Raw genomic sequence first — 57,671 nt, forward strand, 5'->3', positions numbered from 1 at the left:
ATATTAGTCGTCTCTAATATCGGTAAAAGAATGGAGCCTGATGCCGAGGCTGTTAGCCCGGTGTAATCCACCTGATGTCCCACAAGGGACAGGGGCATCGTGTGCACGCTCGGGCATAGTAGTGTCGCTATTTGGTGGTCCTTATATGCGTCATTACTGCTCGGAGGGTGGGGCGAAGCGAGGGGGGCGTGTAAAATCAGTATCTTTGCATAAGGAAATAAGAAAGATACGGATCTTTGCGCCCTACTGTGTCGGGGGCTTATCGAGACTCCACCACGGATAGGTATGAGAGTTCGCTCTCCCGATATGTATTCCCCGTCCCGACCGCCCATTGATCGGTCCTTGTCATCGGGGCAATCAGCACAGGTCCACTCAATCCCTTTTTATAAGAAGGCACTATATAATATTATGTACTATATCGCTAAGAGACTTGAGGTCGCTGGATGCCACCATCTGGAGCTTCCCTATCCCAGCAAGTGCAGCCGAGTGCATGGGCACAACTGGATCATCACGATCTATTGCCGCTCTGAGGAGCTCAATGCTGAGGGTATGGTGGTGGACTTCAATGTCATCAAGGAACGGATCCACGCCTATCTCGACCATGGGGACTTCAATGAGCTCCTGCCCTTCAACCCCACAGCGGAGAATATTGCCCGCTGGTGTGTGGAGCAGATCCCCAATTGCTACAAGGCTAAGGTGTGTGAGTCGGAGAATAATACCGCACTCTATACCATCGATGAGCATGACGCCGGCCTATGAGGGTCTGCGAGATCTTTTACTCCCTGCAAGGAGAGGGCGTGCAGGCCGGTACTCCGGCGGTCTTCCTCCGCTTCTCGGGCTGCAACTTAGCCTGTGACTTTTGTGACACAGACTTCCGGCACGGCACCGAGATGACGGAGGCTGAGATCCTCACGGAGGTCGGCTCATACCCCGCCCCGCTCGTTGTCGTCACCGGTGGAGAGCCATCTCTGCAGCTGACGGAGTCCCTTGTAGAGGGACTCCGGGCGCTCGGCAAGCGTGTCGCCGTGGAGACCAATGGCACCCATCCGCTCCCCACTGGGGTGGACTGGATCACCTGCTCGCCTAAGCTCGCCTACGTGGGGACAAAGGGTCGTGTGGTCCTCGCGCGGGTCGATGAGCTCAAGGTGATCTATGACGGGGCGCATGAGGTGAGTGACTACGGCATCCACGCCGACCACTACCTCCTCCAGCCCTGCGACGTGGGCGACCCGGTGCGCAATCGTGAGATCATCGCTGAGACCGTCGCCTATGTGCTGGCCCATCCGCAGTGGCGTCTCTCTCTCCAGCAGCATAAGCTCCTCGGTGTCCGCTGACTTTTTAAGGGGATAGTGCGTACATTTTGATTACCTTTGCGTAGATGACCTCCGGGGTCGTCCCTGTAAGCGAAATAATTGATTTTCCATACAATATGTCTGAGAATAACGAGACGCTCTTCAAGACAATCATCAGTCACTGCAAGGAGTATGGCTTTGTCTTCCCCTCCTCCGAGATCTACGATGGTCTCAGTGCCGTCTATGACTATGGTCAGAATGGCATCGAGCTGAAGAATAACATCAAGCGATACTGGTGGGAGAGCATGACGCACCTGCACGACAATATCGCAGGGCTGGACTCCTCCATCTTTATGCACCCGAGGATCTGGGAGGCGTCGGGTCACTTGGCGGCCTTCAATGACCCGATGATTGACAATAAGGACTCCAAGAAGCGGTACCGTGCCGACGTCCTTGTGGAGGACTATATCGCCAAGCTGGATGGGAAGATCGAGAAGGATATCGCCAAGGCGCGTAAGCGCTTCGGAGACAGCTTTGATGAGGCGCAGTATCGCGAGACGAGTGTCAATCTGAAGCGCATACTCGATGAGCGAAAGAAGGTCTATGACCGATACGCCGAGGTGTCGGGGAGTGGTGATCTGGAGGGACTTCATCAGCTGATCCTGGACTGCGAGATCGCTGACCCGGTGAGCGGCTCACGCAACTGGACAGACGTGCGGCAGTTCAACCTCATGTTCTCCACCCAGATGGGCTCCGCCTCGGACGATACGATGACGGTCTACCTGCGACCCGAGACGGCGCAGGGGATCTTTGTCAATTTCCTCAATGTGCAGAAGACGGGTCGCATGAAGATCCCCTTCGGTATCGCACAGATCGGTAAAGCGTTCCGCAACGAGATCGTGGCACGACAGTTTATCTTCCGTATGCGCGAGTTTGAGCAGATGGAGATGCAGTACTTCGTGAAGCCCGGGACGGAGATTGACTGGTTTGAGCAGTGGAAGGCGGCGCGGATGAAGTGGCACAAGAACCTCGGTCTCGGGGACGATAAGTACCGCTTCCATGACCACGAGAAGCTGGCGCACTACGCCAATGCTGCAACGGACATCGAGTTTGAGATGCCCTTTGGCTTCAGCGAGGTGGAGGGAGTCCACTCGCGGACCAATTTTGACCTCAGCCAGCACGAGAAGTACAGTGGCAAGAAGCTGCGGTACTACGATCCGGAGCTGGGTGATAGCTATGTCCCCTACGTGGTAGAGACCTCCATAGGTGTGGATCGCCTCTTCCTCAGCATTATGTGCGGCTCATACGTGGAGGAGGAGCTCGAGAATGGCTCCTCCAGAGTGGTGCTCAAGCTGCCACCGGCACTGGCGCCCACCAAGGTGGCTGTGCTCCCGCTGGTCGCTAAGGACGGTCTGCCTGAGATCGCTGAGTCGGTCATGAAGGAGCTGCGCTATGACTTCAATTGTGTCTACGATGAGAAGGACTCCATCGGCAAGCGCTACCGCCGTCACGACGCCATCGGCACGCCCTACTGCGTGACTATTGATAATGATACGCCTTCGGATGAGGCAGTGACCGTCCGCTTCCGCGACACGATGGAGCAGAAGCGTGTCCCGATCCGGGAGCTGCACGCACTGATCGACGAGAAGGTCAGTATGAAGTCCCTCCTGAAGAACCTCTGATCCCCTTTTTTGCATATGAAGTCCATACTAAAAGGTCTCCTCCTCTCGCTTACCCTCGGCCTCTCGCTCGGTCTCCTCACCGCCTGCGATCAGACGGCTCCCGATGAGGCGAAGTCGGAGTATAGGGTGAAGAACGAGAAGTACGTGGAGGATATCGCTGCTGATACCTCCTACAAGAAGCTTGCCTTCGAGCTGTCGCCCTATGCCATTTACTATAAGGTGATCCAGGGCTTGCCGGAGGGAGCCAAGCCTCAGAGACCGCTCCAGAATAGTCAGGTGGAGTATAAGTATACCATCAAGCTGATCAGCGGTGAGGTGCTCGAGACCGACGAGATCGTCAAGTCCTGGATATACCATCAGGAGGGTAACGGACGACCTGAGTCGATCATCCGGGGGATGCAGCTGGCACTCCAGCATATGTCTGTCGGTGAGACGTGGGAGGTGGTGATCCCCTGGCAGCTGGGCTACGGCGCCTATACCTATGGTGGCTCCTCTCGCTCGTCTATCCCTGCATACTCTACCCTGATATTTGAGGTGACCCTTCTCTCTATCCCCACGCTCTGATGGCCAAGCGTCCACTTTTCTTAGTCAGTAATGACGACGGCGTCTTCGCCAAGGGGCTGACGGAGCTCTCCCTCTCGCTCCGTGATATGGGCGATGTAATCGTCGTCGCTCCTGATGAGCCGCGGAGTGGCTCCTCGAGTGCCATCACCACTCGCAACCCAATCACCTACAGCCTCGTCCGCTCGGAGCCTGGTCTGACGGTCTATAGCTGCACCGGCACGCCTGCCGACTGCGTCAAGCTGGCACTCAATGTCATCGTGACGGAGATGCCGGATATCGTCATTGCGGGGATCAATCACGGGGACAATAAGGGCATTGCGGTGAATTACTCTGGCACCCTTGGCGCTGCGATCGAGGGCTGCATCTTTGACATTCCCTCCCTTGCCATCTCGCTTATCCATGGCAAGCAGGAGAGCGACTACCTCTCCTGCTGTCGCTATGCGCGCGCCATCTGCCGGCGGATCCTCAAGGAGGGGCTGCCTCGTGGGGTCTACCTTAATGTCAATGTGCCCAATATCCCTCGCGTCAGGGGGCTGAGGGTCTGCAGTCAGGCGGATGGGAGGTACCACAACGAATTCATCAAGCAGCGTAACCCTCAGGGGAAGGATGTCTTCTGGCTGAGTGGCGACCTGGTGCTCAATGAGCCGGCCGAGAAGGGCTGGGATGTGGCGACCTTGGATCGAGGCTACGCCACGATGGTGCCGTGCAAGATTGACGTCACTGCCTATCAGTATGTCCGCGACCTGCAGTCGTGGGAGGAGGATGACTGACGCCGGATGAAGTATTTCCTCATAGCGGGTGAGGCGAGTGGAGACCTCCACGCCGCACATCTGATGTCTGCCTTGAGAGTCGAGGACCCTCAGGCAGACTTTGCCTATATGGGCGGTGCAGCTATGAGGGAGAGGGGAGGGGCGTGTGTGCTGAGGTCGGAGGAGATGGCCTACATGGGTATCGTGGATGTCCTACGGCACTACCCCGAGATCAGGCGAGGACGCGATGTGGTGAGGCAGTCCCTGCTTGACTATCGCCCGGATGTGGTGATCTGTGTGGACTACGGCTCCTTCTGTATGCGGTATATCCTGCCCTTTGTCCGGAAGCAACTGCCCACGACGCGGATCGTCTACTTTATCCCGCCCAAGGTGTGGGCATGGAAGGAGTTTCGCGTCCGTCAGCTGAAGCGTGACTGCGACTTGATCCAGTGTATCTTCCCCTTCGAGGTACCCTACTTCCGCTCCAAGGGTGTGGAGCGTGTCTCCTACGTCGGCAATCCTACCTATGAGGAGGTGATGCACTTCAGGTCACACCGCAGTGCTGGCGTGATGATAGAGGGGCGACCTTACATTGCGCTCCTCTGTGGTAGTCGTCTCTCGGAGGTGAGGCGCAATCTCCCCCTGATGCTGGAGAGTGTGGCGTCTCTCGGTGACCGGTACCGGCTGGTGATCGCCGGCGTCTCCGCCATTGACCGGTCGCTCTACAGCGAGATCATAGAGCGCCACAGTCAGCAGAGGGTGGAGGTGCGGTATGGGGAGACTTACGAGGTCCTCTCGGGGGCGGATGCAGCATTAGTGACCTCCGGCACAGCGACCCTCGAGACGGCTCTTCTCGGTGCGCCTCAGGTGGTCTGCTATGCGACGCGTGCCGGGCGATTGGTGAATTTCGCCTTTGACCACTTCTTCAAGGTCCCATATATCTCACTCGTCAATTTGATTGCTCGCCGTGAGGTGGTGGCGGAGCTCTTCGGGGGAAGGTGTTCGGTCAAGGCGATACGGAGCCACCTCATGCCCCTGCTCACTGATACAGCTGAGCGAAGAGCGATGCTGGAGGCTTACGATGCCGTCTCGGAGGCTCTCCGGACGGAGCTCCCTGCCTCGACGCTGGCGGCTCGAGAGATCGTCGCTCTACTCTGAGCCTTCCCTCCTCCCTATCTTTGCCTCAATAAAGCCAATCCCGTAGCCAAAGAGCTGGACAAAGGCTGCTATCACGCAATTGACCGCCAGCTCGAGCGAGTCGCCCCGACCATATACATCAAAGATGATCAGGAGGGCGTACAGGAGCGGGAACATCAGCCCGCCATATAGGCTGGTGACGAGAGCGATGAAGCACAAGACCACGAAGAGTGAGGGGAGGTAGTGCACCGGCTTCATGCTGCCGGGATGGAGACGCTCCAGCATCACGCGAGCCCGTCCGCTGTGGCGTACCTGGGCGAAGAATTTCTTGTACGTGTCCCGCCGCTTGTGGTAGACAAAGAGGTCGTCGTACAGCGCAGAGTGGTAGCCCGCCTCTATCACCCGCAGGCTGAAGTCAATGTCCTCCCCATAGCGGAGATCCTGACGGAAGCCACCGACTGCCTCATACGCTGTGCGCGTCACGCCCATATTGTAAGTGCGGGGGTAAAACTTGTCCAGCGGCTGGTCCTTTCGCCCCCCTCGGATGCCTCCTGTGGTGAAGAATGAGGTCATCGCATAGCTGATCGCACGCTGTGTCACGGTGTAGTCCTCCTTCGCCGCATCCGGCCCGCCAAAGAGGTCTACCGGTCTCCGCTCTATGTCGAGGGCCAGTGTGCTCAGGTAGCTTGGCGGGAGCTCTACGTCGGAGTCGAGGAAGAGGAAGATGTCTCCCTGTGCCACTTTGGCTCCATAGTTGCGCGCCCCGGAGGGCCCGGTATTTGGAGACTGATAGAGGTATCGGACCGGTAGCTTGTCGGCATAGCTCTCGCACACCTCACGGCAGGGGAGGTCGGAGCCGTCCTCCACGACCACCACTTCGTAGTCGAGGGGCGTGCTCTCCTGACTGAGGAAGCTCTCGAGTAGCTCTTTGACCTCATCGGGTCGATTGTAGACAGGGATGATGAAGGATATCATAGGATGCGTGTCGTCAGAATAAGGGGGGGAGGAATGCGTATAGCGTAAAGCCGGCTATAGATCCGAGCGCAGATGTGAGAAATACAAGGCGTTGGGTATTTGTGCAGAGAAATGCGGTCACACATGACGTGCAGAAGAAGATAGACAAGACGGGCGAGGGCATCTCTGCCGAGTAGTAGATACAGTATAGGACGAAGAGGAACCAGCCCAGCCTGAGGTGGAGATGGGTGACCCATCGGTATCTGGTAATGGCGTGCCTGCGGACGATCATAGTCTCGATAGTGGCGGCTGAGAGAAGCATCATGAGGGATGTGACTCGCAACCAGTCATCGGTACTGCTCGGGAGACTCGGGTGAAGAAGAGATCCATAGGTGCGGTCAACAAACCCCAGCACACCCTCGGGAGTGGGGGGCGCAAGGAGGAGGATCCCCACCCAGAGCACCATAAGTACCCCAAGAACCATAGCGGAGTAGTGACGCCAGGTCCCAAGACCGATCTGCCTGAGCATAAAGCAAAAGATGAGGAGTGTCGGCAACCATATCGGATCGATCAGAGACAGAAGTCCGATGCCAAGTCCGATATTAAATCCGATGAATGGGGACTTGTGCTGGGCGAGCGAGGTTATGATGTACTCACTGAGGAAGACCAGGATGATCGTTGCGACCATCATCAGGGAGAGTGAGCGTGTAGCTATGCCTACCTGACTCGTCATCAGGAGTGCCATCATTATCCACGAGGTCGTCTCATGGATATGTGATCCGTAGCTGAGAATATTGTGCCTGTGGAGCAGGAATAGTAGGGCTGCGGAGAGTACGAGCACAGCTATAGGCTCAGAGAGCACTTGCTCTCCGAGTGACGATAGCTTAGGCAGATATTGCTCCATAGGGCTCAGTCTCCGATACCTCCTTACTCGTACTCCACGAGATCCTTGCCGATGTCGTGCCGGTAGTACATATCGTCAAAGCAGGTCATCATCATCCGGTCGTAGGCTCTCTTCCTCGCCCGCATGATCCCTCGATCGAGTGCGGTGACGGCAAAGACTCGCCCGCCACACGAGCGGATGTCTCGTCCGCTGCCTGTGGTACCGGAGTGGAAGATGATCGAGCTGTCGCTGTCGTCACCGTAGATGATGACCTGGGCGCCCTTGGGGTAGCTCTCGGGATAGCCCTTCATGGCGGCCACGACCGTGAGCGCGGTCTCCTCGATCTCGCCGGGGTCCTCCGTGTCGGCTAAGCTCTGATCCCGTAGGGCAAGCAGCGAGGGAACCAGGTCACCCGCAATCCTCGGCATCACCGCCTGTGTCTCGGGGTCGCCCATACGGCAATTGTACTCGATGACGTAGGGGTCGCCATTCTGATTCATCAGGCCGAAGTAGAGGAATCCTCGGTAGTCTATCTCGTCCTCCTGAAGGCCGCAGATGGTGGGCTCGATGATCCTCTCCTTCACCTTGGTCATAAATTCGTCATCGATAAAGGGGACAGGTGATACCGCACCCATACCTCCTGTATTGAGTCCCGTATCTCCCTCTCCGATGCGCTTGTAGTCCTTTGCCGTCGGCAGGATGCGGTAGCTCTTACCATCGGTGAGGACGAAGACGGAGCACTCGATGCCGGTGAGGCAGGTCTCTATGAGGATCGTGTCGGCTGAGTGCCCAAACTTTCCGCTGAGCATGCGGTCCAGTCCCTCCTCTGCCTCCTCAAGGGTCTGGCAGATCAGCACGCCCTTCCCGGCTGCGAGGCCGTCCGCCTTAAGGACATAGGGAGCCTTCTCTTCGTTGCGGAGGTAGTCCAGCGCCTGCTCCCGCTCTCCGGCGGTGAAGGAGCGGTACTTGGCTGTCGGGATGCCGTGCCTCTGCATAAATGCCTTGGCGAAGTCCTTGCTTCCCTCCATCTGCGCCGCCTCCTGAGTGGGGCCGACGATGTGTAGAGAGTTTAGCTCGGGGCGTGCTAATAGCCGGTCTACCAGCCCGCCTACTAAGGGCTGCTCCGGACCGACCACAAGCAGTTCGACAGACTCTTTGGTCAGAAAGTCTGCAACGGCATCGGCATCATTGATGTCCAGGTCGGCATTCCTTGTCTTGGGGAAAGCCCCCGCATTACCCGGTGCGATGATCACCTCGCTGACCAGTGGACTCTTGGCTATTTTCCATGCGATGGCTTGCTCACGTCCTCCGGAGCCGAGTACTAATGCTTTCATATCACTTACAGAAATTGAGATTACTTGAGGAAGTCGTCGAAGTAGCGACTGATGACGGTATTGAGATGGACCCGATCCGGACCTAGGACATTGTGCTCGTGATCGGGATAGATCATATAGTCCGGGTAGGTGCGGGCAGCGATGCAGGCGTTGAGGAAGGTCTGAGAGTTTTGCCACACTACTACCGGATCGACACCGCCGTGGATGAGGAGCAGTCTCCCTCGCAGGTCCTTGGCTCGGTCAGAGAGGCGCGCGGCAGCGTAGCCCTCCGGATTCTCCTGCGGTGTGTCCATATACCGCTCACCGTACATGATTTCGTAGAAGGCCCAGTCGATCACCGGACCGCCGGCGACGCCGACCTTGAAGGTATCCCCGTGGGTCAGCATCAGATTGGTGGTCATGAAGCCACCGAAGCTCCAGCCGTAGACGCCAAGTCGGTCGGTGTCGACGTAAGGCAGAGAGGAGAGAAACTTTACCCCCTCCATCTGGTCCTCCATCTCCGCCTTGCCCAGCCGGCGGTGGATGATGCTCTCAAAGGCCATTCCTCGATTGTTGGATCCCCGTCCGTCCACAGTGAAGACGATATATCCCTGCTCCGCCATATAGTTGTCCCAATTGTACCGAAGGCTCCGCCAGCTATCCGTCACCAGCTGCGCATGAGGTCCTCCGTAGACATAGACGATAGTCGGGTACTTCTTCCCCTCCTCGAGAGTGGCGGGCAGGGTCATCTTGTAGTATAGATCGGTCACCCCATCAGCAGACTTGATCGTCCCGAGACGTACCTCGGGTCGCCGGGAGAGGTCGGAGGGCACCTCACACTTCTTGAGCAGATGAGAGCGGATGGCTTTTTTCCCTAAGTCGATGACCCGAGCCTCTGCCGGGCTGTCCTTGGAGCTGAAGAGGTCATACGCTGTCGTATAGTCCGCCGACAGGCTGCAGGAGTGCCATCCCCGCTCAGGGGTGATGGCGGTCATCTTGCCACTCGCAAGCGCCACCCGGTAGAGTGCCTGACCCATCGGGTAGCCCTCATTGCCGAGGAAATAGGCGTAGCGATCGTCCGGCGAGATCCCGTAGAGCGACTTGACCTCCCACTCGCCCTTGGTGAGCTGACGGATCAGCTTACTATCCCTTGTGCGATAGAGGTAAAGGTGGCGGTAGCCATCGATACGGGTGGATCGGACGAACGCCTTGCCGTCACTGGTGAAGGCAATGGGCTCCAGTGGCTCGATGTATCTCTCGTTGCGCTCTGTCAGCACGGTCCGCACGGGGTGACCGCTCTCCACGCTGTACTCCACCAGGTTGCACTCGTCCTGCGAGCGCTTCACCTCATCGATGTAGAGGCTCTTCTCATCCGGTGCCCAGGAGAGGTTGGTGAAGTACCTGTCTCTGGGCTCACCGGTGGCGAGGTAGCGGATGGAGCCATCTGCTGTGTCGTAGATGCCTACGGTCGTATGCTGAGAGTCTTGTCCTGCCATCGGGTACTTCAGCGGGTCACTCTCTGCTGTTGGACGATGGATCCGGACGATCGGGTAGTCCGTCACCTCCGACTGGTCAATGCGGTAAAAGGCGAAGTACCTGCCGCTCGGGGAGAAGAAGATACCCGACTCGGTTCCAAACTCGTTCCGCGCAGCCGGCATCCCGTAGACAATATCGTGCGAAGAGTCGCTCACCAGCTCTCGGGGCTCTGTCGCACCGCTCTTTAGTAGAGCCATCGTCTCGCCGTCTGAGAGGACGATGTAGGAGGCTCCCGGAGCCACGTGTAGATGCTGCCACCGCTTCGTGTCGTACGCATAGTGCTTGGCGATGGATCTGGACTTCAGGTCGATGAAGTCGATGCCCCTCTCCGAGGCGCGAGACAAGTACTCACCTTTTCCGTACATCGTCAGCCAGGGAAGTGCCTTGACCGGGGTGTCGTCGATCTGAGACCACTCTTGCAGCGTCAGGAGATCGGTCTCGCGGCCGGCCTTGTCCACCAGCTTGAGCCCCTTCTTGTCATAGGTGACCACGCCATCGCCGATGACCCCGCAGATCGTCGGTGTAGAGGGCTGGTGGCTCCAGTAGGTCCGCCCACCGGGAGTGACGTCATCCAGCGTCAGTGGCTCGACGGTCTGTGCCTGTAGCAGGTGGCAACCGGCGATCAGGGAGAGGAGAAAAAGGTAAGTCTTGGTACTCATTTTATCTCTATCTATACTCTTATATTAATTGTACAGGACAATTGTTAGCTCAGTGTAAATGTACTAAAAGAAGTCCGAATTATGCTCCCTCGTGTATCTGCTCCATAGGCGCATCGGAAGGCGGGTAGATCTTGGCGCGTCCCTTCAGCAGGTAATAGCCACCCGCAAGGGTCCCCTTGAGGATGCAGGTGATGCAGATCGTCCACCAAAGGCAGGAGATCCCACCGATCAGGCTGAGCAGTACGAGAGCCATAGGGATACGGAGGAAGTTGCACCCGATACTGATCGCTGATGGAGGTAGTGGGCGTCGCATACCATAGAAGAAGCCCTGGAAGCAGACCTCGACCATCATAAAGGCTTGAGCCCATGCATCGATCCGGAGGTACTCCGCCCCGGCGGCGATACCGTGGGGATCATTGGGGATGATGAGGGAGAACAGCCACGACCCGCCGAAGTAATTGATCAGCGTCCCCATGATCCCGAAGAATAGGCAGAGCCAGAGGGTAAATCGCAGTCCCTCGCGGATGCGTCCGTACTTCGCAGCGCCATAGTTTTGCGACACAAAGCTGGAGAGGGACGTGGAGAAGCCCTGACCCGCATTCCACGTGATCCCCTCCAGCTGTCCCCCGATCGTCAGGGTCATCACGCCAGTTGCGCCCCCCGCTGCGGAGGCAAAGCGGCCAAGGATAAGGTTGATCACCGCCAGGAACGCATTCATCAGCGCAGCCGGTACCCCCAGCTTAAGTATGGTCCGGGTCGTCTGGGCAGACAACGTCCGGATCATCCTGAAGCCTCCCAGCAACCGATCTCGGTACTTCATCTGGATGAGGAAGAGCGACATCAGGATAGCCTGTGAGAGCACCGTGGCGAGAGCGGCACCCCGTATGCCGAGACCGAGGACAAAGATGAATATCGGATCCAGGATCATATTGAGCCCCAGCCCGATCACATTGACTACAAAGGGGATCTTGGAGAGTCCGGAGGCATTGTATATCCCGATGAATGCATTGCTGAGGAAGATGAAGGGGAATCCCAGCGCACAGAGCCTCAAGTAGTCAGTCGCATACCTGTCCACCGGTGCCTCAAGCCCATAGAAGCCGATGAAGGTGTCTGTGAGGAGTAAAAAGGTGAGCGAGGTGACGAGACCGAAGTAGAGTGCCAGTGTGATATTGTGAGCCGCATAGTCCGCTGCTGCCCGCTCGTCCTTTCGCCCAATGCCATTAGCCACCGTCACCTCAGCACCTACCTTAGTGATGAGCGTAAAGCAATTGACCAACCAGGTAAAGATGGATGCCGCACCGGAGGCAGCGACCGTCTGGCTACTCAGCCGTCCCAGCCACGCCATATCGACGAAGCTGTAGAGCATCAGGGTAAATGAGCTCCCCAGTATCGGCAGCGCCAGCGAAACGATCTGCTTACCGATCGGTCCCCCGGTAAGGTCCCTTGCCTCTCTCATCGGTGACTACGAGAGTGGCTTGAGTGTGGAGAGCATGCCGCACGCGGCGTCGATGTCCTGACCGCGCGAGCGACGTATCGTAGCGATGACACCGTGATCATTGAGATAGTCGGCAAATTGCTCGATGACCTCCCTCCGGGACGAGTGATAGGGTAGTCCCTCGATCGGGTGGTAGGGGATAAGATTGACCCGAGACCTGAGTGGACGGATCAGCTCCACCAGTGCCTTGGCGTGGCGGAGGTCGTCATTGAGCTCACCGAAGACGATGTACTCAAAGGAGAGTCTCCGCTGACCGGAGAAGTCGTACTTACCCAAGGTCTCGATCACCTCCTCGATGGGGAAGAGTCCCTCCACCGGCATTATCTCCTCCCGCTCCTCAGGGAAGGGGCTGTGCAGACTAACGGCAAGATTGGCTCTCTGCTCCTCGAGGAAGCGCGTCAGCCCTACTCGAGGACCCACCGTGCTGACGGTGATCCTCTTAGGGCTCCAGGCAAGTCCGTACTCTGCGGTCATGATCTCCAGCACGGAGGCGACCACCTTGTAGTTGTCCAGTGGCTCACCCATACCCATGAAGACGACGTTGGTGAGGGAGTCAAAGTGGGGAGCACTGAGCACTTGATTGATCACATCAGCTGCGGTGAGATGCCCGTGAAATCCCATCTGCCCCGTGGCGCAGAAGCGACATCCCATCCGACAGCCCACCTGTGAGGAGATGCAGAGCGTCGCCCGACCGTCCTCCTCAGGGATATAGACGGTCTCGAAGGTCTGCTCCGGACGATCCTGCTTGCGGAAGAGGTACTTTTCCGTTCCATCCCGGGACACCTGCGTGAGAGCGACCGGGCTGCGACCGATGGTGCAGCAGGTCTCCAGCTTAGTCCGGAGTGCCTTGGGGAGATTGGTCATCTCATCGAGGGTGGTGACCCTCTTGACGTAGAGCCACTCGGCGAGCTGCTTTGCCCGGTACTTTGGTTCGCCGAGTTCCTGCACGAGGGAGGTCAGTTCGTCTAATGTCAGTCCCAGTAATGTTGTCGTCCTCATCAGCACACCTTGATTATTCCATTAGGACTGCGAAGGTACCACAAATATCCGGTCACCTCGTCCACGCCACTGCTGCGGAGCTGGTCGACGTATTGCCTGACCTGTCGGCGATAAGCCTCAGGTACAGGGTCCGGGTCGCCCAGCTTGTAGTCTATGACTACTCCGTGGAGCGTCCCGTCGCTTGCTCTCTTGAGTACTACCCGATCCGGTCTCTGCTCCCTGCCGTAGCCTTGGTCATAGAGGGTCGACTCCGTGCGGATGATGGCCTCTCCATAGGGTGGAAACCATCCGGCGTAGGTGGTCATCGCGGTGGTGAAGTTGTAGAGGAGCCTTTCGTGCTCCTCCTCGCTGATCCTGCCGGTGTTGAGAAGATTCTGGAGCAGGGGGGCAAAGTCATCAGCGGTATACACTGATGAGAGGAGACTGTGCATTAGTATGCCGAAGTCGGTTCGCTCATCCGCATACTTGTCCCGTACCTTGAGGTCTTTCAGGTCAACGATGCTGACGAGACTGTCGAGGGTTACCTGACCACAGCTCGTCGAGGTCAATTCCTCCTTCTGTCGCCGTGGCTTCACCTCTACGTTGCTTCGCCACACCGATATGCCCTGCTGATCCTCTTTGGTAAGATCACCCTTGAGGCCTTCTTCTAATTTTTCCATACGATCCAGGATGATATTATTTATCCTGGTTGTCGTGCCTGTTTTAGACTTTGGCTTAGTGAAGGCATAGAGTTCGCTCTTTGCCCTCGTGAAGGCGACATACAGGAGATTAAGCTCATCCATATAGTGTGCCTCTCTCTCTGCCTCATAGATAGGTGACAGGCCACTCGCCAGTCCTCGTTTGCCATCCTCCATATTGATCAGGTAGATGCCCGGCTTTACATCATCTGAGGATAGATCAGGATAGTCTTTATCAGGGATTCGGATCAGGCGGAGATCCCTCTTTCCTTTATTGGGGGAGTAGATGTCCCAGTTGGCAAATGGGAGTATGACGACGGGGAACTCAAGCCCCTTTGCTTCGTGTATCGTCAGGACATTGATGCGATCCAGCTCGCCGCTGCCCATATCAACCTTGGTCCTGTCAATGTTTTGCTCCAACCAGTCGTCAAACTGCCGGATTGACAGATCCGGACTTCGCCTGCTGTAGGTGTATGCCAGGTCGATGAAGGCATTGACATAGAGCTTTTCCTCGACAGGCAGCTCTCCGAGGAGATTAATGGCTCTGAGGAGGAACTCATACACCGACAGACCGGTGGTGGAGAGCTTCATAAGACTATCGTAGAGCCGATCTGCTCTCTCGGTATTGCCCTCAGGCTTACTACTCTGTACATAGGACTGGATCATCAGTCTCAGTAGCTTATCGCTCTGAGGAGAGGCGGTCGAGAGTGCCCTGATCAGGGTCCTGAGGAGACGGACTATGGCAGAGCTTGTCAGGCTGAGAGCGCTCTTGCTTACAAAGGCATACTTACTTGCCAGATCTTTCTCCACAGCAGCCCACTCGGTAAGCCACGAGGCGACTTCTTCGCACTGGTCGTTTTTACGTGAGAGGATCGCGATGTCCCCTGGCTTATATCCGCGGTCGAAGAGATCCACAAGGTGGTCGTGGAGGTAAGTCTTTACATCGGGTATGCTCTCATTATTCTTATTATCCGGTAGGACGGAGATCTCGATGCACCCGGAGCCGGTGCCTTTCTTCTGATCGGGGACTTCTTGCTTCACATTTTCCCTCTCGTATACCATCTTGTGGAGCCTGGTCAGTTCGGTATCGTAGTCCTCTGTGTAGTAGCCTTTATAATTATAGATGTCTGCAAAGAATTCGTTATTAAAGGTGATGATCCTCTCGTCGCTCCGCCAGTTGGTAGGCAGATTGATAACCCGATCGGTTTTGCCAGATCCTTTTTTGATCCCATCCACCAGTTTGATGAAGTTGCTACTCTCTGCCCCGCGGAAGGCATAGATGCTCTGCTTGGCATCACCGACGACGAAGTTCTCGTGTCCACTGCTTCGAGCTTCATTGATGAGTGGCTCAAAGTTGGACCACTGCAGCTTGGCCGTGTCCTGAAACTCATCGATCACGTAGTGGTGCAGTCGCACGCCCACACGGTCGTAGACAAAGGGGGTGTCGTCTCCGTCTATGATCTGATCAAGGAGCTGATTTACCCTGGGGATGAGGAGCAGGTGATTCTGATGCTCATACTCCTCGATCGACTTGGCGATCTCTACGAGTATGGGTATATAGGCCAAGTAGTCCAGTAGTAGTCGGGCGTTCACATACTCCTTGGCACCGCTCGCAGGGAGCAGATTTGCTACCTGGTCCCTCAGAGGGTAGATCTCATCCTCATGGTCCTTGTCTCTTTTCGTAAGCTTCCACTCCGAGATCCCTTCCTTAGTGAGTCCCTCCAGCAGAATGGCATCAGCAATATTGTCTATCGTTGAGATACTCTTGATCTTTTTCCCCCATAGGTAGGGATTGTACTCACTTATTTTCCTCGCTATGGTAGTTATCGGTCTCAGCTTTTTCTCATAGTCGTCGACCACCCCCTTGAGGTATTGTTGGTTTTGACTTACGAGCTGTTGTGCTTCCTTACTTAGGAGGTAGGGCTTGATCTGCTCCCACTCATTGCCATTGATGAGGTGCTTAGCGATGTCAGCGATTTCCTTGAAGGGGTCCACCTGTTCGTCCGTGCCGATAGACTCGGTCTGGAGTCTTCTGACCACGCTCGAGATTTTGCTGTAGGTATTAGCATCCATCTCGAGCTTTAGGTTATCGATGGCGAGGTTGATCGCCTCGCTGACATTCAGCTCGATCTGGTACGACCCGGAGAAACTCTGACCGGTGATCTCGCGGCGCAGACCCCGCAACACCTCTTGGAAAAATGAGTCGATGGTCCGGACGTTGAAGTGGCTGTAGTCCTCAAGGATCTGCTTTACAGCGTGCTTGCTGAGGCGAGGCAGGTCATCACTCAGCTCCTTCTCTGTCTTGCCGACCAGTCCGATCAGCTCCTTGATGACATCCTTAGAGATGCCGGTGATCGCCGTGCCCGTCTTCACCTCGCTCAGGCGGATCAGCTCGCGGAGGATCCTCTGCTTGAGCTCCAGGGTCGCTTTCTTCGTAAAGGTGACGCCCAAGATACCCTGGAAACCGAAGTACGGATCCCCCGTCGACTCGATTACTTTACGGCTCCCTGAGAGGTCTGAGTGTGGGGCGTAGTGATTAAGAAAAAGGAGCAGCAGGAATTCCTTGACCAAGCTGTACGTCTTGCCACTTCCTGCCGAGGCAGAGTAGACCGTGAGTGTCTTCCTATTCATTACTTTCCTGTCGTCTGCTTATATCCCATCTCTCTTAGGAGAGAGGCTACTCTCCCGACCACCTCTCCCTGGAGGATCACCTCTCCCTCCTTGACACTCCCACCGATTCCACACTTTGCCTTGAGCTCCTTGCTCAGCTCCTCCAGGTCGGACGATCGCCCGACAAACCCGGTGATCAGTGTCACCGTCTTCCCCTTGCGTCCCTTCCGCTCCATATGGACGTGGAGCCGCTGCTCACCGGGGGAGAGCGTCTCCTCCTCACTGTCAAGGGAGATCCCCTCGAGGAGTGAGGCCATGGTCTCCTTGCCGGTCGAGTAGACCAGACCGCCCTCGCCCTTACTCCTTGCCATCGCTCCGGTCCTTAGGGGTCAGTAGGTCTCGATAGCTCTTACGATCCCCGAGGACTCGCACTGCTTCCTTGAGTGATGGATCCGTCTCCATCATCACCGCATAGTACCCTTGGGATCCAAAGAAATGCATCGCCATCTCCCCCCTCAGTAGGTCCAGTACCAGCTGCTTGTGTGGGGCAATGTCTCTGCGGAGCGAGGGGATGAGCTTAGCTCGCAAGGCGTCAAACTCTGCCTTACTCCCCTCGGCATAGCCCTCGTAGTCGGCCAGCTCTCTCAGCTGATCAAGGGCCTTGGCACTCATCTCACCATATCGGAAGTCCCCCGCCTCGAGGGTGTCTATCAGTGCCTCATACTCAGCATCGCTGATCACGATGTCGCGGTAGCTCGAGGGCGTCGGACGGCCGGAGACTAAGTGTCCGGCGTACCTGAAGAGTGCCCCCTTACGTGACATAGAGAGGATCGGCTCAGTCAGTATCTCGTCCTCGATCTTGATATCCGGGCGGATGCCTCCCCCGTCCCGCACGATCCGACCTGCAGCGGTGCGGAAGGTCTTGGTGAGGCTATCCGGTACTGCAGCCACCGAGCCGTCGGGATTTCGGTGGCTGTAGTCCAGCTGCTGGATGCACCTCCCGCTCGGGATGTAGTATCGCGCTACCGTCACCTTGAGGATGCCATTGTAAGGGGTGGGGCGTGTCGACTGCACGAGGCCCTTCCCGAAGCTCTTACTCCCTATCAGGACAGCTCTGTCCAGGTCCTGCAATGACCCAGCGACGATCTCACTCGAGGAGGCGGAGGAACCGTTGATCAGCACCGTCAGGGGGAGGTCAAGGCTTACCGGGTCTGTGGTCGTGCGGTACTCCTGACCGGACTGCGGCAGCCTCCCCTTGGTCTCCATGACCTTAGTCCCCTTGGGGACAAACATCCCCACGATATCTATCGCTCCGTCCAGCACACCACCGGTATTTCCCCTGAGATCCAGTACCAGCCCCTTGAGCTTCCCCGAGCTGCTCAGTCGCTCGTAGGCGCGCCGCACGTCAGCCGCACTCTTGTCGGTAAAGGAGCTGAGCCGGATATATCCGATGCGATCGCCGTAGATGGCACTGTAGACCACCTGGTCCACCACCACATTGGCGCGAGAGAGAGTCTTCTCTACTGGCTTCGTCGCACCGACAGGTAGGATGCTCACCCTCACATCGGTCCCTACCGGACCCTTCAGCTTATCACTGATCATAGAGGCGGTGCCGGGCACCACGCTCTTCCCATCGATCTCGAGGAAGGCGTCTCCGCTCCGGAGACCTGCCTTGGCTGCCGGAGAGCCCGGCATAGGCTCCCGCACGTAGACCACCGAGTCCACCTGCAGGATGTAGGCACCGATACCGCCATACTCGCCGGTGGTCATAAAGGCGAAGTCCGCCCGGTCTGACTCGGGGAAAAAGTTGGTGTAGGGGTCCAGCTGCGAGAGCGTCATATTCAGTCCCTGAGCGGTCACCTTCTCCATATCGAAGGTGTCCACATAGAGTGTAGAGACATTACCGAGGACGCTCCTAAATATGTCGATCGCTCTGGAGGTGGCGAGCTGAGGATCTGTAGGGGTCTTGTCGCTCTGGGCGACAGCTGAGAGGCAAAGCCCGGAGAGCAAGCCTGCAGTAAGTAGGGATAATATTTTATTCATCTGAGGTAACACGACTTGGTGTCATAGTCATATAGGATAGATACAAAGTTCCACTTTTTCCCCCACCTTCCCAAACAAAAGCACGCCTAATACCGGTAAAAGAATCCTCTAATATCGGTATTAGAGTTCACTAATATCGGTATTAGAAGTACCACATATCCTGAGTCTGATTGTCAGCCTATTGCGAGGACGCTCCTTGGGCTCTCAAGAGGTGTGCGAAAGTGGAGGAGTTTCGTGGGATATGTAGACCTATTAGGAGGCTTTGGTGCCCTCACTGAGTGATGGCGATCATCGGGGGCGGTTTGGTCTCTCACTATGGATGGTCGCGGTGCCGAAAGGGTGTGTGTGCGCGTCTTTATCAGTCCACCTGATCCGGTGACGTGAGGGTAAAAAAAGAGATCAAGGCTCCCTCGTCCCTTCCGGACAAGAGAGCCTCGATCTCTTACGCTAATGCTTGCTTAGAGCGGTGCCACTGATCAGTCTCCGCAGGAGTCCGCTCCGAGGATGCCGGAGTCGTGGACCTGCTCGCTGCAGGAGTCCTCCTCCTCAGCCTTAGTGGAAAAGGGTGGGGGTGGGGGAGTGGATCTGCCCTCCGAGGAAGTGTCCTTAGGCTCGTCAGAGGGGTGGTCGGGTGTCTCAGTCTCGTGAGGGGTCTCCTCCTTGACCTCGCCTCCCTGCTCCTCCGCATCTCTGAGTAGCTCCTCAGCTCGGGAGTCCCATGGGCGCTTGCCGAGGATCTTCTCCACATCCTCGGTGTAGATCACCTCGCGCTGGAAGAGCAGGTCTGCCATCTCGTGATGACCCTCCTCATTCTCCCGCAGGATCTTCTTGGCTCGCTCATACTGCTCAGCGATGATGCTGCGGATCTCCTGGTCGATCAGTCTGGCGGTCTCATCGCTGTAGGGCTTGGTGAAGTTGTACTCACCCTGATTGTCCTGATAATTGACGTTCGGGATCTTGTCGCTCATGCCATAATTGACCACCATCGCCTGCGCCATGCGGGTCACCTTCTCGAGGTCATTGGAGGCCCCTGTGGAGATGTGCCCTATGAAGAGCTCCTCAGCGGCACGGCCGCCAAGGGTCGCACACATCTCGTCCTCGATCGCTTCCTTGGGGACGATCTGCCGCTCCTCAGGCATATACCAGGCGGCTCCGAGTGCGCGCCCTCTCGGTACGATGGTTACCTTGACGAGCGGATTGGCATAGCGGAGACGCCAGCTGATGGTAGCGTGACCTGCCTCGTGGATGCAGATCATCTTCTTCTCCGACTTGGTGATGATGGCACTCTTCTTCTCCAGTCCACCGACGACGCGGTCGACGGCGTTGGAGAAGTCGACTGCCTCCACGGCATTTTTCGACTCACGGGCGGCGATCAGTGCCGCCTCATTGCAGACGTTGGCAATGTCTGCCCCGGAGAATCCCGGCGTCTGGCGGGCCATCTTGTCCGGATCCACGTCGGGCGCCAGCTTGAGCCCCTTCATATGCACGAGGAAGATCTCCTTCCGCTCATTGAGGTCGGGCAGGTCGATGTAGATCTGTCGGTCAAAGCGACCGGCACGCATGAGCGCCTTGTCGAGGATGTCGGCACGGTTGGTAGCCGCCATGACGATGACTCCGCTATTGGTGTCGAAGCCGTCCATCTCCGTCAGTAGCTGATTGAGGGTATTCTCCCGCTCGTCGTTGCCTCCGAAGCCGGCATTCTTTCCCCTCGCCCGACCGATGGCGTCGATCTCATCGATGAAGATGATGCAAGGGCTTTTCTCTTTTGCCGTGCTGAAGAGGTCTCGCACGCGACTAGCTCCCACGCCGACAAACATCTCGACGAAGTCTGAGCCACTGAGGGAGAAGAATGGCACCCCCGCCTCACCGGCAACAGCCTTGGCGAGGAGAGTCTTACCGGTGCCGGGAGGCCCTACGAGGAGTACGCCCTTGGGGATCTTACCGCCGAGGTGGGTGTAGCGCTTGGGCTCCTTGAGGAAGTGGACCACCTCCATCACCTCTTGCTTGGCACCATAGAGGCCGGCAACGTTGTCAAAGGTGGTCTTCACCTTTGTCTCCGGGTCAAAGAGCTGAGCCTTGGACTTGCCGACATTCATGACACCGCCACGACCGCCCATCCCGGAGAAGCCTCTCATCATCCAGATCCAGAAAACGATCAGGAGGAGGAAGGGTAAGGTCTGCAGGAGGATGGTCCAGATGCTGATGCTCTGATTGACGTACGAGATCTCTGTGGAGATCGGCTTGTCGGAGCTCTTGATCCTCTGATAGATGTCATTGAAGGCAGTTGCCCCCGGCATCTCCGACGTGACCTGGGTGGCGCCGAGGAGGCGTGGGCGGGTCTGCTTGACTTGCTCGGCCGGTATGATGCCGAGGTCGACGAGACGCCCCTCCTTGCCCTGGCGGAGGGTGGCATCCACCTTCCCCTTAGAGGAGTAGACGGTGATGGACTCAAAGGCATCATCCTCCATCAAGGTCTGGAAGTCAGACCACTTGACAGAGCGGGCGTTGCTGTTGTCTCCGAAGAAGTAGAGCCCCAGGATCACCATCATGATGATCATGAAGATCCAGCCGATATTGATATTTGGCTTTCGCTTCGGATTGCCTCTCTGAGGTATGGTATTATTTGGCATACGAGTGGATCAATTCTCTATAATACATCTCAGACTTCGTCCTCCAGCTGGGTCCTGTCGGCATCCTCCCACATCTGCTCGAGATGGTAGAAGGTGCGGAGCTCCGGCGTGAAGATATGGACCATAGCATCGACATAGTCCATGGCGATCCACTCACCGCTCCCCTTGTGGACGCGGATGGGACGCTCACCGGCCTGCTCCTCCACCACCTCGCGGACCGACTCCTCGAGAGTGCTGATGCCTGTGGGGCTGTTGCTCTCAGCGATGATCATATAGTCGGTGGGTCGATCATGCAAGCGGTGCAGGTCGAGGATGGTGATGGCGTGTCCTTTCTTGGCCCTGAGGCCCTCTACGATACTGTGTACAAGCGCTTCCGTGCGCTCGTGTGTTGTGGTCGAAGTTGTCAAAAGTCGGGATGTATTGAAATAAAATGGTGTGACTTACTTACGGACGAGGAGGACGACGTTCTCGACATGGTGCGTCTGCGGAAACATATCCACCGGCTGCGTCACGGCGACGGCGTACTCCTCCTGAAGAGTCTGCAAATCTCGTGCCTGACTGGCGGGATTACAGCTCACGTAGATGATGCGGTCGGGGTGAGCATGCAGGATCGTCTGCAGCACATCGGGGTGCATACCGGCTCGGGGCGGATCGGCGATGATCACATCGGGTCGCCCGTGGGACGAGACAAAGTCATCGGTCAGGATGTCCTTCATGTCACCGGCGTAGAAGTCAAGGTTCGTCAGACCATTGAAGTCCGCATTGAGCCTCGCATCCTGGATGGCCTCCTCGACGTACTCGATGCCGATCACGTGTGCTGCCTGGCGGGAGACGAAGGAGGCGATGGTGCCGGTGCCGGTGTATAGGTCGTAGACCATCTCCTTACCGGTGAGGCTTGCCAGCTCACGCACTACGGAGTAGAGGCGATAGGCTTGGCGGCTATTGGTCTGGAAGAAGGACTTGGGTCCCACCTTGAAGTGCAACCCCTCCATCTCCTCGACGATATAGTCTCTGCCGGAGAAGGACTTCACCTCGAGCCCGTCGAGGGTGTCGTTGCCCTTTGTATTGATCACATAGAGGAGGGACGTGATCTCGGGGAATGCCTCCCTCAGCGCACTCAGTAGTGCAATGCGGCGCTCCTCATCCTCCTCACCGAAGGCGATGACCAGCATCACCTCGCCCGTGGAGGAGATCCGTAGCATCATCGTCCGCATCAGCCCCACCTGCTCTCTCAGATCGAAGAAGGTGTACCCCTCATGCGTGAGGCCGTAGTGCCGGATGAAGTTTCGGATCCTATTATTCAGGTCATCCATCAGGTGGCACTCCCGGATGTCCAAGACCTTGTCGAAGCGTCCCGGTATATGGAAGCCCACTCCTCGTCGCTCATCGACAGCCTCACCATCCAGCAGGTCGCGCTCCTCCTCGGTGATCCAGCGGGAGGAGGAGAAGGTAAACTCGAGCTTATTGCGATACCCCAACTCCCTCTCGCAGCCCAGTATTGGGCGCTGCTCCCCGATCGTCACCTTGCCGATACGGGTCAGCTGGTCATAGACCTGCTGCTGCTTGGCCTCGAGCTGCATCTCGTAGGGCACGTGCTGCCACTTGCAGCCACCGCAGAGACCGAAGTGGGGGCATACCGGCTCTCGCCGCTGGTCCGATGGGGTGACTAAGCGGTCGATCAGCCCCTCCGCGTGGGAGTGCTTGCTCCTCGTGATAAGCAGGTCGGCCACGTCTCCCGGAGCGCTGTATGGCACAAAGACCACACGCCCGTCCTCTAAGTGTCCGATGCACTTCCCCTCGGCAGCCATCTTCTCGATGGTGATGCCGGGAGCGATCACTCTCTTTTTCTCTCTTTTCTTAGCTTTCACAATGGGTTATCTCAGGGGTAAAACCTACGGCGGACCGATAGTAAGGTCTGCAGTAGGGCAGGAGCAAATGTACGCAATTTAATGCTTAGGTATGTGGAAAAAAAGCCCAGCCCGGCAGCATCGGAGCAAACCGGCTACCGGGCTGGGCTTAGTGGTGGTGCGAAGATTATAGCTCCCCTTGTTTCGTGGAGAAGTCTTGCTTGAAGTCCTTGATCGCGATGTAGATCTCGCCCAATTTCTTATTCTGGAAGTAGGGCTTGAGGGATAGGTAGAGCCGTAGGCGACACTTCTTCAGCTCGACATCGAGATTGAGTACCTTCTCAAGCGTTTTCCCATACTTGTAGTCGCTCAGGTCCCCATTCTCGAGCAGGTCGAGGAGCTCGGCTCGCTCTTTCCAGAGGATCATCTTCTTGCGATCATAGCGCGCCAGCTCGGTGTCCAGAGCCTTAGCCTCGTCGGCTGTAAGCTTACAGGTCCGGGTTACATAGGCGACGCACTCCTTCCGTATCTGCTCTGCCTTAGGAGTCTGTGCCGCGGTACCGGCAGATATCGGCTGTGGCGCCAGCTGAGCCATACCGCTGCCGTGAGCCTTTCCGAGCGACAGGGGAAGGAGAACAAAGAGGAATATCAGGGTGAGAATTAGTCTATTCATAGGGATGATGTGGGTAGGCTATGAGGTCAGAGGCCGCTATAAGTGACGTGTAGGTAATAGTCGTCCGCCAAGTCCTCCGAGAGGTAGTCCTCGTAGTCTTGGTCGCTGTATTGCTCGTAGCGCTCCAGGTCGTCACTGCGCCCCGAGAGCGTCGTCTCCTCATCATGAACCTTCATGACACCGGTGGTGTAGATCAGCGGGATGGCAAGTAGCACGGCTACCACCGAGGCGACAGCTATATAGAGGCGCTTGCGGGATCTGCGTCTCTCGCCCCGCTCGTGTTGACTCAGCTGCTCCTCCACCTGCTCTATCGTCTCGATCCGTCGCTTGACACGATCCGCCAGCCCCTCGAAGTATCCATCGGGGACGGAGAAGTGCCTTGCGGGATCAAGTGGCTTGATGATATTACGGCTCCTCAGGGGAGTTCTCTTAATGCTCATACTTGTGTGAAAGACGATTCTAATGGTATCTCCTCGTACCTCAGTACAATTATAGGATCCTCAGTGGTGGCAAAAGTTTAATCCTCATCCTCCACCACACCGAGGTACTTGTAGAGCTTCTGAGTGGCGTGGTGGTAATTCGCCTTGAGAGCCCCGACGCTGGTGCCGGTGATCTCAGAGATCTCGGCATAGGGTAGCTCCTCGAAGTAACGTAGCTCAAAGGTTGTCCTCTGCTTCTCCGGGAGCTTATCTATCGCCTCCATCAGCTGGATCTCCGCCTCGTCGCCATCGAAGTAAGGGTCGCTTGTCAGCGTCTCTGCAAGACTGTAGGTGTCGGTCTCTATGGGCAACTGACGCTCCGGATGGTTTCGTCTCAGGAGCGAGCGAGCTTCATTGAGTGCGATGGTGTACATCCAGGTGGAGAGCTTGGACTTACCCTCGAAGTGGGCAAGGTTTTTCCACACCTTGATCAGCGTATTCTGCAGGGCGTCGTTGGTGTCGTCGTGGGTGATGAGCACACGACGAATCACGGCGTAGAGCATCGGCGAGTAGCGGTCGACGATGAGGCGGAAGGCCTCCTCCTGGGTCTCCTGCTGTCTTGCGAGCTCTACCAGCTCCTCCTCGGGTATGTCAGGACTGATCTTCAAGGGAGAGTGGGGCTCACTTGGCTTGAGCTGCCTTAGCCTCCTTATTCAGCTCCGGGTACTTGATCCGAGAGTGGTTCATCGTCCGGAGCTTGTCGAGGAATACCTGCTTGATCATCTCGATGTCCTTTAGCGTCAGTGGCGTATTTCGCAGGTAACCGCCACTGACAATGCCATCGACGATCTTGTCGATGTGATTGGTGAGGATCTCCTCATTCATCTCCTTGAGGCTTCGGGAAGATGCCTCCACCTGATCGGCCAGCATCATCACGCCCTGCTCCCGGGTCCAGGGGTTGGGCCCCGGGTAGCGGAACATACTCTCGTCCACCACCTCACCCGGGTGCTCATTGCAGTACTGGATGTAGAAGTACTTCGTCATCCCGAGGCCGTGGTGGGTGCGGATAAAGTCGATGATCTGCTCGGGGAGCTTCGCATTGCGAGCCATCTCCACCCCGTCCGTGACGTGGCTGATGATGATCTTGGCACTCTCCTCGGGTCGGAGCTTGAAGTGAGGATTATTCTCTCCGCCCTGGTTCTCCGTGAAGTAGATCGGGTTTTTCATCTTCCCGATGTCGTGGTAGAGTGCGCCGGTGCGGGTCAGCTGCACGTTGCCACCGATCTTGGAGATCGCAGCGGTGCTGAGGATCGAGACATTAAGAACGTGCTGGAAGGTCCCCGGTGCCACTTCGCTCTCCCTCTTGAGGAGCGGCTTATTGATGTCGCCCAGCTCCACGAGGCTGATCGGTGTGATGTAGCCAAAGACCTTCTCCACTACATAGAGGAGTGGGTAGGAGAACATCAGGAAGATGAAGCCGATCGCAAAGTACCACACGAGATTGATGTCAAAGCCCGCCAGTGTCCCCTCCATAGCAAGCGTGTAGGCGGTGTAGACGGCGATCTGTACAAATGGCACCCACACTGCGGAGTAGATCAGGTCTCGCCTCTGAGAAATATCGGACAGCGTCGCCAGCACTACCGCCCCGCTGATCACCTGGAGTAGGAGGAAGAGGGAGGCATCAGGTACCACGAGGGTGGTGAGGAGCACGGTCGTGATAAAGGTCACGAGGGCGGTGCGCCCATCCATCACCACGCGTGTCAGGATCAGCACCATACAGTAGGGGATCACATATACCACCATCGGTGAGATCGGAGCAAGTAGGTAGGAGGCGGCGGGGAATAGCAGCACCTGTAGGAGCAGGAAGAGCCTATTGCGTCGCTCGATCATAAGGTCTGGACGGGCTATCCGGAGGTAGAAGAAGAGTCCCAGCAGCGTGCCGGCGATCAGTGCCAGCAGCCCCAGCCGGATGATCGCTAAGTCTGACGTGCTGCGGGCGTACTCGTTGTAGGCCGCCTCGTACCCCTTGAGCTTCTGATAGATCTCCGGAGTGACCATCTCGCCGAGGCCGACGATCTTCGTCCCCTTGAAGACCACCCCCACCACCTCATTGATAGAGGCGATGCGGGCGTCCGCCATACGGCTCGTCTGGTCGGTGTCGTAGATCACATTGGGCATCAGAAGTGCCGCTAGGTCGGCCTGACGCAGCATGAGGCTGTCGAGTCCCTTGGGTGCGTTAGCTATAATCGAGTCGTAGGCCTCCGCTGTGGTGATCAGATCGGAGAGTTGGCGCTCCCGAGCCACATTGTCCTTGCCGATCACAAAGACTTGGGCGGAGTCTGCGAGCTGCTCCACCTCCGTTGGATCAACCATACCGAGGTCGTAGAAGTGCTCCAGCTCTCTCAGCAGATAAGCGACGTAGCTACTATGCTCCATGATCACCCGAGGTAGCTTGGCATCGTGATAGGCCTCGAGCAGCTGATCCTTCTGCTGCCTGTACACCTCCCTATTGTAGGAGAAGTAAAGATCCTTATGTGCCTCTATGTAGGCCTGCTCCTCCTGTACCGCCTCTGGGCTCTTCCGCACCTCGAAGTCGTACGGCGCTATCAGCACGTCTTGGTAGCGCCAGGGCTGATTGACCGCATACTTGTACTTGAAGTGTGACTGCCCGCCCGGGTAGCACAGTGCCAAGATCGCCGCCGTAGCAAGGATGGCGACGAACGTCCAGAGGGCGGTGGTGCGATGTACCTTCTTCATATCATCTGATAGACTGGCGTGTGACAAGGAGAGGATGACCGACGGCTGATGGGGAGTCTCCCGCATTACCTCGGTCATCCCTCTCTCTCTCCTATGCGTGCATTACATGTGTTCCTTCCCTCGGCGGAAGGGTAGGTCGGGACTTACTTCTCGAGACCCCTATTGCGCCGGGCGGCGAGGAGGGTATTGTGAAGCAGTGCGATGATCGTCATCGGACCCACACCTCCCGGCACGGGAGTGATGTAGGAGCACTTCGGTGCGACGTTGTCGAAGTCCACGTCACCGCAGAGACGGAAGCCCTTCGCTCTCGAGGCATCCGGTACACGGGTCGTACCTACGTCGATCACGACAGCACCCTCCTTGACCATATCGGCCTTGACGAAGTGGGGCTGTCCCAGTGCGGCGATGATCACGTCAGCGTGACGGGTGTAGAAGGCGATGTCCTTCGTGTGGCTGTGGCAGACCGTGACGGTCGCATTGCCGGGATTGTCCTTATGGAGCAGCAGCTGTGCCACCGGCTTGCCGACGATGTCGCTCCGACCCAGCACCACTACGTGCTTGCCGTCGGTGCTGATGTTGTACCGCCTCAGCAGCTCGCAGATGCCGAAGGGGGTGGCGGAGACAAAGCCCGGCAGTCCGATGGAGAGCTTGCCGACGTTGGTCGGGTGGAAGCCGTCCACGTCCTTCCTCGGGTCGATCGCCTCGATCACCTTCTGCGCATCGATATGCTTAGGCAATGGGAGCTGGACGATGAAGCCGTCGAGGTCGTCATCCGCATTGAGCTTAGCGACCTCCTTGAGCAGCTCCTCCTCCGTGATGTCTGCCTCGAAGCGCAGGGTCTCGCTGCGGATCCCGCACGCCTCGCAGGTGATCATCTTATTGTGCACGTATGTCTCGCTGCCACCATCGTGGCCGACGAGTACGGCGATCAGTCGGGGAGACTTGTGTCCCTCAGCGACCATCTTCTCCACCTCCGCCTTGATCTCCTCTCTCATCTGCCGATTGATCTCCTTGCCATCGAGCAGTGTGTAGGGTGTTTCCATAATGTTGTGTGACTATTTTGGTAAAAAGTGATTATTTCATCTGCCGCCTCTCATCTGCTGTCGCATCTGAGCCATGGAGGGAGCGCCCTTGCCATTGAGGCCGAGGCTGCTCATCTTCTTCATCATCTTCTTGGCGGAGTTAAATTGCTTGATCAGCCGATTCACCTCCTGTATGTCCTTCCCGCTACCGGCAGCGATACGCTTACGCCGCTCAGCGTTGATGATGTCCGGATTGGCGCGCTCCTCGGGCGTCATCGAGCGGATGATCGCCTCGATCCCGCTAAAGGCGCTATCGTCTACGTCTAAGTCCTTGATCGCACTGCCGACACCGGGGATCATGGCCAAGAGATCCTTGAGGTTGCCCATCTTCTTGATCTGCTGGATCTGGTCAAGGAAGTCGTCGAAGTCAAACTTATTCTTCCTGATCTTGCTCTCCAGCTGGGCTGCCTTCTTCTCATCGTACTGCTGCTCCATCCGCTCCACGAGGGAGACGACGTCGCCCATCCCGAGGATGCGGTCCGCCATACGGGTGGGGTAAAAGACGTCGATCGCCTCCATCTTCTCCCCCGTACCGATGAAGAGGATAGGCTTGTCGACCACAGTCCGGATCGAGAGAGCAGCACCGCCTCGGGTATCACCGTCCAGCTTCGTCAGGACTACGCCGTCGAAGTCGAGCCGGTCATTGAATTCCTTGGCCGTATTCACCGCATCCTGTCCCGTCATTGAGTCGACGACGAAGAGGATCTGTGTCGGTCTGACAGCCGCCTTGATATTGGCGATCTCAGTCATCAGCACGTCATCCACGGCGAGGCGGCCGGCGGTATCGATGATGATCGTGTCGCGACCATTCATCTTCGCAAAGGCGAGCGCCCGCTCAGCGATCGCCACCGCATCCTGATTGCCCTCCTCGCTGTATACCGGTATGCCGATCTGAGCAGCGATCACCTTGAGCTGCTCGATGGCGGCAGGGCGATAGACATCCCCGGCGACAAGGAGAGGCTTCAGCCCCTTCTTCTTGTGCAGCATATTGGCGAGCTTGCCGGCAAATGTGGTCTTACCTGAGCCCTGCAGACCCGACATCAGGATGATATTGGGATCCGCGTCGGTCCTCAGCTCCACCTCGTTGCCGCCCATGCAGCGCGTCAGCTCATCGTGGACGATCTGGACCAGCTTCTGTCCCGGCTTGATGGAGGAGACCACCTTTTCGCCCACCGCCTTGTCGAGGACGCTCTTCGTAAAGTCGGAGGCGACGGTGTAATTGACGTCCGCCTCCAGCAAGGCCTTACGTATGTCCTTGACGGTGTCAGCGACATTAAGTTCGGTGATGGATCCCTCTCCCTTAAGGTTCTTAAAGGACTCAAGAAGTCGGTCCGATAGACTTTCAAACATATGTTGTTGCTACTACAAGTACAAGCTATTATCGATTGCGAGCCATCGGCCCGCCCATAACCTTGCAAATCTACTAAAAAAGCATCATCCGTATGCGACTGAGATTCACAGGGAAGTTACCTCACACCTTCTGGGCTATTTCTATTACCGGTAATAAGCGTGACCAATAGCGGTAATAGATTTCTCTATTACCGCTATTAGTTATGACCCTGAAGTCGTGAGAAAAAACTGCTCTTGGAATAATTGGGTTGGAGAGGGACGGTGGCAAGGGCTCGGGGCCTACCGCTTGAGGGTAAGAGTAAGAAGCACCTCCCGACCGCGGAGGGTGGTACACCGGCTGCTGCTATTGATACCGTCGGTCCGGCGGTAGTACTCTGAGCGGACGTTGGTCAGGTTGGTGAGGTCGATCTGGAGACGGAGTTTGTCCCTCGTGTAGTAGATCTTGCCGTCGAGGAAGACTTGGTTGATCGGGTCATATAGGGGCGAACTGCTGTAGCGGTGCTGGAGGTCGGCGGATACTCCCCAGTGTACGCCGAGGAGTAGGGTACCTCGCAGGGTCTGCTCCAGACTCCGGGTGATGAGGTCTGTCGCCCTATCCCCGATGTGGACTCGGGATCGGTCGCTCTCGATGCCATACTCGAGGGTCATCAGCGTGCTTCCCATCCAGTTCAGGGATGCCCCATACGAGAGGTCAGACCCACGATAGGGGATCATGAGTCCCTGCTGGTAGGTATCGCCTTTGGAGCTGTCCCAGCCTACCGTCCCCTTGAGTGTGATCATCGGTCCAGAGAAGTACTTGGAGAGCTCCGCAGAGAGACCGCCGGAGAGGGCGCTGTGGGCGAGTGGGAGGTAGGAGCGGATCCTCTTGCCCTCCCTGACAGAGAGACTATAGATCCTCGGTGCGGTCACGTGCCCTCCTCGACCGGTGAGCACATAGGAGAGATCCCACGGCGCTGTCCCCTCCTGTCGGAGCAGTAGGTTGTGCGAGCGTGTCACCCCTTGGTCCGTGATTCCCTCCCGGTAGTCTGTCAGACCGACGCGGATCATGTGCGGGAAGTAGGATGTCAGCTCCGGTCGGCTTGTGCTGAAGCTGTAGATGAGTAGTGTCCTCCCGCCCATCCAGTCATACCTGATCGAGGAGCTGACGCCGGGGAGGAGGTGTTGCTGTCTCCCTCCGGGGAGATCTTGCAGTCTTGCACTAAGGGCAGGCGTGAGCTTCAGTTCCAGTCCATTACTCTGGTATCGATACTCTACAGAAAGGTTGGAGGTCAGCTCCTTACTGTGGACCTTACGGGGATCCTGCTCTTGCTCCCCGATCCTAAGCTCATAGCTCTCCAGGCCGCCTCTGATCTGTGGGGAGAGCTGATGATGACCTATGGAAAAGGTGCCCCTCAGAGCGAGTGTGGCAGTGAGGTCATCGGACTGCAGCCGATAGGGAGTCTCTCCTGCGAGGGTCATCTCCTGAGGACGGCTGCTGTACCCTATGCCGAGGGCGGCGGTATAGAGATGCCCACCGAGGAGCTTCTTCGCAGTAAGCGAATTGGAGAGCCGGAGGGAGGGGAGGAGCATATCAATGGTTCGAGGCCGACCATTGACGGCAGCGTTGTCCTCGGTGGTGAGGTGGTGGTAGCGGACGGAGAGGATGTCCTTGAGATAGAGCTCCTCCCCATTCTGCTCATAGGTAAGCTCATTCTCCGTTGCGCTGCGCCTCGAGAGGTAGTCGGTGGTCTCTCGGAGGTCGATCGATCCGAGCGCAGGGTCGTAGTAGTGGCTCTCCCGCTCCTCTCCAAGTCGGTTTCGGTCGTGGTATCCGTTGACATTGATCCGAAGGGTTTCGCTGTCGGACAGGGCGATGAGATGATTGAGGGAGAGGAGGGCGGTCTGATTGTCGCGCCTTCGGTCGCGTCCGAAGAAGGTGCTGTAGATCTTTCGCTCCGCAAAGAGGTTCTCCGGTCCTCCGGAGAGTTGGTAGGGGTTGAAGACCACCCCCATGCCGATGTTTTGTACTCGGGTCTCGAAGATGATGTCGTCGCCGGTATTGTCTCCCTTGGCGACGAGGATGGTCTGCCGCCGGGGCTGGAAGTTCATGAGCGAACCGCTCACCTTGCCGATCGGCGGCCAGCCGCCGACAGCACCGCTTAGGTCCCTGAGCCACCTCTTCTTGGCAGACTCCTTGAGCTTCACATTGAGTGCAGCGCGGTCGGATCGGCTCTGCTCCCTGAGCAGCCTGATCGGCTCGTGGTGCTCGTAGATCTGTACGGAGGCGACATCCTCAGGTCGGATGTTACGCGAGGCAAGGGTGTATCGACTGCCGAGGAGGTCAAGGTTCTCTATGTAGAAGCGATTGATGCTTCGTCCCTTGTAGGAGATCATACCGTCGGCGGAGACGGAGACATCGGGGAGCCGTACGAGCACATCCTCCAGCTTAGTGTCCATCGCTTGTGCAAAGGCGGAGGTACGGTAGCTGACCGTGTCGCCATGCTGTTCGATGGCTTTCGCCCGCACTTGCACCTCGGGGAGCTTGAAGTCCTGCCGGTGGAGCAGGATCTCTTTTCCCTCTCTCATGAGGAGGGTGTCTAAGCGAACCACCTCCGTCCGGTAGCCGATCAGTGCGGCGCGGACCGTGAGGTCGGACTTGGAGTCGGGGAGAGCGAGACAGAAAGTGCCGTCCTCCCGACTGATCGTCTGGCGGATCACCTTGGTCTCACCACGGAGGAGAAGGATCTGGGCCGTCGATATCCGCTCGCCGGTCTCAGCGTCCCTGACCACTCCACACCACTCCTCAGCGGTGGCAATGGTCAGCGTGAGGGGAAGGAGAAGAAGAAAAAGGAGATGTCTCCGGATCACTCTGCTCGCTCGATATACTGGTACGACTTGCGGGCGAGTGCCATCCGGCGGAGGTCCTCCGGGGTCTCTTCAGGCTGGCTGGACACAGGGTAGAGCTTCTTGAGCCAGGCTCGGTTGTTGGTGGCGCACTGATGTAGGGCGTTGAGGACCTCCTTCTTGGACTGTTTCTTGGATGGTGATGAGGCGGTCGCGGGTGAGGGTATGATAGGACGCTCGTCATCGGGGGTGAGGGCAAAGGAGATGAGCGTGAAGTGGAAGAGACTGTCTGTCGTGACCGCCTCTGTCACTAAACCAGGCAGCCCGGTGAGCTTCCACGGTCCCACAGGCAGAGGGACATCCGTCGCATAGGAGACGATCCACTCGCGTCCGTAGAGCTTGCCCCTCGCCTGCTTGGAGGGGATGCCATTCACCTCTTTTACCTCGTCTGACAGCTCCCATGTCACGGCGGGAAGAGACTCCTCGTAGTGGATCTGGGTCGAGGGAAACTCGTACACTGTCCTTGTGTTGCTTGCGAGGTCAGTGAAGATACGTGTCCTCTGTCCTCTCGCCATATCTCGTGTCATGGCGACGATGGTGTAGGGATCAAGTCCGGTCTGGAGGAGGGAGTCCTGAACCAACTTCTTCCGGTAGGTATTCTCACTGACACAGGAGAAGTAGCCTTTCTCAGAATTAAGACGTATGATATCGTTAGTGACTTTGCCGGTCGTGGCATTCCGCTCTGTGTAGTTGTATAGCGCTGTATATCTCTGTTGTCCTATTGCGAGGAGCGAGGTGGTTAGGAGGAGAATCAGGGAGAGGAGATATCGCATAGTCTTATGATTTACATAGGTACGTAGACGTCGACGAGGTGGGTCTCGGGGGTGAGGGGGTGGAGGTCGGCGCGATGCAGCTCGGCGGGGAGTAGGACGCCGTGGCCCTTGGTGAGGCGGAGCTCACCGCCATCGGTGGTGATCGCCACCTCGCCCTCCTCGCAGAAGAGGTAGGTGAAGGAGTCACGCTCAGCCACCGGCAGGGCGAAGTCCTTCGTCAGGCGTAGGACCGAGGTGCAGAAGTAGGGGCTGCGGACGAGATTGACGAGGGCATCCTTCTTCTCCCGGTCATAGGTCGCCTTGCCGTCCCGGTCGACGTCGTAGTTGATCACCTCGACAGCTCGGTCAATGTGAAGCTCACGTGTCTGCCCTTGGGCATCGGTCCGACCGAAGTCGTAGAGCCGGTAGGTGATGTCAGACGCCTCCTGTATCTCGAGGAGCAGGCAGCCGGCACCTATGGTGTGGACCTTACCTGCCGGGAGGTAAAAGACATCCCCCCGCTCGGCGTGGTAGCTGTGGATGTAGTCCATCACAGCATCGCTCTTGACCAGCTCTCGTAGCTGCTCCGGGCTCGTCTCCCTCGACCAGCCGGCGCGGATGGTGGCGTCGGGGGTGGGGTCAAGGAGATACCACATCTCTGTCTTGCCACGGGAGTGCTCATGCTCGCGGGCGTAGTCGTCGTTGGGATGGACCTGCACGGAGAGATCCTGCCGCGAGTCGATGACCTTGATGAGGAGGGGGAAGGAGTCCCCAAAGCGCTCCCTGACGTGATGCCCGAGGAGCCTCTCGCCATACTCTTGGGTGAGTGTCGGTAGGTCGACACCCTTGAGAGGACCGGCGGCAACGACCGACTCATCGCCCGGCATCGGTGAAACCTCCCAGCTCTCGCCGATGTCGTCGTAGGGAGAGGGCAGTCCTTTGTACCTGAAGATTCGGTCACCGCCCCAGATCTTTCGCTTGTAGGGGGCGTCAAAGGTGAGCGGGTAGAGTGGTGTGGATGTGGGGTGAGTCATGAGTTTTACTTTGATTTCTTAAGTACAAGAGCGGTACGGGGGGGGAGGTAGAGCTTGAGCCAGCCCTTGCCGTCCTCCATAAAGTGGGGGTCGTACTGGGTGAGGTGCGCCACGGAGTGGTCCTGACGATCGTAGCCGCCAAACCTTGGGTCGTCGCTGTCGAGGACGATCGTGTACTTGCCCGACGGGGCGAGGATGCCGTAGTCGGTGAAGGCACGTGTGGGGCTGAAGTTGTAGACAAAGACGAGATCCCCACGGGAGTAGGCGAGTACCTGATCCTGATCCTGGTCCCAGAGCTTGATCACCGGTACTCTCTCAAAGTCGGGGACGCTCTTGACGAGCTTGAGCATTGCCTCGTCAAAGTCCTCGAGGAGGCTGTACTTGAGGAATCCATTCGTGGCCAGGCTCCACTGGCGACGGGCATACTTGTAGCTCCAGCCATTGCCCTCGCGGGGGAAGTCGATCCACTCCGGGTGACCAAATTCGTTTCCCATAAAATTGAGATACCCACCATTCATCGTGGTGCAGGTGACGAGGCGGATCATCTTGTGGAGTGCCGTACCGCGGTCTACCGCCTCGGTGTGGTGTGCCCGGTCCATATAGTCGTACATCTCGGCATCGATGAGGCGGAAGATGATCGTCTTGTCACCCACCAGTGCCTGGTCGTGAGACTCAGCGTAGGAGATGCTCTTCTCGTCGCTTCGGCGGTTGGTGGTCTCCCACCAGATGGAGCCGGGCGTCCACTCCTCATCGCGGCGCTCCTTGATGATCTTGATCCAGTAGTCGGGGATATTCATCTGGAGGCGGTAGTCAAAGCCGTAGCCGCCGTCCTTCACCGGTACGCCGATACCCGGCATGCCGCTCACCTCCTCAGCGATGGTGATGGCATCGGGGTAGACCTCGTGGATCAGCTGATTGGCGAGGGTGAGGTACATGATCGCATCGCCATCCTGCCCGCCATTATAGTAGTCGGAGTAGGTGCAGAAGGCCTGTCCGAGACCATGATTGAGGTAAAGCATCGAGGTGACGCCATCGAAGCGGAAGCCATCGAAGTGGAAGCTCTCGAGCCAATACTTACAATTGGAGAGGAGGAAGTGGAGCACCTCGTTTTTCCCGTAGTCAAAGCACATTGAGTTCCACGCCGGGTGGAGCATCCGCTCGCCGCCATGGAAGTATTGGGTGTAGGTGCCGTCAAAGCGGGCGAGCCCCTCCTCCTCGTTTCTTGCGGCATGGGAGTGGACGATATCCATGATGACGAGCAGCCCGAGCCGGTGCGCCTCGTCGATCAGTGCGCGCAGGTCATCCGGTGTGCCGAAGCGGGACGAGGGGGCGAAGAAATTGGTCACCTGATACCCAAAGGAGCCGTAGTAGGGGTGCTCCATGATCGCCATGATCTGCAGGGCGTTGTAGCCCTTCTCCTTGACCATCGGCAGCACATTCTCCATAAACTCCCGATACGTACTGACCTTCTCCTCCTCGGTCGCCATCCCGATGTGGCACTCATAGATCAGGAGTGGCTCGTGACCGAGGGTGGGGCGTTTGCTCCGGAAGGTGAAGGGTCTCTCGGGATCCCATACGACGGCGCTGAAGAGATGCGTCTCCGGGTCCTGCACCACATAGTCAGCCCAGGCGGGAATGCGGAGACCGCTACCTCCCTCCCACTCCACGAGGAGCTTGTAGTGCGTGCCGTGAGCGAGTGTGTCGGCGGGTAGCCTTACCTCCCAGGATCCATTGCCGAGGGCGCTGAGGCGATATGCCTCATCCTTGGCCCAGCCGTTGCCGTCACAGAGGAGGTAGATGGCTGTCGCATTAGGCGCCCACTCTCTCAGGACCCACTCACCTCCCTCTATGCGGTGAAGCCCATAGTAGAGGTACCCGTCAGCAAAGTCGGAGAGGCTGCCATTGGTTTCTTTTGTCAGTTCACGGAGTTTCCACTTGGCATACTCGTACCGTCCCTGTATAGGGGACTCGTAGGGCTCCAGCCATGGGTCGTTCTCGATTAGTCGTAGCATAATATAAGGATGGGGTAAGAAGGTGAGTGTCAAAAGGGGTCGCGATAGCGTCTCGTCAGGTCGTCGTAGTGGTCGATCCGCCGATCGCGGAGGAAGGGCCACCAGCGGCGAACCAATTCGCATCGCTTGAGGTCTATGTCGATGATCTCCGTCGCCTCCTCGGTGAGGGGAAGCTCAGTGAGCATCTCGCCCTGAGGTCCGGCAGCGAAGGAGCTGCCCCAGAAGGTAATGCCCGCCTCGGGGTCATCACCGGGCGCCGGCTCCCGCCCGACACGATTGACAGCGATGACGGGGAGACCGTTGGCGACTGCGTGACCGCGCATCACCAGCTGCCAGGCGGAGCGCTGTCGCTCCTGCTCCTCCCGGTCGTCTCGGTCGTCGTAGCCGATGGCGGTGGGGTAGATCAGTAGCTCAGCTCCAGCGAGCGCCATCAGTCGGGCAGCCTCGGGGTACCACTGATCCCAGCAGACCAGTAGCCCAAGTCGCCCTACGGAGGTCTCTATGGGGTGGAAGCCGAGGTCTCCCGGGGTGAAGTAAAACTTCTCGTAGTATCCCGGGTCGTCCGGGATGTGCATCTTGCGGTAGACACCCGCGATGCTGCCGTCGCGCTCCAGCACGACAGCGGTATTGTGGTACAGTCCCGGTGCCCGCTTTTCAAAGAGCGAGGTGACAATCACCACTCCGAGCTCCTGTGCCAGCTGACCATAGAAGTCTGTCGCCGGACCAGGGATCGGCTCAGCGAGGTCAAAAAGGTCGACATCCTCCATCTGGCAGAAGTAGAGCCCGTCGTGCAGCTCCTGCAGTACGATGAGCTCGGCCCCATCTGCCGCTGCAGATCGGATCTTCTCACCGAGGCGGAGACGATTGTCCCGGAGGTCGCCGGTATTGTGCTGTTGGATAAGGGCGGTACGCATAGTCACTTGTATTCTTCGTCAATAAATCCCTCGGGAAACTGCATCGTGGCGCAGTGGATCGAACCGTGCTGACGGATCAGCGGGATAGCGTCCACCGGCACGACCTTCCGCTCCGGGAAGAGGTCACGTAGTGTCGATAGGGCCTCATCGTCCGCCCTGTCTCGGTAGGTGGGGGCGAGGATGACACGATTGGTGATGAGGAAGTTGGCATAGCTTGCCGGCATGGCGGATCCATCCGTGTCTCTCTTCACCTCGGGCGTCGGCAGTGCGACCAAGCGATACCTCTCGCCATAGAGCTGGTGAAGCTCCTCACCGAGCTTACGGAGGGTATGGTAGTCCGGGTGCCCCTCGTCGGTGCAGGAGGCGTAGACGATGGTCTCGTCGTCGCAGAAGCGGGCGAGCGTGTCGATGTGTCCGTCGGTGTCGTCGCCCTCAAGGGGAGAGACCTCCAGCATATCCACCCGGTCCGCATGCAGGGCCTCCCGGATCGGCTCGGTGATGGCTTGTACACCTGCCTCACCTCGACCGAGATTTCGATTGGGGTCCAGCAGGACAGACGAGGTGGAGAGGATCAGTCCCTCTCCGTTGCTCTCCACGGCACCGCCCTCAAGGACATAGTCGTGACGGGTGATCCGCTTGATGTCTTTAGTGAAAATAGGGAGCTTGGATGCCACCTGGTTGTCCCTGTCGGCGGGAAACTTAAGCCCCCAGGCATTAAAAGCATAGTCCACTACCGCCCGCTCGCCACGGTCGTTGCTGACGGGGAGCGGCGCATAGTCGCGCACCCAGGTGTCATTGAGTGGCATCTCCTGCACTGTCAGCCGATGGGGGTAGTCGCCCCGTAGCGGCACGCTCGCCGTATCCTGAGCGAGTAGGATCACCGGCACGTAGTCCAGTAGTGCGCGTACCATCAGCAGGTAGCAGCTGCGGATCTCAGCGAGATTGTCAGCCCAGTCCATCGTCTCGTCCGGCCACGCCAGCAAGACCGCATCCTGAGGAGCCCACTCGGGGATAAGTCCCTTCGTCATAGCAGTTGAGTTTCTTGTTTCCCTATGAGACAAAGATAATCTTTTTCGTCAATTTTTTACTTAGCACCTTGCCACGGATTAATGCATAGGATTGCAACGCCCAATCTAATACCGGTAAAAGGATTCTCTAATACCGATATTAGTCGCGTCTAATATCGGTATTAGATTTGCCTCTGAGAGAGTGACGACTTTTGGCTCGAATATCAGACACTTATCTACGCTCCACAGAAGGGCTTGTCAGCCGTTCTCCCACTCTGTCTCCTGAGTGGTGTCGTACCCGGCGCTGTGGAAGAGCTCCCTGTCGCGCGATACCACCGAGGCGACTGTCGTCAGCAGTCCGCCGGTGATGGCGGAGTTGATCCCCACATAGAGACCCATACGCTCTGTCTCCGGGGAGAGTAGGGCACGCCCCCCGCTGTAGCGGAGGAAGGCGGTCGGACAGGCGAGACGGAAGATGCAGATCGTCTCCAGCACCTCCTCCGGCGAGATGAAGCTCCTCTCCCCGAGCGGCGTGCCGGGTATCGGGTGGAGGAAGTTGATCGGTATGCTCCCCACGCCCAGCTCCGCCTGGTGGAGGGCAAAGTCGACCCTGTCCTCGCGCGTCTCCCCCATACCAACGATGCCCCCGCTGCAGACCTTCAGCCCGACCCGCTTTGCTGCAGCGATCGTCTCCTCCTTAGCGGACTGCGGATGGGTGGTGCAGACGGTGCCGAAGTAGCCGGGCGAGCTCTCCATATTGCAGTGGTAGGTCTCCAAGCCCGCCTCCCGCAGTCGCCTGAGCTGCTCCTCCGTGCAGAGTCCGAGCGAGGCGCAGAGATGCTTCGCTCCGCCTGCTCTCATTGCCCTCAACTGCTCCTCATACCTCAGCATCTCTCCCTCCGTGGGGCGCTTTCCGCTCGATACGATGGAGAATCGCCGCACGCCATGCTCTCTATTCTTAGCCTCAGCAGCGACCACCACCTCGGTCGGTAGCACCCCATAGGGATCGATCTCTGTGTGGTGCCGTGCGCTCTGGGCGCACCACTTGCAGTCCTCCGGGCAGCGACCATTCTTATCATTGATGATGGCGCAGGTGTCAAATCCATCCCCGCAGAGCCGGCGGGTGATCCGGTGGCACTCCTCGTAGAGCTCTTCCCGGGGGGTCTCCTCGATGACTGACAGCAGCTCGGCCGCCTCGGTGATCCGGTATCCGCTGATGATTTTGTCCGAAATCTTCATCTCTCTTTCTTTTTTCTTGACCTTACAAAGGTAGCGAAATGGCTTGGCAAGCCGGTCGGAGCAAGCATCATAAAATACTTGGACTAATATGAGGAATTATTTAAGTATTTGATTAGATTTGCATACGAAACAGATAGACAAGTAACACGTATCACTTCAATACATTATTTATGGACTTCGTTAGTAACGACAAGTTGGTTATCGTAGGAGCTGCCGGTATGATCGGCTCCAATATGGCGCAGATCGCGTCTGTCATGCGTCTTACCCCAAACCTCTGCCTCTTCGACGTATATGAGCCGGGGCTGGAGGGCGTCTACGAGGAGCTGCGCCACTGTGGCTTCGACGGGATGAACATCCACTACACCACCGACGTGAAGGAGGCCTTCACCGGTGCTAAGTACATCGTCAGCTCGGGTGGCGCCCCCCGCAAGGCAGGCATGACCCGTGAGGACCTGATCAGCGGCAATGGCGAGATCGCTAAGCAGCTGGGTGAGAACATCCGCAAGTACTGCCCCGACCTGGAGCATCTGACCATCATCTTCAATCCCGCTGACATCACCGGTATCATCGCTCTCCTCCACTCCGGTCTGAAGCCCTCTCAGGTGACTACGCTTGCCGGTCTCGACAGCACTCGTCTCCAGAGCGAGCTCGCTAAGCACTTCGGTGTCCTGCAGCACGAGGTGACCGGTGCCCGCACCTACGGTGGTCACGGTGAGCAGATGGCTGTCTTTGGCAGTAGCGTCAAGGTGGACGGCAAGCCTCTCTCTGAGCTTATCGGTACGGACAAGCTGACTGACGAGCAGTGGGCTGAGCTCCGCCAGCGTGTCATCAAGGGCGGTGCCAATATCATCAAGCTCCGTGGTCGCTCTTCCTTCCAGAGCCCTGCACAGCTCTCTATCGAGATGATCGGTGCAGCCATGGGCGGTCCTGCCTTCCGCTGGCCTGTCGGCACCTATGTCTCCAACGACCGCTACGATCACGTCATGATGGCCTGGGAGACTGTCCTCGATCGTAATGGCGCTCACATCAAGCCGATCGAGCATGCCACTGACGAGGAGATGAAGGAGCTCGATGCCTCCTACAAGCACCTCCAGGACCAGATCGACAATATCATCAAGATGGGTCTCATCCCCTCTGTCGATAAGTGGAGCGAGCTTAACCCCAACATCAAGTAATCCACATACCATTACTACTATGAGCGGGGGCGTGTCACACCGACACGCCCCCGCTCTTGTCTCCGCACCATGTGCTTGGGTGCTCTTCTTTTTTCATAGATGCTATACCATAGTCTCACCTACTAAGAGCGGTCTACTAAGAAGCGTCTTAGTAAGAAGCGACTTAGTAGACCGTCCTTAGTGGGTTGGTCAAGAGGTAGATATCTGAGAATTAGTGTGCTAGAGGATACGGTTGCCCCCGGTGTAGTGGTCGAGGAAGTGACGAAGGGGCTTAGGGAAAGCGATCGTACCATGGTCCGAGAGGGGGATCTGCTCAGTCCCATCGGGGTAGGTGGGATCGGTATCGCCCAACGAGCTGCAGACGTGTACTCTCAGGTGGAGGAGCCGGTGGCTTAGTCGATGGTCCTTGAGGGGCAGGGTCTCTATGATCTCCCAGCCGTCCGGAGGAGTGGGCAGGGCGGTCGGCTCTCTCTCCGTGACCACTCCGGGCAGCTCGTAGAGACCCTTCCAGATCCCGCGCCGGCTATCTCTTCGGCGGATTGCTATCTGTCCCCGGTGGAGGAGCAGGAAGTACTCTATCCACAGCTCTCTCACCATGGTCTTGTGTGACTTGATGGGAAGGAGGTCGACCAGCTCCGTCCCTCTCGACCGGCAGGTGCCTCCGAGGGGGCAAGTGGCGCAGATGGGGTTCTTCGGTGTGCAGATGGTCGCTCCCAGATCCATCATTGCCTGATTGTATCGCCCGGGTTGCTCTCTCTCGAGAAACAGCCCCGCCATCTCGCGGTAGTACCGCTGACCTGGGGTGGTGTCTATAGGCGTGCCGGTCGCTAAGTAGCGGCTCAGAACGCGGTAGACATTACCGTCCACGACAGCCAGAGGGTAGTCATAGGCGATGCTCATGATCGCTGCGGTGGTGTAGGGACCTACGCCCTTGAGGGCTGCCACCTCCCGCTCCTCACGGGGGAAGACGCCACCATACTGCTCCATGATCTGTCGGGCAGCGTGCTGCATATTGTGTGCCCGCGAGTAGTAGCCCAGCCCCTGCCAGAGGAGCATTAGCTCGTCCTCGGGTGCCTCAGCGAGACTCTTCACATCCGGCAGTCGGTCTATAAACCTAAGGTAGTAGTCCCACCCCTGCACCGTCTGCGTCTGCTGGAGGATGATCTCTGACACCCATATCCGGTAGGGATCCCTCGTGCCACGCCACGGGAGCTCCCTGCCGTGCTTGTCGTACCAGCGCAGCAGTCCTATACGGAAGGCACTGAGCTCAGCTGGAGTGATCGACTCCGGGGTGAGCTCAGTGCCTTTGCTTATAGAAAGGTCAGTCACTGCTGATCAGAGACCATAGAGGCTGCTGATCGACTCGTGGGTCTCGACGCGGCGGATAGCCTCGGCAAACATCGGTGCAATGGAGAGTACCTTCACCTTATCGCACTTCTTGGTGTAGGGGATAGAGTCGGTCACCACCAGCTCCTTGAGAGCGCTCTGCTCCACACGCTCTGTAGCTGGATCACTCATCACGGCGTGTGAGCACATAGCGCGCACCGAGCGAGCTCCGTGGTCCATCATCAGGTTGGCAGCCTTGGTGATGGTGCCGGCGGTATCGACGATATCGTCCACGAGGAGTACATCCTTATCCTCCACGTCACCGATGATGCGCATCTCGGCGACGACGTTGGCCTTGAGGCGGAGCTTGTGGCAGATGACCATCGGCACACCGAGGGCGTGAGCGTAGGTATTGGCGCGCTTCGTACCGCCGACATCAGGGGTGGCGATGACGAGGTTTTTGAGATCAATATTCTTCCGGATATAGTCGAGGAAGATATTGGAGGCGTAGAGGTGGTCTACGGGGACGTTGAAGAATCCCTGGATCTGGTCCGCATGGAGATCCATGGTGATCAGGCGCGAGATGCCTGCAGCCTGCAGGAGGTCAGCGACTAACTTGGCACCGATGGAGACACGCGGCTTATCCTTGCGGTCCTGTCGAGCCCAGCCGAAGTAGGGGATCACGGCGGCGATGTAGTGAGCACTGGCGCGCTTGGCGGCATCGACCATAAGGAGTAGCTCCATCAGGTTGTCGGCCGGGGCAAAGGTCGACTGCACGATGTAGGTGTCCTTGCCACGGATTGACTCCTCAAAGCTTCCGGAGAACTCTCCGTCGGCGAAGCGCTCGTACTTGAATTTTCCGAGGTCGCACTTCAGGCTGGAGCAGATCTGCTCAGCGAGGTTCATGCTCTTCTGTCCGGAGAAGATCCCAAATTCGTTCTTGTCCATTGTACTGTTAGGGGTGGTATTATTTCTATTAGATAGTTTGCTATTACTTCTGCTCCCTCTTGAGGATCTGCTCCTGCCACTTCCAGGCACTTCGGAGAGAGTCCTCTATCGTGGACTCAGCCCGCCAGCCGAGGTAGTCATTCGCCTTCTTAGGATCTGCCCATACGGCGACGATGTCTCCCTCACGACGTGGTCCGATCTTGTAGGGAACCTTGACACCCGTAGCCCGCTCAAAGGCGGTGATCAGCTCCAGCACGCTCTCCCCCTTCCCGGTGCCGATGTTGTAGTACTCGTAGCTCTCACTGTCCTTGTGGAGCATCCTGTCGATCGCAGCGACGTGTGCCTTGGCAAGGTCAACGACGTGGATGTAGTCGCGGATGCAGGTGCCATCGGGGGTGGGGTAGTCGTCTCCGAAGACGGTCAGCTCCTTGCGGATGCCGGCAGCCGCCTGGGTGATGTAGGGGATGAGGTTGGCGGGGACACCCCGGGGCTCCTCACCGATGTGAGCCGATGGATGGGCCCCGATAGGATTGAAGTACCTCAGGCTGATTGCCTTGAAGGGTACACCGGAGTGGATCGTGTCGCGGAGGATCTCCTCATTGATCTGCTTCGTATTGCCGTAGGGCGAGGTGGCGGGCATAAAGGGTGCCGACTCGTCCACGGGGAGCTTCTCCGGCTGACCATAGACGGTGCAGGAGGAGGAGAAGACGATCCCTCTCGTCCCGTACTCCGTCATAAGTGTCAGCTGATTGATGAGTGAGACGATGTTGTTGCGGTAGTAGAGCAGTGGCTTCTCGACCGACTCACCCACTGCCTTGCTGGCAGCAAAGTGGATCACTCCAGCGATACCTGGATTATCCTCATAGACCTGTCTCATCGCCTCGAGGTCGTTGCAGTCGGCCTTGTAGAACTTCGGTCTCCGTCCGGTGATCCGATCGATCCCGTCGAGGACCGACTCGTCAGAGTTGGAGAGGTTGTCGACGATGACCACCTCATACCCTGCCTCCTGAAGCTCCACGGTGGTGTGGGATCCGATGAATCCCGTACCGCCAGTTACCAGTATTGTCTCTTGTGTCATAGGTTTGCTTATAGTTCCTGCGCTCTATAGCACAAAGGTAGCCAATATTTTGGTAGGAAAGCTCACGCCACCCCGTAAAATGAGCCGTGATGCATCGGGATCTCATAGAAGCCAATCGGACAGCTGTGATACGCTCGGGATGAAGTCCCTGACCGGGTGCCCGCGTACTAAGCACGCAGCAGAGAATGCCTGCGGCTCGGGCGTTTTGTTTATTGGGATCAAGGCTCAGGGGATGGAGTGTCGAATAGTCGATGTTTTCAGTCGGAAGGAGACCAAAAGAGCCCCGGGAAGACACTATGAGATACCCTTCTCCTGTGGAGTTGGTATAGTAGCATCTCTGAGACCTCCGGATCAGTCTGGCGCTCTCCGACTCGGGTATAAAAAAATGCCGGGGCTTGCTCTCACGCTGAGAGCAAGCCCCGGCACTATTTTGAGGGGAGAGGTCTTAGACCTTAGTCCTTATACCACTCCGGTGAAGCCCATGAAGGCAAGCGACAGCATGCCGGCGACGAGAAGCGCTGCGGGGATGCCCTGCATCGCCTTGGGGAGTGCGGTCTTGGCGAGCTGTTCGCGGATCGTCGCAAAGAGCGAGATCGCAATCGTGTAGCCGATACCGGTCGAGAAGGCGTACATCATTGCCTGAGAGAGGTTGTAGTCCTTCTGGATCACGAGGATGGCGACACCGAGGATGACGCAATTGGTGGTGATCAGCGGGAGGTAGATCCCGAGAGCCTGGAAGAGTGCCGGGGAGACCTTCTTGAGGACTGACTCGAGCATCTGCACAAGTGCGGCGATGACGAGGATGAAGACGACATTCTGCAGGTAGCTGAGGTTATTCGGGTCGAGGATCCCCTTCTGTAGACCGAAGGTGACCAGCACGGCGAGCACCATCACGAAAGTGACGGCAGCACCCATACCGAGGGCAGTATCGAGCTTCTTCGACACACCGAGGAAGGGGCAGATACCGAGGAACTGGGCAAAGACAATATTATTGACAAATATTGCGCCGATAAGTATGACTAAATACTCCATGTCTTACTCTATATGACTTACTCGATGATGAGACTTATACACCCTCCTTGGCAGCCATAGGCGTCTCGTGAGGCTGATCCTTGAGGAGCTCACGCTCAGCAGCCTCACGCTCGCGGCGCTCGGCACTCTTCTTTCGCCTCTCCATAATGATGTTATTGGCAGCGATCATATACCCAAGGACAATAAATCCTCCGGGCGCAAGGACGAAGACGAGCGTGCCGTAGTCGGCGGAGAAGATCTCCATGCCGAAGAGCTTGCCGGACCCGAGGATCTCCCGGAAGCATCCGAGGAGCGTCAGGACGAAGGTGAAGCCCAGTCCGGAGCCGAGACCGTCAATGAGGGAGTCTGCAACGCCATTCTTGGAGGCGAAGGACTCCGCACGGCCGAGGACGATACAATTGACAACGATCAGGGGGAGGAAGATGCCGAGGGCATCGTAGAGGGCGGGGGCATAGGCCTGCACTACCATCTGGACGATCGTGGTGAAGGCAGCGATCACGACGATGAATGCCGGGATGCGCACGCCGTCGGGGATGACGCTCTTGAGGAGCGAGATGACGACGTTGGAGCAGACGAGCACAAAGGTGGTCGCCAGTCCCATACCCATACCGGTCTCAGCACTCGAGGAGGTGCCGAGGGTGGCACACATACCGAGGAGAGAGACGAGGATGGGGTTCTCTGTGATGAATCCGTTGAGGAATACTTTACCTTTATTCATGTCGAAATCAATTTTCAGCGTTCTCGTAAGCAGTGCGAGCCTGAGTGGCGATGGCGGCTGTGCGACTGATGGCATCGAGGAATGCACGGCTCGTCACCGTGGCGCCACTGATGGCATCGATGTCTCCTCCGTCCTGAGTAACCTTGAGCGGGGTCTCAAGAGAGCGTCCGCGAATGTCGGACTTGGGGTGACCATTGTCCCTAAACCACTGTGCCACCTGACCACCAAGCTGCTCGCTCTCCGACTCTTGGAGGACGGCGTAGTCGATGAGGTGGTTGCCGGCATCCAGTGCAGCGATAAAGAGCATGGGACCATTGTACCCACTCTCTGAGGAAGTGGTGATAGCCGCTCCCTGCCAGATGCCTCCCCTAGTGGCGGGATAGATGGTGTAGCTGTAGCCGGTGGCATCGGTGATGACGCTCTGCTCGGCGACGGGATCATTGTCATGCTCAGGGAGAAGAGGTAGGAGCAGGTCTCTGTCTACCTCTGTCGGCTCGGCAGTCTCGCCGACAGACTCGGCTGAGTGACAGGTCGCTTCATCAATGGACTGTACGCCACGCATTGCCTTATTCACCGCATCGAGGAAGGCGCGGCTGGTGATGGTGGCGGCGGTGATGGCATCGACGGTGCCATTATCCTTGGTCACCTTAAGCGGCTCAGTGAGGGACTTGCCGCGGACATCGCTGGAGGGGTGATCCTCGCTGTGGAACCAGTGAGTCACATGAGCTCCCAGTCCAGGGGTCTCATTTTGCTCCAGGACGGTGTAGTCGATGAGGTTATTGTCGATGTCGATGCCGACGAGGATACGGACGTCGCCGCTGAATCCATTGTGCGACGTTGACTCGACGGCATAGCCCACGATCTCGCCACCCTTGGTGGCGGGATAAATAGTGAGGCTGTCACCATCGACGGCGACCTTGAATTGCTCCTTGTACGGATCGTTGTCGTACTCCGGGGCAACTGCCTTGATGCCGTCGAGGGTGGTATTGATGATCTGCTGGGCGATCACCTCTGAGGTCTGGCTATTGATGAATGCGAGGAGACCTCCTGCCACCGAGCATACGAGCACGAGGCAGATCAGCATATGAGGTAGAGTGGATGATAGCTTCTTCATGATACTCTGTGTGATAAGCGGTTCACTTGCGGAATAAGCGAGGCTTGATGTACTGATTGATCATCGGTGTGAAGCCATTCATAAAGAGGATGGCAAAGGACATACCCTCGGGGTAGGAGCCCCAGAAGCGGATCACCATAGTGATCAGTCCGATCATCACTCCGTAGAGGATCTGACCGCCCTTACTCATAGGAGAGGTGACGTAGTCGGTAGCCATAAAGATCGCTCCGATGAGCATACCACCGGTCATCAGCTGCAGGACAGGACTCATGTACATAGTCGGGTCAATCAGCCACATAATGCCGGAGAAGACGAATGCGGTGCAGAGGATCGAGACAGGGATGTGCCAGGTGATCACCTTACGGAGGAGGAGGTAGACGAAACCTATCAGCAGGGCGATGGCAGAGACCTCACCAAAGGATCCGGAGAGCTGTCCAAGGAACATCTCCGTCGCTGAGGGAAGCATGTCGAGGCTGTAGTCGGGCGAGCCGGCGAGTACTCCCTTGGCAATCGCCAGTGGTGTCGCTCCAGTGGTGGCATCGGTGCCGGTGGCTAGGATCTGGTGTGCCGGTGGGTAGATGGTCATCTGCTTAGGGAAAGAGACCAGCAGGAAGACACGACCGAGGATGGCGGGATTGAAGATATTATTCCCCAGACCACCAAAGGGCATCTTGGCCAGCGCAATGGCTGCGAAGTCACCGATGAGGAGGATCCAGATCGGGAGACTGGCGGGGACATTGAGTGCCAAGAGGAAGCCGGTGATAATGGCGGAGCCATCGGTGATGGTGAGCTCCTCCTTCCCCATAACGAAGCGAGTGATGAACCACTCGAAGAACATCGATGCAACGATCGACGTCACCGTCAGACCGAGAGGTGCCCAGCCGAAGAAGATGACCGAGGCGATCAGCGCCGGGATAAGCGCGATGATCACGTCATACATATTACGCTCGATAGAGTCGTGTATGTGGACGTGGGGCGACGGGGAGACGAGTAACTTAGCTGTAGTATCAGACATGGGATGCTGTTATCTCAAAATCAAGTGATGACTCTTACTTACGTGCGCGACGGATGGCCATGACGCGCCCCTTGCCCATACGGATATGGTCGAGGAGGGGACGATTGGCGGGGCAGATGAAGCTACAGCTGCCACACTCAATGCAGTCGTAGACATGGTTTGCCTCCAGTGCATCCCAGTCCCTATATACGGTGTCGCGCATGAGGAAGGCGGGATTGAGACCCATAGGGCAGGCTCCGACGCACTTGGCGCAGCGGATGCAATTGCGCATCGGGCGGCGCTTTGTGTCCTCCTCGAGCAGCATCAGCACGCCACTGGTCCCCTTAGCAACAGGGATCTCATCGGAGTATACTGCCTTACCCATCATCGGACCACCGCTCACTAACTTGGCAGTGGAGCGGGGCATGCCACCGGCGGTCTCGATGAGCTCGCTAAGAGGGGTACCGATACGGACAAGGAGGTTGCAGGGGTTCTTCACCGCCTTGCCGGTTACGGTCACGACGCGCTCCACGAGGGGCTTATGCTTCTGTACCGCCTCATAGACAGCGAGGGCAGTACCGACGTTCTGTACGATGGCACCCTCGGTGACGGGGAGCTTACCTGAGGCGACGCGACGCTTGAGCACCGTGTCGATCAGCTGCTTCTCACCACCCTGGGGATACTTCACCTTCATCGGGACGATCTCGATACCGGGCATAGTGGAGGCGAGCTGTGTGAGCTTGTCGATCGCATCGCGCTTATTATTCTCTATCGCTACGTAGCCCTTGGTGACGCCTACGGACTTCATCAGGATCTGCAGTCCGATCAGCACCTCCTCGCCCCGCTCCAGCATGGTCCGGTGGTCGGCGGTGAGGTACGGCTCACACTCGGCGCCATTGATGATGACGCACTCGGGGGTGGCGTCCTTGGGTGGCATAAGCTTGACGTTGGTGGGGAAGGTGGCACCACCCATACCTACGATGCCGCACTCAGCGATGCGCTGAATGATCTCCTCGCTCGACAGCTTGATGTCGCGCACGATCTCGGGGGTGCGGTCGATGGTCTCCTCCCATATGTCCTCGCCATCACACTGAATGGTGATGCAGGGCTTCTGGTATCCGGAGGCATCGAGGATGGTCTCGATCTTCTTGACCTTACCGGAGACGGAGGAGTGGATGTTGGCTGAGACGAAGCCGTCCGCCTTGGCAATTAGGGTACCCACCTTGACCTCGTCGCCACGGCTTACCACCGGAGTGGCGGGCTTGCCGATGTGCTGACCGAGCAGGATGGATACGGTCTTAGGGATAGGCTGTACCTGGATGGGAGAGTCGTGAGAGATCTTATTCTCCTCCGGGTGTACGCCGCCCTTTGAAAATGTCTTCAGGAACATATTATGTAGTCTGTACTTACTTCTGAGGTTGAGGGAAAAGGGGAAATTAGGCCTCGGCAGGGGTCTCCGCTGGGGTGGTCACCGCCTTCTCCTCGACAGCCTTCTCCACCTTGGGCTTACGCGCGGGGAAGTTGATCTCGTGAATCGCGCCCGTGGGGCATACCTCTACGCACTTGCGACAGAGACGGCACTTGGTATGGTCGATGTAGGAGAGGTTGTCGCTGATCGTGATGGCATCAAACTTGCACTCCTTGAAGCACTTACCGCAGCCAATGCAGGCATTGGCACAGATCTTCTTATTGATCGCTCCCTTATCCTTATTGACGCAGGAGACGAAGATGCGGCGGTTTTTCTTTCCTTTCTTCCGTAGCTCGATGATATTGCGGGGGCAGGCCTTGACGCACTGACCGCAGGAGGTACACTTGTCCTCATCGACCTCGGGGAGACCGGTGGCGGGGTTCATGTGGATGGCATCGAAGTCGCAGACGCTCACGCAGTCGCCACATCCCAGACAGCCATAGGTACAGAGGGTCTCGCCACCATAGAGGGAGTGGGCGACGGCACAGCTCTTGACGCCGTCAAAGATATTGACTCTGGGGCGTGCTTCGCAGGTGCCATTGCAGCGGACGACAGCGATGAGGGGATCCTGCTCCTCGACTGTGCGACCGAGTATGTCGGCCACGTCCTGCATCACCGCATTTCCCCCTACGGTGCAGAAGAGACCATCGAGGGTCTCATGCTCTACGCAGGCCTTGGCAAAGGAGGCGCAGCCGGGATAGCCACAGTTACCGCAATTGGCGCCCGGGAGCGCTTCATGCACCTCCTCAATGCGAGGGTCCTCCTCGACCTTAAAGGAAGTCATTACCCAATAGATCAGCAGGGCGATGATCGCTGCTGCCAGGGCTAGAAATAGAATAGTGAAAATCATGGATGAATATGATTACCGGACAAAACTGTCTCGTGAAGAATGAACTCAGTCGTGCGTCCCTCTCAGTGGTCGGATGCGGAAAGTAAAGATGCGCTTGAAGTGATCGCGAAGCACCCATAGGAGTACAGCATAGAGCGCCACAGTGGCAAGGATCACCCCGATAAGTGCCATCTCCCCGACTCCGAAGTACTTGGGGAGTAGCACCGCCTCGAGGATGATCAGCAACAGCGGGATCATATAGGCGTAGGCTGAGGCTTGGAGGACCTTAGGGTCATCGGCGATGATCTGCACGGGATCGCCCACCGAGAGCCCCACCGGGATATCTCGCGTGATCGTAACTGTCCGCATGCGCATATCCGATGCCGTACAGGCTCCCCGTGCATGGCACGATGAGCACGCCGACATCTGTAACACCTCTACCTCAACCTCTGTGGGGCGGATGGCGGTCACTTTTCCGATCCTACACTCCATATAAAACTGTTGTCTCTTAGTCCTTTGGTGGTCGTTCCTGTCTTCCGCTACACCTCTGCCGTGGAGTACGGAGTAGGCTTAGACTTACTCGTCGGCAAATGTAGCGAAATAATCTTGACTTTTAGGCTTTTTTCTACTACTTTGTCACCTGCGGTTTGCAAAATTCTTGCAATAGGTCTGTTGGTGGACTCTAAAATGGGTCTCTCATGATCATAGTCCTGACAAACTGTCGGGGCTTATAGACGCCCTCCATCCGCAGGTCCTATGGTATAGTTGATATTAGTGACGTCTAATATCGGTATTAGATCTCACTAATATCGGTATTAGATCTCACTAATATCGGTATTAGATATGTGGCTCTGATACCTGCTGATTACCTTGCTGTTGCGCAGGACCCCTGAGAGTCCCCTTCTCGTCGGGAGGTTGTCCCTGCTGACCATCCCATCCGATAGAGGTGGGCTATCATGCGATCGCTCTAAATAAAAAAGGGTCACCGAGACCTTAGTCCCGATGACCCTATGAGGTTATGAAACCCCTCCACGTAGGAGAGGTCTGCGCATGGTGGCTTACTTGCTGATGAGGGCGTCGATAGCTTCCTTGAGCTTGTCCTTAGGCTGAGCGCCTACCTTCCGCTCCACCACCTCTCCATCCTTGATGAAGAGGATCGTGGGGATGCTGATCACGCCATAGCGGGTGGGGATCTCGGTGTTGGCGTCTACGTCCATCTTGCCGATGAGGACTTGCTCTGCATCGTACTGCTTAGCAAATTCGTCAATCATCGGAGAGACCATACGGCAGGGACCGCACCACTGTGCCCAAAGGTCTACGACCATTGCCTTACCTGACTTCAGGTGCTCATCGAAGTTAGCGTCTGTGAATTCAAATGCCATAATCTGATTTGTTAGTTATAAATATAATACTACAATACTATCTATCTATTTTCGTGCCATCCTTAGCTGAGCTGATACCAGACCCCCTCAAAGTCCTTGAGACTGTCAATAAAGTCGCTTGTGATAGTGAGTCGCCGGCTGTGGTTGGTCATCTTGAGGGTGATCTTACTCTGTCGGTCGGTGACGAATATATTGAGAGAGACGCTACCTGGCTTCAGCTCGCTTGCGCTACTCACAAGGGTGTCGTAGAGCTCCTCGGTGATTGCGTCCTCGGGGATGGCGATGTCGAGGGTGGAGAAGGCAGTATCGACCACCTGATCCAGTAGCTGGATCGACTGAACCTCGCGGAAGGGACGACCACCCTCCCACTTGGGAGGGTTGACCTTTACGGTGACTAAGATATAGAGTCCCTCCTTACCAAAGTTGCGATAGGTGGTAAATTGGTCCCCAAAGAGGTAGAGCTTCCCCTCGCCATCGTAGTCCTGTATTGTCAGGATCCCGTAGGGGTTGCCACTCTTGGAGGTCCTCTCAGCATAGTCAGTCACGACGCCTCCGAAGCGCAGAGCACCCTTGCCGGCGTAGTTGTCGAGCCCATCGGTCACCTCGCTGCAGGGGATGTTGCAGAGTTCCCTGAGGATCAGGGCGTACTTGTCGAGAGGAGAGGCCGTGATGTAGATCCCGAGGAGTGCTTTCTCCTTATTGAGCTTCTCGATGTCGCTCCACGGCTGTGCGCGGTGATCGGGTGAGGGGCGGGACATTTCTTGGAAATTGGTATCTCCGAAGAGGGAAGCCTGGCTGGACATCCGGGAGGATCGGCTATCCTCGCTGAAGCGAAGCAGCTTATCGAGGAAAGTCTCTTTCTTGGGCGTATCGTCGGGGTCGAGGAAGTCCTCGCGGGTGAACGTGCCAAAGGAGTCAAAGGCTCCACTCAGCACCAGCGACTCGCAGGTCTTCTTCGTAGCCACGCTGGCAGGTATTCGCTCAAAGAAATCGTAGATGTCGGTGTAGGGACCATTCTCCTTCCTCTCGCTGACGATGTCCTGTGCGGCCGCATTGCTGAAGCCCTTGATGGCACCGAGACCGAAGCGGATGTCTCCACTCTTATTGGCGGCAAAGGTGCACTCCGACTCATTGACATCCGGGCAGAGTACCTTGATCCCCATTTGTTGGCAGGTACCTATGTACTTGGTGATCTTGGCGATGTCGCTGAGGTTGATGCTGAGCACGCCCGCCATATACTCGCTGGGGTAGTGAGCCTTGAGGTAAGCGGTCTGGTAGGAGATCCAGGCGTAGCAGGCAGCGTGGCTCTTATTGAAGGCGTAGGAGGCAAATTTCTCCCACTCGGACCAGATGTGCTCCAGTGTATCGTCGGGGTAGCCGTTTGCCCGACCGCCCTCGAGATACTTCACCTTGAGGGCCTGCATCATCTTGATCTTTTTCTTCCCCATCGCCTTGCGGAGGTTGTCGGACTGACCGCGGGTGAAGTTGGCGATCTTGCGTGACAGGAGCATCACCTGCTCTTGGTATACGGTGATCCCATAGGTCTCTGCCAGGTCTTCCTTCATTACCGGTAGCTCGTAGGTGATCTCCTCCTTGCCGTGCTTGCGTGCGATGAACGAGGGGATGTTGTCCATCGGTCCCGGGCGGTAGAGAGCGACCATAGCAATGAGGTCCTCGAAGACTGAGGGCTGCAGCTCCTTGAGAGAGCGCTGCATCCCAGGGGATTCAAATTGGAAGATCGCCATCGTGTCTCCTTCGCTGAAGAGCTTGTAGGTCAGTTCGTCATCGAGAGGGATGCTGTTGATGTCAATGTCGACCTTGTGATTGAGCTTGACGTTGTCTAATGCAGCACGGATGATCGATAGCGTCTTCAGCCCGAGGAAGTCCATCTTGATCAGCCCGGTGGACTCGATGACGCTGCCATCGTACTGGGTGACCAAGATGTCCTTATTGGTCAGGCTGTCGAGGGTGACCCAGGAGGGGACGACGTCCGAGATCGGCACTTTGCTGATGATGATGCCACAAGCATGGACCCCGACGTTGCGCACCGTGCCCTCCAGCTGCTCGGCGTACTTCAGCACCTCTTTCTGCGTTATGTCGGGGCCATATAGGATGTCATTGAGCTCCGGGACGTTCTCTCTGGACATCTTGATGGAGGGGTCCTTCTTGTCACCGATGCGGTCGGGGATCAGCTTGGCGATGGCATTGGTCTCAGGCAGGGGGAGCTGCAGCACGCGCCCCATATCCTTGATCGAACTCTTGGCTGCCATCGTGCCGTAGGTGACGATGTGTGCTACGTGATCTGCTCCGTACTTCTCGGTCACCCACTCAAGGATCTGCTGTCGCCCCTCGTTATCAAAGTCGACATCAATATCCGGGAGAGAGATGCGGTCAGGATTGAGGAAGCGCTCGAAGAGCAGGTGGTACTTCAGCGGGTCGAGGTCGGTGATCGTGAGCGAGTAGGCGACGATGGAGCCGGCGGCAGAGCCACGTCCCGGTCCGACGATGATGCCGAGCTTTCGCGCATTGAGGATGTAGTCCTGCACGATGAGGAAGTAGCCGGGAAAGCCCATGGTCTTGATCACGTCCAGCTCGTAGTCCAGTCGCTCCTTTACCTCATCGGAGAGCTCCTCACCATAGCGTTTCTTAGCTCCCTCGTAAGAGAGGTGCCTGAGGTAGTCATCAGCGTCGGCAAAGCCCTCCGGGATCGGGAAGTCAGGCATCAGTGGGTCGCTGTCGATGGAGTAGATCTCCACCTTGTCGAGGATCTCAGCGGTATTGCTCAGTGCCTCGGGCACATCGGCGAAGATCGCACTCATCTCCTCTGTGCTCTTGAGCCACTCCTGCTTGGTATAGGTGAGCCTATTGGGGTCATTGAAGGTCTTGCCTGTGCTGAGGCAGATCAGTCGCTCGTGAGCCTCACCATCATCCTCGTGTGCGAAGTGGGAGTCGTTGGTGGCAATGAGCTTCACGCCCTCTTCCTGTGCGAGCTGCATCAGCACCTTATTGACTTTCTCCTGCTTTACAAAGGTCTCCTGATTGCCTCGTGGCTTAGTGGTCTTGTGTCGCTGTAGCTCTAAGTAGAAGTCCTCCCCGAAGAGTCCCTTGAACCATCGGATGGCGCTTCTCGCCCCCTCGATGTCATCGTGGAGGATGTGCTGGGGGATCTCGCCTCCGAGGCAAGCGCTGGAGACGATCAGCCCCTCGTGGTACTTCTCGAGCAATCCTTTGTCTATCCTCGGCTTGTAGTAAAAGCCGGTAGTGAAGGCCTCTGATGCCATCTTGATCAGGTTGTGGTATCCCTGCTTATTCTTTGCCAGCACTATGAGGTGGTATCCGCTTCGGTCCTCGACCGCGCTCTTATTCTCCCGGCCATTACGGGCGCAGTAGCACTCGCAGCCGAAGATCGGCTTGAAGATCTTTTTCTCCTTCTCCTCTATCTCCTGTCGGATCTGCGCCTTCGCTTCCTCATCGGACTCCTCTGCCAGTCGTGCTGTAAGCTCCTTGATCTCGCCCTTGATCGGCTTATTCTTGCTATTGCAGTAGTCGTGCAGCGTCTTGATGCCGTACATCACGCCGTGATCGGTCAGTGCCATGCCGCGCTGACCGTGTGCGATCGCTGTGTCCACAAGCGTCTCCACCGAGGAGGCCCCATCGAGGATGGAGAAGTAGGAGTGGACGTGGAGGTGTACGAAGGATTGCGAGTCTGCCATTTGTGCTGTCTTATCTTAGATCTCTGTAGGTGTCAAAAAATTGCTCCTCGGTCATCATCTTTACGCCGAGTTGCTCCGCCTTGGCGAGCTTTGCCGGTCCCATATTTTCGCCATGGACGAGGAGTGAGGTCTTGCTGGAGATGCTGGTACCGACACGCGCACCATGGCGGCCAAGCAGCTCCTTGAGTTCATCGCGAGTAATGGTGTGGAAGACTCCGCTGATCACGATGGTCTGACCTGCGAAGGTATCAGAGGTGGGACCGGTCTGCTCCTTCTCTTCGATCTCGAAGTGGAGACCTGCAGCCTTTAGATTAGCGACCAATTGCCGGGACCGGGGCTCCTGGGCGTAGTCCCTCACGCTACGGGCGATCATCGGGCCCACCTCAGGGATGCTCTGTAGCTCCTCCTCGGAGGCCTCTAATAGACGGTCGATCGACCCGGCATATCGGGCAAGCGTCTCCGCGACCTTGCTCCCTACGAGGGGTATGCCGAGGGCAAAGAGTACTCGCTCAAAGGGCTTCTCCTTGCTCTCCTCAATGCTCTTAAGGAGGTTCTCCGCCTTTGTCTCCTTGAAGAGCGGCAGTCGGAGCAGCTCTCTCTCGGTGAGCGTGTAGAGCTGGTCCACCGAGCGCAGACCGAGGATCGTGGAGAGGGCATTGATGCTGCTCGGACCGATGAAGATGTCCATCGCCTTGCGGCTGCAGAAGTGCTCTATCCGCCCCTCTACCTGAGCCGGACAGTCCCACTTATTGGGGCAAAAGAGTCCCGCCTCCCCCTCATGCCGGATGAGAGTGGTGCCACAGGACGGGCAGCTCCCCGGCATAGAGACTGGAGCTCCTACCTGCTCGTCTCTCAGGTCCTTGCGCACAAGGGTGATCTTCGGGATGATCTCACCTCCTTTCTCCACCGACACGAGGTCTCTCTCGTGGAGATCAAGATTGCGGATAAAGTCCTCGTTATTGAGTGTCGCACGGGAGACGGTGGTACCGGAGAGCTCTACAGGCTCCAGCAGTGCCACCGGTGTGACGATGCCACTTCGCCCGGTCTGGTAGCGAACTTCCAAAAGTCGCGTGATCGCCTTCTCGGCATCGTACTTATAGGCGATCGCCCACTTAGGGCTTTTTGCTGTCATCCCGATCTGCTTATGGAGGGAGTAGTCGTTGACCTTCAGCACCGCCCCGTCCGTAGCCACCTCCAGCTCGTGCCGGTGGAGATCCCAGTAGTCGAGATACTTGTCTACCTCCTCCACAGAGTGGCAGAGGGCGCTGTGCGTGCTGACGGGGAGCCCCATCTCCCGCATCCGCTCCAGCCGATCGGAGTGACGCTCCGGCAGCCAGTCCTCATCATCGCTGAGAAGGTAGTAAAAGCGCGCAGTCGGGCGTCGGTGGCTCACCACGGCGGCGATATTCTCCTTCGTTTTGATCGTACCTGAGACAGCGTTGCGAGGGTTGGCAAAGGGAGCCTCGCCCGCCTCCTCTCGAGCTGCATTCAGTCTCTGAAACTCCCGCCATGGCAGCAGGATCTCTCCCCGGACCTCCACTCGGTCCGGGAGATTGTCGCCCTTGAGTCGGAGTGGGATCGCCCGGATCGCCCTGATTGCCTGCGTCACATCCTCGCCATACTGCCCGTCCCCTCGGGTGAGAGCTTGGTGCAGTAGTCCCTCCTCGTAGATCACGGAGATGGAGACGCCGTCAAACTTTAGCTCGGCTACCAGCTCCGGTGCCTCGCCAACAGCCTCAGTGAGCCTGCGGTAGAAGTCCTCCACCTCGCCTATGCTGTAGGTATTGGCAAGCGAGAGCATCGGCACTCTGTGGGCGACAGCAGTGCCGGTGGCAACCTCACCGATGAATTCGCTTCCCACCCGCTGCGTAGGCGAGTAGGGGGTGATCAGCTCCGGGTAGGATCTCTCGAGAGACTCCAGCTCCTTCATCAGGAGATCAAAGTCCCTATCGCTGATGGTGGGGGCTGAGAGGACGTAGTACCGATACTCGTGCTCCTCCAGCTCGTGTCTCAGCTGCTCTACCCGTCGGCGGGCTTCGTCGAGGGTCATTACTTCAGGAGGAAAGTCGAGGAGACGGTGATACTTGCGGTCTTATCTATGTCGGAGGTGTTGAGCGTACCTCCCCAGGAGTAGCTCTCATTGGCGTAGCGTCCCAAGATCTGGAAGACGCCCATCTGAGACTTCTGTAGGGCACCGAGGCTGCCGTGGCTTGCCTTGGCGATCGATGCAGCGCGGTCGCGTGCATCGGCGGCTGCGGCATCAAGCATCTCCAGCTTTAGGTCCGCCATCTTGGTGTAGTAGTAGCTGGGGTCGCCCACGCTGACGGTGACGTCAAGATTGATGAGCTCGCCTACTGCCTTAGCGGTTTGGTCGATCTTGTCCACGTCCTCAGTGGTGAGTACGATCGACTGGCTCACATCGTAGCCATCGTGCTCCTCTACATAGCGATCCTGATTCTTATTGTAGTAGCCATTGACGCGCTCGTTGTAGGAGACACCAAGCATCTCCATCTCTTCGTCGGTAAATCCGTGCGAGCGGAGAAAGCTTACAACGACGCCTCGCTGTCGCTCCACCTCGTCAAATCCCAACTTGGGAGACGAGCTGTGGTCGGTGATCGTGAGTGTCCAAGTGGCGAGATTGCTGCGGAAGGATCGCTCTGCGCTTCCCTTCACAGTGATGGTACGAGGTCCGTCATTGCGAT

General features: G+C 57.3%; 46 protein-coding genes (1 of these 46 cut by a window edge). 7 read left to right on the plus strand and 39 right to left on the minus strand.

Annotated features, from left to right (window positions below):
• The first annotated feature begins 408 nt into the window (after positions 1–408).
• The 6 genes from AC1EKE_RS04030 (at position 409) to lpxB (ending at position 5,445) form a co-directional block, all read left to right on the plus strand.
• Positions 409–759 (plus strand): 6-pyruvoyl trahydropterin synthase family protein, encoded by a 351-nt coding sequence (locus tag AC1EKE_RS04030; RefSeq protein ID WP_296158906.1) that lies wholly within the window; start codon positions 409–411, stop codon positions 757–759.
• Complete coding sequence (locus AC1EKE_RS04035) at positions 756–1,334, plus strand: 7-carboxy-7-deazaguanine synthase QueE (protein WP_296158905.1); 579 nt, start codon at positions 756–758, stop codon at positions 1,332–1,334. Before AC1EKE_RS04030 ends, AC1EKE_RS04035 begins: the two co-directional genes overlap by 4 nt.
• Before the next feature lie 95 nt (positions 1,335–1,429).
• Entirely contained in the window at positions 1,430–2,974 is a 1,545-nt protein-coding gene (locus tag AC1EKE_RS04040; protein ID WP_480308312.1) for a glycine--tRNA ligase, read from the plus strand.
• 15 nt (positions 2,975–2,989) lie between these two features.
• A complete protein-coding gene (locus tag AC1EKE_RS04045; RefSeq protein ID WP_297127609.1) occupies positions 2,990–3,538 on the plus strand; it encodes an FKBP-type peptidyl-prolyl cis-trans isomerase in 549 nt (182 codons plus the stop codon).
• Positions 3,538–4,308: a 5'/3'-nucleotidase SurE gene (surE, locus tag AC1EKE_RS04050; RefSeq protein ID WP_480308314.1), complete on the plus strand. Its 771-nt coding sequence runs from the start codon at positions 3,538–3,540 to the stop codon at positions 4,306–4,308. Before AC1EKE_RS04045 ends, surE begins: the two co-directional genes overlap by 1 nt.
• A 6-nt stretch (positions 4,309–4,314) precedes the next feature.
• Entirely contained in the window at positions 4,315–5,445 is a 1,131-nt protein-coding gene (gene lpxB / locus AC1EKE_RS04055) for a lipid-A-disaccharide synthase (RefSeq protein ID WP_480308316.1), read from the plus strand.
• Here the strand turns inward: lpxB and AC1EKE_RS04060 are convergent.
• The 25 genes from AC1EKE_RS04060 to bioB form a co-directional block, all read right to left on the minus strand.
• Positions 5,437–6,399: a glycosyltransferase gene (locus AC1EKE_RS04060; RefSeq protein ID WP_480308317.1), complete on the minus strand. Its 963-nt coding sequence runs from the start codon at positions 6,397–6,399 to the stop codon at positions 5,437–5,439. The two genes, lpxB and AC1EKE_RS04060, sit on opposite strands and share 9 nt — an antisense overlap.
• 13 nt (positions 6,400–6,412) lie before the next feature.
• Positions 6,413–7,282 carry a hypothetical protein gene (locus AC1EKE_RS04065; protein ID WP_480308319.1) on the minus strand — a complete coding sequence of 290 codons (870 nt, stop codon included), beginning with the start codon at positions 7,280–7,282 and terminating at the stop codon, positions 6,413–6,415.
• Between the two features lie 23 nt (positions 7,283–7,305).
• A complete protein-coding gene (purD, locus tag AC1EKE_RS04070) occupies positions 7,306–8,595 on the minus strand; it encodes a phosphoribosylamine--glycine ligase (protein ID WP_480308321.1) in 1,290 nt (429 codons plus the stop codon).
• Positions 8,596–8,615: 20 nt separating this feature from the next.
• Entirely contained in the window at positions 8,616–10,769 is a 2,154-nt protein-coding gene (locus tag AC1EKE_RS04075; protein WP_480308322.1) for a S9 family peptidase, read from the minus strand.
• Positions 10,770–10,848: 79 nt separating this feature from the next.
• Positions 10,849–12,225 carry an MATE family efflux transporter gene (locus AC1EKE_RS04080; RefSeq protein WP_480308324.1) on the minus strand — a complete coding sequence of 459 codons (1,377 nt, stop codon included), beginning with the start codon at positions 12,223–12,225 and terminating at the stop codon, positions 10,849–10,851.
• Positions 12,226–12,231: 6 nt separating this feature from the next.
• A complete protein-coding gene (gene rlmN, locus AC1EKE_RS04085) occupies positions 12,232–13,266 on the minus strand; it encodes a dual-specificity RNA methyltransferase RlmN (RefSeq protein WP_480308440.1) in 1,035 nt (344 codons plus the stop codon).
• The gene (locus tag AC1EKE_RS04090) at positions 13,263–16,571 is read right to left on the minus strand and encodes a UvrD-helicase domain-containing protein (protein WP_480308325.1); all 3,309 of its coding nucleotides are present in this window, start codon (positions 16,569–16,571) and stop codon (positions 13,263–13,265) included. The genes rlmN and AC1EKE_RS04090 overlap by 4 nt, the downstream gene beginning before the upstream one ends.
• Positions 16,571–16,921 carry a translation initiation factor gene (locus AC1EKE_RS04095; protein WP_480308327.1) on the minus strand — a complete coding sequence of 117 codons (351 nt, stop codon included), beginning with the start codon at positions 16,919–16,921 and terminating at the stop codon, positions 16,571–16,573. Before AC1EKE_RS04095 ends, AC1EKE_RS04090 begins: the two co-directional genes overlap by 1 nt.
• Positions 16,908–18,593, minus strand: coding sequence for a S41 family peptidase (locus tag AC1EKE_RS04100; RefSeq protein ID WP_480308329.1), 1,686 nt, complete (start codon positions 18,591–18,593; stop codon positions 16,908–16,910). Before AC1EKE_RS04100 ends, AC1EKE_RS04095 begins: the two co-directional genes overlap by 14 nt.
• 476 nt (positions 18,594–19,069) lie before the next feature.
• Complete coding sequence (ftsH, locus tag AC1EKE_RS04105) at positions 19,070–21,223, minus strand: ATP-dependent zinc metalloprotease FtsH (protein WP_480308331.1); 2,154 nt, start codon at positions 21,221–21,223, stop codon at positions 19,070–19,072.
• 29 nt (positions 21,224–21,252) lie between these two features.
• The gene (rsfS, locus tag AC1EKE_RS04110) at positions 21,253–21,630 is read right to left on the minus strand and encodes a ribosome silencing factor (protein ID WP_297127588.1); all 378 of its coding nucleotides are present in this window, start codon (positions 21,628–21,630) and stop codon (positions 21,253–21,255) included.
• Between the two features lie 33 nt (positions 21,631–21,663).
• Positions 21,664–23,091, minus strand: a complete 1,428-nt coding sequence (gene rlmD / locus AC1EKE_RS04115; protein ID WP_480308332.1) for a 23S rRNA (uracil(1939)-C(5))-methyltransferase RlmD — start codon at positions 23,089–23,091, stop codon at positions 21,664–21,666.
• Between the two features lie 166 nt (positions 23,092–23,257).
• Positions 23,258–23,743: a hypothetical protein gene (locus tag AC1EKE_RS04120; protein WP_480308333.1), complete on the minus strand. Its 486-nt coding sequence runs from the start codon at positions 23,741–23,743 to the stop codon at positions 23,258–23,260.
• Between the two features lie 26 nt (positions 23,744–23,769).
• Positions 23,770–24,183 (minus strand): hypothetical protein, encoded by a 414-nt coding sequence (locus AC1EKE_RS04125; RefSeq protein ID WP_480308335.1) that lies wholly within the window; start codon positions 24,181–24,183, stop codon positions 23,770–23,772.
• Between the two features lie 77 nt (positions 24,184–24,260).
• On the minus strand, positions 24,261–24,830 hold the full coding sequence (locus AC1EKE_RS04130; protein ID WP_480308336.1) for an RNA polymerase sigma factor: 570 nt from the start codon (positions 24,828–24,830) through the stop codon (positions 24,261–24,263).
• Positions 24,831–24,843: 13 nt separating this feature from the next.
• The gene (locus AC1EKE_RS04135; RefSeq protein ID WP_480308337.1) at positions 24,844–26,997 is read right to left on the minus strand and encodes an HD family phosphohydrolase; all 2,154 of its coding nucleotides are present in this window, start codon (positions 26,995–26,997) and stop codon (positions 24,844–24,846) included.
• 65 nt (positions 26,998–27,062) lie between these two features.
• Positions 27,063–27,962: a bifunctional 5,10-methylenetetrahydrofolate dehydrogenase/5,10-methenyltetrahydrofolate cyclohydrolase gene (locus tag AC1EKE_RS04140; protein WP_296119776.1), complete on the minus strand. Its 900-nt coding sequence runs from the start codon at positions 27,960–27,962 to the stop codon at positions 27,063–27,065.
• 36 nt (positions 27,963–27,998) lie between these two features.
• Positions 27,999–29,351 (minus strand): signal recognition particle protein, encoded by a 1,353-nt coding sequence (gene ffh, locus AC1EKE_RS04145; RefSeq protein ID WP_480308339.1) that lies wholly within the window; start codon positions 29,349–29,351, stop codon positions 27,999–28,001.
• Positions 29,352–29,630: 279 nt separating this feature from the next.
• On the minus strand, positions 29,631–32,198 hold the full coding sequence (locus tag AC1EKE_RS04150) for a carboxypeptidase-like regulatory domain-containing protein (protein ID WP_480308341.1): 2,568 nt from the start codon (positions 32,196–32,198) through the stop codon (positions 29,631–29,633).
• Entirely contained in the window at positions 32,195–33,007 is an 813-nt protein-coding gene (locus tag AC1EKE_RS04155) for a GLPGLI family protein (RefSeq protein WP_480308342.1), read from the minus strand. The genes AC1EKE_RS04150 and AC1EKE_RS04155 overlap by 4 nt, the downstream gene beginning before the upstream one ends.
• Before the next feature lie 11 nt (positions 33,008–33,018).
• Positions 33,019–34,020 carry a type I phosphomannose isomerase catalytic subunit gene (locus tag AC1EKE_RS04160; RefSeq protein ID WP_480308344.1) on the minus strand — a complete coding sequence of 334 codons (1,002 nt, stop codon included), beginning with the start codon at positions 34,018–34,020 and terminating at the stop codon, positions 33,019–33,021.
• A gap of 5 nt (positions 34,021–34,025) precedes the next feature.
• Complete coding sequence (locus tag AC1EKE_RS04165) at positions 34,026–36,032, minus strand: alpha amylase C-terminal domain-containing protein (protein ID WP_480308345.1); 2,007 nt, start codon at positions 36,030–36,032, stop codon at positions 34,026–34,028.
• Between the two features lie 29 nt (positions 36,033–36,061).
• Positions 36,062–36,946: a carbon-nitrogen hydrolase gene (locus AC1EKE_RS04170; RefSeq protein ID WP_480308347.1), complete on the minus strand. Its 885-nt coding sequence runs from the start codon at positions 36,944–36,946 to the stop codon at positions 36,062–36,064.
• 2 nt (positions 36,947–36,948) lie between these two features.
• Entirely contained in the window at positions 36,949–37,974 is a 1,026-nt protein-coding gene (locus tag AC1EKE_RS04175; RefSeq protein WP_480308349.1) for an agmatine deiminase family protein, read from the minus strand.
• A gap of 237 nt (positions 37,975–38,211) precedes the next feature.
• On the minus strand, positions 38,212–39,192 hold the full coding sequence (gene bioB, locus AC1EKE_RS04180) for a biotin synthase BioB (RefSeq protein ID WP_480308351.1): 981 nt from the start codon (positions 39,190–39,192) through the stop codon (positions 38,212–38,214).
• 170 nt (positions 39,193–39,362) lie between these two features.
• Between bioB and AC1EKE_RS04185 the strand changes: the two genes are divergently transcribed.
• On the plus strand, positions 39,363–40,367 hold the full coding sequence (locus AC1EKE_RS04185) for a malate dehydrogenase (RefSeq protein WP_070466114.1): 1,005 nt from the start codon (positions 39,363–39,365) through the stop codon (positions 40,365–40,367).
• A gap of 219 nt (positions 40,368–40,586) precedes the next feature.
• Here the strand turns inward: AC1EKE_RS04185 and mutY are convergent, their stop codons facing one another.
• From mutY to AC1EKE_RS04255, 14 genes are all read right to left on the minus strand, one after another.
• Positions 40,587–41,696, minus strand: a complete 1,110-nt coding sequence (gene mutY, locus AC1EKE_RS04190) for an A/G-specific adenine glycosylase (RefSeq protein ID WP_480308353.1) — start codon at positions 41,694–41,696, stop codon at positions 40,587–40,589.
• A gap of 6 nt (positions 41,697–41,702) precedes the next feature.
• A complete protein-coding gene (locus AC1EKE_RS04195) occupies positions 41,703–42,641 on the minus strand; it encodes a ribose-phosphate pyrophosphokinase (RefSeq protein ID WP_296119797.1) in 939 nt (312 codons plus the stop codon).
• Between the two features lie 43 nt (positions 42,642–42,684).
• Positions 42,685–43,719, minus strand: a complete 1,035-nt coding sequence (gene galE / locus AC1EKE_RS04200) for a UDP-glucose 4-epimerase GalE (RefSeq protein WP_480308355.1) — start codon at positions 43,717–43,719, stop codon at positions 42,685–42,687.
• A 459-nt stretch (positions 43,720–44,178) separates the two neighbouring features.
• Positions 44,179–44,751: an electron transport complex protein RnfA gene (locus tag AC1EKE_RS04205; protein ID WP_296160506.1), complete on the minus strand. Its 573-nt coding sequence runs from the start codon at positions 44,749–44,751 to the stop codon at positions 44,179–44,181.
• Between the two features lie 34 nt (positions 44,752–44,785).
• Positions 44,786–45,469, minus strand: a complete 684-nt coding sequence (rsxE, locus tag AC1EKE_RS04210; RefSeq protein WP_480308357.1) for an electron transport complex subunit RsxE — start codon at positions 45,467–45,469, stop codon at positions 44,786–44,788.
• 7 nt (positions 45,470–45,476) lie between these two features.
• A complete protein-coding gene (locus AC1EKE_RS04215; RefSeq protein WP_296160484.1) occupies positions 45,477–46,583 on the minus strand; it encodes an FMN-binding protein in 1,107 nt (368 codons plus the stop codon).
• 22 nt (positions 46,584–46,605) lie between these two features.
• Entirely contained in the window at positions 46,606–47,598 is a 993-nt protein-coding gene (locus tag AC1EKE_RS04220; RefSeq protein ID WP_296160482.1) for an RnfABCDGE type electron transport complex subunit D, read from the minus strand.
• 34 nt (positions 47,599–47,632) lie between these two features.
• Entirely contained in the window at positions 47,633–48,967 is a 1,335-nt protein-coding gene (gene rsxC, locus AC1EKE_RS04225) for an electron transport complex subunit RsxC (RefSeq protein ID WP_480308360.1), read from the minus strand.
• A gap of 46 nt (positions 48,968–49,013) precedes the next feature.
• Positions 49,014–49,895 carry a Fe-S cluster domain-containing protein gene (locus AC1EKE_RS04230; protein WP_480308362.1) on the minus strand — a complete coding sequence of 294 codons (882 nt, stop codon included), beginning with the start codon at positions 49,893–49,895 and terminating at the stop codon, positions 49,014–49,016.
• A 45-nt stretch (positions 49,896–49,940) separates the two neighbouring features.
• A complete protein-coding gene (locus AC1EKE_RS04235) occupies positions 49,941–50,366 on the minus strand; it encodes a SoxR reducing system RseC family protein (protein WP_480308364.1) in 426 nt (141 codons plus the stop codon).
• 566 nt (positions 50,367–50,932) lie between these two features.
• Positions 50,933–51,256, minus strand: a complete 324-nt coding sequence (gene trxA / locus AC1EKE_RS04240; RefSeq protein ID WP_070466140.1) for a thioredoxin — start codon at positions 51,254–51,256, stop codon at positions 50,933–50,935.
• A gap of 62 nt (positions 51,257–51,318) precedes the next feature.
• Complete coding sequence (gene dnaE / locus AC1EKE_RS04245; RefSeq protein ID WP_480308366.1) at positions 51,319–54,969, minus strand: DNA polymerase III subunit alpha; 3,651 nt, start codon at positions 54,967–54,969, stop codon at positions 51,319–51,321.
• 10 nt (positions 54,970–54,979) lie between these two features.
• Entirely contained in the window at positions 54,980–57,019 is a 2,040-nt protein-coding gene (ligA, locus tag AC1EKE_RS04250) for an NAD-dependent DNA ligase LigA (protein ID WP_480308368.1), read from the minus strand.
• Positions 57,019–57,671, minus strand: the 3' portion of a protein-coding gene (locus tag AC1EKE_RS04255) for an SIMPL domain-containing protein (protein WP_296162252.1). It continues 88 nt past the right edge of the window; only the last 653 of its 741 coding nucleotides appear in the window; its start codon lies beyond the right edge, outside the window; its stop codon occupies positions 57,019–57,021. The genes ligA and AC1EKE_RS04255 overlap by 1 nt, the downstream gene beginning before the upstream one ends.

The organism is Porphyromonas sp. C0041D3 (genome assembly GCF_056590575.1).

Excerpts from the sequence above, each read along its gene's own strand:
- AC1EKE_RS04120 (WP_480308333.1), bottom strand. The coding sequence starts at position 23,743 with ATGAATAGACTAATTCTCACCCTGATATTCCTCTTTGTTCTCCTTCCC.
- AC1EKE_RS04140 (WP_296119776.1), bottom strand. The coding sequence starts at position 27,962 with ATGGAAACACCCTACACACTGCTCGATGGCAAGGAGATCAATCGGCAG.
- AC1EKE_RS04205 (WP_296160506.1), bottom strand. The coding sequence starts at position 44,751 with ATGGAGTATTTAGTCATACTTATCGGCGCAATATTTGTCAATAATATT.
- rsxE (WP_480308357.1), bottom strand. The coding sequence starts at position 45,469 with ATGAATAAAGGTAAAGTATTCCTCAACGGATTCATCACAGAGAACCCC.
- AC1EKE_RS04035 (WP_296158905.1), top strand. The coding sequence starts at position 756 with ATGAGGGTCTGCGAGATCTTTTACTCCCTGCAAGGAGAGGGCGTGCAG.
- AC1EKE_RS04065 (WP_480308319.1), bottom strand. The coding sequence starts at position 7,282 with ATGGAGCAATATCTGCCTAAGCTATCGTCACTCGGAGAGCAAGTGCTC.
- bioB (WP_480308351.1), bottom strand. The coding sequence starts at position 39,192 with ATGAAGATTTCGGACAAAATCATCAGCGGATACCGGATCACCGAGGCG.
- dnaE (WP_480308366.1), bottom strand. The coding sequence starts at position 54,969 with ATGGCAGACTCGCAATCCTTCGTACACCTCCACGTCCACTCCTACTTC.
- AC1EKE_RS04170 (WP_480308347.1), bottom strand. The coding sequence starts at position 36,946 with ATGCGTACCGCCCTTATCCAACAGCACAATACCGGCGACCTCCGGGAC.
- AC1EKE_RS04075 (WP_480308322.1), bottom strand. The coding sequence starts at position 10,769 with ATGAGTACCAAGACTTACCTTTTTCTCCTCTCCCTGATCGCCGGTTGC.
- AC1EKE_RS04175 (WP_480308349.1), bottom strand. The coding sequence starts at position 37,974 with ATGACGAAGGGACTTATCCCCGAGTGGGCTCCTCAGGATGCGGTCTTG.
- AC1EKE_RS04030 (WP_296158906.1), top strand. The coding sequence starts at position 409 with ATGTACTATATCGCTAAGAGACTTGAGGTCGCTGGATGCCACCATCTG.
- AC1EKE_RS04100 (WP_480308329.1), bottom strand. The coding sequence starts at position 18,593 with ATGAATAAAATATTATCCCTACTTACTGCAGGCTTGCTCTCCGGGCTT.
- AC1EKE_RS04080 (WP_480308324.1), bottom strand. The coding sequence starts at position 12,225 with ATGAGAGAGGCAAGGGACCTTACCGGGGGACCGATCGGTAAGCAGATC.
- AC1EKE_RS04040 (WP_480308312.1), top strand. The coding sequence starts at position 1,430 with ATGTCTGAGAATAACGAGACGCTCTTCAAGACAATCATCAGTCACTGC.
- AC1EKE_RS04135 (WP_480308337.1), bottom strand. The coding sequence starts at position 26,997 with ATGACCGAGGTAATGCGGGAGACTCCCCATCAGCCGTCGGTCATCCTC.
- AC1EKE_RS04215 (WP_296160484.1), bottom strand. The coding sequence starts at position 46,583 with ATGAAGAAGCTATCATCCACTCTACCTCATATGCTGATCTGCCTCGTG.
- ftsH (WP_480308331.1), bottom strand. The coding sequence starts at position 21,223 with ATGCCAAATAATACCATACCTCAGAGAGGCAATCCGAAGCGAAAGCCA.
- AC1EKE_RS04125 (WP_480308335.1), bottom strand. The coding sequence starts at position 24,183 with ATGAGCATTAAGAGAACTCCCCTGAGGAGCCGTAATATCATCAAGCCA.
- ffh (WP_480308339.1), bottom strand. The coding sequence starts at position 29,351 with ATGTTTGAAAGTCTATCGGACCGACTTCTTGAGTCCTTTAAGAACCTT.
- AC1EKE_RS04165 (WP_480308345.1), bottom strand. The coding sequence starts at position 36,032 with ATGCTACGACTAATCGAGAACGACCCATGGCTGGAGCCCTACGAGTCC.
- galE (WP_480308355.1), bottom strand. The coding sequence starts at position 43,719 with ATGACACAAGAGACAATACTGGTAACTGGCGGTACGGGATTCATCGGA.
- AC1EKE_RS04090 (WP_480308325.1), bottom strand. The coding sequence starts at position 16,571 with ATGAATAGGAAGACACTCACGGTCTACTCTGCCTCGGCAGGAAGTGGC.
- AC1EKE_RS04220 (WP_296160482.1), bottom strand. The coding sequence starts at position 47,598 with ATGTCTGATACTACAGCTAAGTTACTCGTCTCCCCGTCGCCCCACGTC.
- purD (WP_480308321.1), bottom strand. The coding sequence starts at position 8,595 with ATGAAAGCATTAGTACTCGGCTCCGGAGGACGTGAGCAAGCCATCGCA.
- AC1EKE_RS04235 (WP_480308364.1), bottom strand. The coding sequence starts at position 50,366 with ATGGAGTGTAGGATCGGAAAAGTGACCGCCATCCGCCCCACAGAGGTT.
- AC1EKE_RS04155 (WP_480308342.1), bottom strand. The coding sequence starts at position 33,007 with ATGCGATATCTCCTCTCCCTGATTCTCCTCCTAACCACCTCGCTCCTC.
- rsxC (WP_480308360.1), bottom strand. The coding sequence starts at position 48,967 with ATGTTCCTGAAGACATTTTCAAAGGGCGGCGTACACCCGGAGGAGAAT.
- surE (WP_480308314.1), top strand. The coding sequence starts at position 3,538 with ATGGCCAAGCGTCCACTTTTCTTAGTCAGTAATGACGACGGCGTCTTC.
- ligA (WP_480308368.1), bottom strand. The coding sequence starts at position 57,019 with ATGACCCTCGACGAAGCCCGCCGACGGGTAGAGCAGCTGAGACACGAG.
- AC1EKE_RS04185 (WP_070466114.1), top strand. The coding sequence starts at position 39,363 with ATGGACTTCGTTAGTAACGACAAGTTGGTTATCGTAGGAGCTGCCGGT.
- AC1EKE_RS04195 (WP_296119797.1), bottom strand. The coding sequence starts at position 42,641 with ATGGACAAGAACGAATTTGGGATCTTCTCCGGACAGAAGAGCATGAAC.
- AC1EKE_RS04060 (WP_480308317.1), bottom strand. The coding sequence starts at position 6,399 with ATGATATCCTTCATCATCCCTGTCTACAATCGACCCGATGAGGTCAAA.
- trxA (WP_070466140.1), bottom strand. The coding sequence starts at position 51,256 with ATGGCATTTGAATTCACAGACGCTAACTTCGATGAGCACCTGAAGTCA.
- AC1EKE_RS04095 (WP_480308327.1), bottom strand. The coding sequence starts at position 16,921 with ATGGCAAGGAGTAAGGGCGAGGGCGGTCTGGTCTACTCGACCGGCAAG.
- AC1EKE_RS04230 (WP_480308362.1), bottom strand. The coding sequence starts at position 49,895 with ATGATTTTCACTATTCTATTTCTAGCCCTGGCAGCAGCGATCATCGCC.
- AC1EKE_RS04045 (WP_297127609.1), top strand. The coding sequence starts at position 2,990 with ATGAAGTCCATACTAAAAGGTCTCCTCCTCTCGCTTACCCTCGGCCTC.
- lpxB (WP_480308316.1), top strand. The coding sequence starts at position 4,315 with ATGAAGTATTTCCTCATAGCGGGTGAGGCGAGTGGAGACCTCCACGCC.
- AC1EKE_RS04160 (WP_480308344.1), bottom strand. The coding sequence starts at position 34,020 with ATGACTCACCCCACATCCACACCACTCTACCCGCTCACCTTTGACGCC.